This window comes from Aliirhizobium cellulosilyticum (assembly GCF_014198105.1).
Taxonomy (GTDB): Bacteria; Pseudomonadota; Alphaproteobacteria; order Rhizobiales; family Rhizobiaceae; genus Neorhizobium; species Neorhizobium cellulosilyticum.
In genome coordinates this window covers 1,712,438-1,763,170 of record NZ_JACIGW010000001.1, presented here as the reverse complement: position 1 = coordinate 1,763,170, position 50,733 = coordinate 1,712,438, and the positions used below count along the sequence as shown (strand labels likewise).

At 58.1% G+C, this 50,733-nt stretch carries 78 protein-coding genes and 1 pseudogene (1 of these 79 running past the window's edge); 52 read left to right on the top strand and 27 right to left on the bottom strand.

The window, feature by feature from the left end; all coding sequences use genetic code 11:
* Positions 1-701 precede the first annotated feature (701 nt).
* From GGE33_RS08485 to GGE33_RS08390, 21 genes are all read right to left on the bottom strand, one after another.
* Positions 702-959, bottom strand: a complete 258-nt coding sequence (locus GGE33_RS08485) for a DUF982 domain-containing protein (RefSeq protein WP_183822088.1) — start codon at positions 957-959, stop codon at positions 702-704.
* 109 nt (positions 960-1,068) lie between these two features.
* Positions 1,069-1,287 (bottom strand): hypothetical protein, encoded by a 219-nt coding sequence (locus tag GGE33_RS27380; RefSeq protein WP_210303580.1) that lies wholly within the window; start codon positions 1,285-1,287, stop codon positions 1,069-1,071.
* Positions 1,271-2,434, bottom strand: coding sequence for a tyrosine-type recombinase/integrase (locus GGE33_RS08480; protein WP_183833716.1), 1,164 nt, complete (start codon positions 2,432-2,434; stop codon positions 1,271-1,273). The genes GGE33_RS27380 and GGE33_RS08480 overlap by 17 nt, the downstream gene beginning before the upstream one ends.
* A 5-nt stretch (positions 2,435-2,439) precedes the next feature.
* Positions 2,440-2,697, bottom strand: coding sequence for a hypothetical protein (locus GGE33_RS08475; RefSeq protein ID WP_183822085.1), 258 nt, complete (start codon positions 2,695-2,697; stop codon positions 2,440-2,442).
* Positions 2,697-3,191, bottom strand: a complete 495-nt coding sequence (locus tag GGE33_RS08470; RefSeq protein WP_183822083.1) for a helix-turn-helix domain-containing protein — start codon at positions 3,189-3,191, stop codon at positions 2,697-2,699. Before GGE33_RS08470 ends, GGE33_RS08475 begins: the two co-directional genes overlap by 1 nt.
* Positions 3,192-3,283: 92 nt before the next feature.
* Entirely contained in the window at positions 3,284-3,799 is a 516-nt protein-coding gene (locus tag GGE33_RS08465; RefSeq protein ID WP_183822081.1) for an RNA-binding protein, read from the bottom strand.
* Positions 3,796-4,320 carry a DUF2829 domain-containing protein gene (locus GGE33_RS08460; RefSeq protein WP_183822079.1) on the bottom strand — a complete coding sequence of 175 codons (525 nt, stop codon included), beginning with the start codon at positions 4,318-4,320 and terminating at the stop codon, positions 3,796-3,798. The genes GGE33_RS08465 and GGE33_RS08460 overlap by 4 nt, the downstream gene beginning before the upstream one ends.
* Positions 4,310-4,900, bottom strand: coding sequence for a hypothetical protein (locus GGE33_RS08455; RefSeq protein WP_183822077.1), 591 nt, complete (start codon positions 4,898-4,900; stop codon positions 4,310-4,312). The genes GGE33_RS08460 and GGE33_RS08455 overlap by 11 nt, the downstream gene beginning before the upstream one ends.
* The gene (locus GGE33_RS08450; RefSeq protein WP_183822075.1) at positions 4,897-5,115 is read right to left on the bottom strand and encodes a hypothetical protein; all 219 of its coding nucleotides are present in this window, start codon (positions 5,113-5,115) and stop codon (positions 4,897-4,899) included. The genes GGE33_RS08455 and GGE33_RS08450 overlap by 4 nt, the downstream gene beginning before the upstream one ends.
* Positions 5,112-5,501 (bottom strand): HNH endonuclease, encoded by a 390-nt coding sequence (locus GGE33_RS08445; protein WP_183822074.1) that lies wholly within the window; start codon positions 5,499-5,501, stop codon positions 5,112-5,114. The genes GGE33_RS08450 and GGE33_RS08445 overlap by 4 nt, the downstream gene beginning before the upstream one ends.
* Positions 5,498-5,755, bottom strand: a complete 258-nt coding sequence (locus tag GGE33_RS08440; RefSeq protein WP_183822072.1) for a hypothetical protein — start codon at positions 5,753-5,755, stop codon at positions 5,498-5,500. The genes GGE33_RS08445 and GGE33_RS08440 overlap by 4 nt, the downstream gene beginning before the upstream one ends.
* The gene (locus GGE33_RS27940) at positions 5,752-6,408 is read right to left on the bottom strand and encodes an HNH endonuclease signature motif containing protein (RefSeq protein ID WP_183822069.1); all 657 of its coding nucleotides are present in this window, start codon (positions 6,406-6,408) and stop codon (positions 5,752-5,754) included. Before GGE33_RS27940 ends, GGE33_RS08440 begins: the two co-directional genes overlap by 4 nt.
* On the bottom strand, positions 6,405-6,716 hold the full coding sequence (locus GGE33_RS08430; RefSeq protein WP_183822067.1) for a hypothetical protein: 312 nt from the start codon (positions 6,714-6,716) through the stop codon (positions 6,405-6,407). Before GGE33_RS08430 ends, GGE33_RS27940 begins: the two co-directional genes overlap by 4 nt.
* Complete coding sequence (locus GGE33_RS08425; RefSeq protein WP_183822065.1) at positions 6,713-7,132, bottom strand: recombination protein NinB; 420 nt, start codon at positions 7,130-7,132, stop codon at positions 6,713-6,715. Before GGE33_RS08425 ends, GGE33_RS08430 begins: the two co-directional genes overlap by 4 nt.
* A 1-nt stretch (position 7,133) precedes the next feature.
* Complete coding sequence (locus tag GGE33_RS08420) at positions 7,134-8,111, bottom strand: recombinase family protein (RefSeq protein ID WP_246435756.1); 978 nt, start codon at positions 8,109-8,111, stop codon at positions 7,134-7,136.
* Positions 8,108-9,109 (bottom strand): hypothetical protein, encoded by a 1,002-nt coding sequence (locus GGE33_RS08415; protein ID WP_183822064.1) that lies wholly within the window; start codon positions 9,107-9,109, stop codon positions 8,108-8,110. Before GGE33_RS08415 ends, GGE33_RS08420 begins: the two co-directional genes overlap by 4 nt.
* Positions 9,093-9,353: a hypothetical protein gene (locus GGE33_RS08410; RefSeq protein ID WP_183833718.1), complete on the bottom strand. Its 261-nt coding sequence runs from the start codon at positions 9,351-9,353 to the stop codon at positions 9,093-9,095. Before GGE33_RS08410 ends, GGE33_RS08415 begins: the two co-directional genes overlap by 17 nt.
* Entirely contained in the window at positions 9,343-9,591 is a 249-nt protein-coding gene (locus GGE33_RS08405; RefSeq protein WP_183822060.1) for a hypothetical protein, read from the bottom strand. Before GGE33_RS08405 ends, GGE33_RS08410 begins: the two co-directional genes overlap by 11 nt.
* On the bottom strand, positions 9,591-10,205 hold the full coding sequence (locus GGE33_RS08400; RefSeq protein ID WP_183822058.1) for a hypothetical protein: 615 nt from the start codon (positions 10,203-10,205) through the stop codon (positions 9,591-9,593). The genes GGE33_RS08405 and GGE33_RS08400 overlap by 1 nt, the downstream gene beginning before the upstream one ends.
* Entirely contained in the window at positions 10,198-10,449 is a 252-nt protein-coding gene (locus tag GGE33_RS08395) for a hypothetical protein (protein WP_183822056.1), read from the bottom strand. Before GGE33_RS08395 ends, GGE33_RS08400 begins: the two co-directional genes overlap by 8 nt.
* Before the next feature lie 6 nt (positions 10,450-10,455).
* A complete protein-coding gene (locus tag GGE33_RS08390) occupies positions 10,456-10,809 on the bottom strand; it encodes a hypothetical protein (protein ID WP_183822054.1) in 354 nt (117 codons plus the stop codon).
* Between the two features lie 163 nt (positions 10,810-10,972).
* Between GGE33_RS08390 and GGE33_RS08385 the strand changes: the two genes are divergently transcribed.
* Positions 10,973-11,206 carry a hypothetical protein gene (locus GGE33_RS08385; RefSeq protein WP_183822052.1) on the top strand — a complete coding sequence of 78 codons (234 nt, stop codon included), beginning with the start codon at positions 10,973-10,975 and terminating at the stop codon, positions 11,204-11,206.
* Positions 11,199-11,501 carry a hypothetical protein gene (locus GGE33_RS08380; protein WP_183822050.1) on the top strand — a complete coding sequence of 101 codons (303 nt, stop codon included), beginning with the start codon at positions 11,199-11,201 and terminating at the stop codon, positions 11,499-11,501. Before GGE33_RS08385 ends, GGE33_RS08380 begins: the two co-directional genes overlap by 8 nt.
* Here the strand turns inward: GGE33_RS08380 and GGE33_RS27935 are convergent.
* Entirely contained in the window at positions 11,498-11,578 is an 81-nt protein-coding gene (locus tag GGE33_RS27935; protein WP_425486657.1) for a zinc ribbon domain-containing protein, read from the bottom strand. The genes GGE33_RS08380 and GGE33_RS27935 overlap by 4 nt on opposite strands.
* Positions 11,579-11,800: 222 nt before the next feature.
* Complete coding sequence (locus tag GGE33_RS08370; RefSeq protein WP_183822046.1) at positions 11,801-12,496, bottom strand: LexA family protein; 696 nt, start codon at positions 12,494-12,496, stop codon at positions 11,801-11,803.
* Between the two features lie 93 nt (positions 12,497-12,589).
* Between GGE33_RS08370 and GGE33_RS08365 the strand changes: the two genes are divergently transcribed.
* The 19 genes and pseudogenes from GGE33_RS08365 to GGE33_RS08275 all read left to right on the top strand — a co-directional run bounded on the left by GGE33_RS08365 (position 12,590) and on the right by GGE33_RS08275 (position 22,094).
* Positions 12,590-12,826 carry a hypothetical protein gene (locus GGE33_RS08365; protein ID WP_183822044.1) on the top strand — a complete coding sequence of 79 codons (237 nt, stop codon included), beginning with the start codon at positions 12,590-12,592 and terminating at the stop codon, positions 12,824-12,826.
* Positions 12,823-13,050: pseudogene (locus GGE33_RS27930) on the top strand (DUF2312 domain-containing protein); the annotation flags it as partial. The gene GGE33_RS08365 and the pseudogene GGE33_RS27930, both read left to right, overlap by 4 nt.
* A gap of 947 nt (positions 13,051-13,997) precedes the next feature.
* The gene (locus tag GGE33_RS08355; protein WP_183822040.1) at positions 13,998-14,195 is read left to right on the top strand and encodes a hypothetical protein; all 198 of its coding nucleotides are present in this window, start codon (positions 13,998-14,000) and stop codon (positions 14,193-14,195) included.
* 130 nt (positions 14,196-14,325) lie between these two features.
* Positions 14,326-14,517, top strand: coding sequence for a hypothetical protein (locus GGE33_RS08350; RefSeq protein WP_183822038.1), 192 nt, complete (start codon positions 14,326-14,328; stop codon positions 14,515-14,517).
* A 395-nt stretch (positions 14,518-14,912) separates the two neighbouring features.
* Positions 14,913-15,260, top strand: a complete 348-nt coding sequence (locus tag GGE33_RS08345) for a hypothetical protein (RefSeq protein ID WP_210303579.1) — start codon at positions 14,913-14,915, stop codon at positions 15,258-15,260.
* Between the two features lie 21 nt (positions 15,261-15,281).
* Positions 15,282-15,860 carry a hypothetical protein gene (locus tag GGE33_RS08340; RefSeq protein ID WP_183822034.1) on the top strand — a complete coding sequence of 193 codons (579 nt, stop codon included), beginning with the start codon at positions 15,282-15,284 and terminating at the stop codon, positions 15,858-15,860.
* A complete protein-coding gene (locus GGE33_RS08335) occupies positions 15,857-16,030 on the top strand; it encodes a hypothetical protein (protein ID WP_183822032.1) in 174 nt (57 codons plus the stop codon). The genes GGE33_RS08340 and GGE33_RS08335 overlap by 4 nt, the downstream gene beginning before the upstream one ends.
* On the top strand, positions 16,027-16,698 hold the full coding sequence (locus GGE33_RS08330; RefSeq protein WP_183822030.1) for a hypothetical protein: 672 nt from the start codon (positions 16,027-16,029) through the stop codon (positions 16,696-16,698). Before GGE33_RS08335 ends, GGE33_RS08330 begins: the two co-directional genes overlap by 4 nt.
* On the top strand, positions 16,695-16,973 hold the full coding sequence (locus GGE33_RS08325; RefSeq protein WP_183822028.1) for a hypothetical protein: 279 nt from the start codon (positions 16,695-16,697) through the stop codon (positions 16,971-16,973). Before GGE33_RS08330 ends, GGE33_RS08325 begins: the two co-directional genes overlap by 4 nt.
* On the top strand, positions 16,970-17,344 hold the full coding sequence (locus tag GGE33_RS08320; RefSeq protein WP_183822026.1) for a DUF1064 domain-containing protein: 375 nt from the start codon (positions 16,970-16,972) through the stop codon (positions 17,342-17,344). Before GGE33_RS08325 ends, GGE33_RS08320 begins: the two co-directional genes overlap by 4 nt.
* Positions 17,341-17,532: a hypothetical protein gene (locus GGE33_RS08315; protein ID WP_183822024.1), complete on the top strand. Its 192-nt coding sequence runs from the start codon at positions 17,341-17,343 to the stop codon at positions 17,530-17,532. Before GGE33_RS08320 ends, GGE33_RS08315 begins: the two co-directional genes overlap by 4 nt.
* Positions 17,529-18,962, top strand: a complete 1,434-nt coding sequence (locus tag GGE33_RS08310; protein WP_183822022.1) for a replicative DNA helicase — start codon at positions 17,529-17,531, stop codon at positions 18,960-18,962. The genes GGE33_RS08315 and GGE33_RS08310 overlap by 4 nt, the downstream gene beginning before the upstream one ends.
* Positions 18,959-19,870, top strand: coding sequence for a YdaU family protein (locus GGE33_RS08305; protein ID WP_183822020.1), 912 nt, complete (start codon positions 18,959-18,961; stop codon positions 19,868-19,870). The genes GGE33_RS08310 and GGE33_RS08305 overlap by 4 nt, the downstream gene beginning before the upstream one ends.
* Complete coding sequence (locus GGE33_RS08300; RefSeq protein WP_183822018.1) at positions 19,867-20,220, top strand: hypothetical protein; 354 nt, start codon at positions 19,867-19,869, stop codon at positions 20,218-20,220. The genes GGE33_RS08305 and GGE33_RS08300 overlap by 4 nt, the downstream gene beginning before the upstream one ends.
* Complete coding sequence (locus tag GGE33_RS08295; protein ID WP_183822016.1) at positions 20,217-20,537, top strand: hypothetical protein; 321 nt, start codon at positions 20,217-20,219, stop codon at positions 20,535-20,537. The genes GGE33_RS08300 and GGE33_RS08295 overlap by 4 nt, the downstream gene beginning before the upstream one ends.
* Positions 20,534-20,833 carry a hypothetical protein gene (locus tag GGE33_RS08290; RefSeq protein WP_183822014.1) on the top strand — a complete coding sequence of 100 codons (300 nt, stop codon included), beginning with the start codon at positions 20,534-20,536 and terminating at the stop codon, positions 20,831-20,833. The genes GGE33_RS08295 and GGE33_RS08290 overlap by 4 nt, the downstream gene beginning before the upstream one ends.
* A gap of 119 nt (positions 20,834-20,952) precedes the next feature.
* Positions 20,953-21,276 (top strand): hypothetical protein, encoded by a 324-nt coding sequence (locus GGE33_RS08285; protein ID WP_246435754.1) that lies wholly within the window; start codon positions 20,953-20,955, stop codon positions 21,274-21,276.
* Positions 21,273-21,494: a peptide chain release factor-like protein gene (locus GGE33_RS08280; RefSeq protein ID WP_183822010.1), complete on the top strand. Its 222-nt coding sequence runs from the start codon at positions 21,273-21,275 to the stop codon at positions 21,492-21,494. Before GGE33_RS08285 ends, GGE33_RS08280 begins: the two co-directional genes overlap by 4 nt.
* A gap of 33 nt (positions 21,495-21,527) precedes the next feature.
* The gene (locus GGE33_RS08275; RefSeq protein ID WP_183822008.1) at positions 21,528-22,094 is read left to right on the top strand and encodes a hypothetical protein; all 567 of its coding nucleotides are present in this window, start codon (positions 21,528-21,530) and stop codon (positions 22,092-22,094) included.
* Between the two features lie 433 nt (positions 22,095-22,527).
* Here GGE33_RS08275 and GGE33_RS08270 read toward each other — a convergent pair whose 3' ends face one another.
* The gene (locus tag GGE33_RS08270) at positions 22,528-22,818 is read right to left on the bottom strand and encodes a hypothetical protein (protein WP_183822006.1); all 291 of its coding nucleotides are present in this window, start codon (positions 22,816-22,818) and stop codon (positions 22,528-22,530) included.
* A gap of 58 nt (positions 22,819-22,876) precedes the next feature.
* On the bottom strand, positions 22,877-23,302 hold the full coding sequence (locus GGE33_RS08265) for a DUF4145 domain-containing protein (RefSeq protein WP_183822004.1): 426 nt from the start codon (positions 23,300-23,302) through the stop codon (positions 22,877-22,879).
* A 351-nt stretch (positions 23,303-23,653) separates the two neighbouring features.
* Here GGE33_RS08265 and GGE33_RS08260 point away from each other — a divergent pair, with 351 nt between their 5' ends.
* From GGE33_RS08260 to GGE33_RS08160, 21 genes are all read left to right on the top strand, one after another.
* On the top strand, positions 23,654-24,016 hold the full coding sequence (locus GGE33_RS08260) for a hypothetical protein (protein WP_183822002.1): 363 nt from the start codon (positions 23,654-23,656) through the stop codon (positions 24,014-24,016).
* A complete protein-coding gene (locus tag GGE33_RS08255) occupies positions 23,904-25,379 on the top strand; it encodes a terminase large subunit domain-containing protein (protein ID WP_183822000.1) in 1,476 nt (491 codons plus the stop codon). The genes GGE33_RS08260 and GGE33_RS08255 overlap by 113 nt, the downstream gene beginning before the upstream one ends.
* Positions 25,380-27,455 carry a portal protein gene (locus GGE33_RS08250; protein ID WP_183821998.1) on the top strand — a complete coding sequence of 692 codons (2,076 nt, stop codon included), beginning with the start codon at positions 25,380-25,382 and terminating at the stop codon, positions 27,453-27,455. It abuts the gene before it with no gap.
* A 374-nt stretch (positions 27,456-27,829) separates the two neighbouring features.
* The gene (locus GGE33_RS08245; protein WP_183821996.1) at positions 27,830-28,450 is read left to right on the top strand and encodes a hypothetical protein; all 621 of its coding nucleotides are present in this window, start codon (positions 27,830-27,832) and stop codon (positions 28,448-28,450) included.
* A gap of 97 nt (positions 28,451-28,547) precedes the next feature.
* The gene (locus GGE33_RS08240; RefSeq protein WP_183821994.1) at positions 28,548-28,778 is read left to right on the top strand and encodes a hypothetical protein; all 231 of its coding nucleotides are present in this window, start codon (positions 28,548-28,550) and stop codon (positions 28,776-28,778) included.
* Complete coding sequence (locus tag GGE33_RS08235; RefSeq protein WP_183821992.1) at positions 28,775-28,957, top strand: hypothetical protein; 183 nt, start codon at positions 28,775-28,777, stop codon at positions 28,955-28,957. Before GGE33_RS08240 ends, GGE33_RS08235 begins: the two co-directional genes overlap by 4 nt.
* The gene (locus GGE33_RS08230; RefSeq protein ID WP_183821990.1) at positions 28,954-29,274 is read left to right on the top strand and encodes a hypothetical protein; all 321 of its coding nucleotides are present in this window, start codon (positions 28,954-28,956) and stop codon (positions 29,272-29,274) included. The genes GGE33_RS08235 and GGE33_RS08230 overlap by 4 nt, the downstream gene beginning before the upstream one ends.
* Positions 29,271-29,507, top strand: a complete 237-nt coding sequence (locus GGE33_RS08225; RefSeq protein WP_183821988.1) for a P-loop NTPase family protein — start codon at positions 29,271-29,273, stop codon at positions 29,505-29,507. Before GGE33_RS08230 ends, GGE33_RS08225 begins: the two co-directional genes overlap by 4 nt.
* A 111-nt stretch (positions 29,508-29,618) precedes the next feature.
* Positions 29,619-30,626, top strand: a complete 1,008-nt coding sequence (locus tag GGE33_RS08220; RefSeq protein ID WP_183821985.1) for a hypothetical protein — start codon at positions 29,619-29,621, stop codon at positions 30,624-30,626.
* A 23-nt stretch (positions 30,627-30,649) separates the two neighbouring features.
* Entirely contained in the window at positions 30,650-31,642 is a 993-nt protein-coding gene (locus GGE33_RS08215) for a DUF5309 domain-containing protein (RefSeq protein WP_183821983.1), read from the top strand.
* Between the two features lie 12 nt (positions 31,643-31,654).
* Positions 31,655-32,095 carry a hypothetical protein gene (locus tag GGE33_RS08210; RefSeq protein WP_183821981.1) on the top strand — a complete coding sequence of 147 codons (441 nt, stop codon included), beginning with the start codon at positions 31,655-31,657 and terminating at the stop codon, positions 32,093-32,095.
* A 73-nt stretch (positions 32,096-32,168) separates the two neighbouring features.
* A complete protein-coding gene (locus tag GGE33_RS08205) occupies positions 32,169-32,645 on the top strand; it encodes a hypothetical protein (RefSeq protein WP_183821979.1) in 477 nt (158 codons plus the stop codon).
* The gene (locus tag GGE33_RS08200; RefSeq protein ID WP_183821977.1) at positions 32,642-32,965 is read left to right on the top strand and encodes a hypothetical protein; all 324 of its coding nucleotides are present in this window, start codon (positions 32,642-32,644) and stop codon (positions 32,963-32,965) included. Before GGE33_RS08205 ends, GGE33_RS08200 begins: the two co-directional genes overlap by 4 nt.
* Entirely contained in the window at positions 32,965-33,567 is a 603-nt protein-coding gene (locus GGE33_RS08195; RefSeq protein WP_183821975.1) for a phage adaptor protein, read from the top strand. Before GGE33_RS08200 ends, GGE33_RS08195 begins: the two co-directional genes overlap by 1 nt.
* Positions 33,564-34,160 (top strand): phage adaptor protein, encoded by a 597-nt coding sequence (locus tag GGE33_RS08190; protein WP_183821973.1) that lies wholly within the window; start codon positions 33,564-33,566, stop codon positions 34,158-34,160. The genes GGE33_RS08195 and GGE33_RS08190 overlap by 4 nt, the downstream gene beginning before the upstream one ends.
* Before the next feature lie 2 nt (positions 34,161-34,162).
* Positions 34,163-35,779 carry a hypothetical protein gene (locus tag GGE33_RS08185; RefSeq protein ID WP_183822453.1) on the top strand — a complete coding sequence of 539 codons (1,617 nt, stop codon included), beginning with the start codon at positions 34,163-34,165 and terminating at the stop codon, positions 35,777-35,779.
* On the top strand, positions 35,779-36,240 hold the full coding sequence (locus GGE33_RS08180) for a hypothetical protein (protein WP_183821971.1): 462 nt from the start codon (positions 35,779-35,781) through the stop codon (positions 36,238-36,240). The genes GGE33_RS08185 and GGE33_RS08180 overlap by 1 nt, the downstream gene beginning before the upstream one ends.
* A gap of 3 nt (positions 36,241-36,243) precedes the next feature.
* Positions 36,244-37,584, top strand: coding sequence for a tail fiber domain-containing protein (locus GGE33_RS08175; RefSeq protein WP_183821968.1), 1,341 nt, complete (start codon positions 36,244-36,246; stop codon positions 37,582-37,584).
* On the top strand, positions 37,584-37,892 hold the full coding sequence (locus tag GGE33_RS08170; protein WP_183821966.1) for a hypothetical protein: 309 nt from the start codon (positions 37,584-37,586) through the stop codon (positions 37,890-37,892). Before GGE33_RS08175 ends, GGE33_RS08170 begins: the two co-directional genes overlap by 1 nt.
* Positions 37,892-40,348 carry a phage tail tip lysozyme gene (locus GGE33_RS08165; RefSeq protein ID WP_183821964.1) on the top strand — a complete coding sequence of 819 codons (2,457 nt, stop codon included), beginning with the start codon at positions 37,892-37,894 and terminating at the stop codon, positions 40,346-40,348. Before GGE33_RS08170 ends, GGE33_RS08165 begins: the two co-directional genes overlap by 1 nt.
* Entirely contained in the window at positions 40,348-42,306 is a 1,959-nt protein-coding gene (locus GGE33_RS08160) for a hypothetical protein (RefSeq protein WP_183821962.1), read from the top strand. Before GGE33_RS08165 ends, GGE33_RS08160 begins: the two co-directional genes overlap by 1 nt.
* A 558-nt stretch (positions 42,307-42,864) precedes the next feature.
* On the opposite strand, the gene GGE33_RS27925 is transcribed toward GGE33_RS08160, so the two are convergent.
* Both GGE33_RS27925 and GGE33_RS08150 read right to left on the bottom strand, forming a co-directional pair.
* Entirely contained in the window at positions 42,865-43,188 is a 324-nt protein-coding gene (locus GGE33_RS27925) for a Rap1a/Tai family immunity protein (RefSeq protein ID WP_183821960.1), read from the bottom strand.
* 262 nt (positions 43,189-43,450) lie between these two features.
* The gene (locus GGE33_RS08150) at positions 43,451-43,777 is read right to left on the bottom strand and encodes a hypothetical protein (protein ID WP_183821958.1); all 327 of its coding nucleotides are present in this window, start codon (positions 43,775-43,777) and stop codon (positions 43,451-43,453) included.
* 400 nt (positions 43,778-44,177) lie between these two features.
* Here GGE33_RS08150 and GGE33_RS08145 point away from each other — a divergent pair, with 400 nt between their 5' ends.
* From GGE33_RS08145 to GGE33_RS08100, 10 genes are all read left to right on the top strand, one after another.
* Positions 44,178-44,897: a phage regulatory protein/antirepressor Ant gene (locus GGE33_RS08145; RefSeq protein WP_183821956.1), complete on the top strand. Its 720-nt coding sequence runs from the start codon at positions 44,178-44,180 to the stop codon at positions 44,895-44,897.
* A complete protein-coding gene (locus tag GGE33_RS08140) occupies positions 44,897-45,151 on the top strand; it encodes a hypothetical protein (RefSeq protein ID WP_183821954.1) in 255 nt (84 codons plus the stop codon). Before GGE33_RS08145 ends, GGE33_RS08140 begins: the two co-directional genes overlap by 1 nt.
* 279 nt (positions 45,152-45,430) lie before the next feature.
* Positions 45,431-46,354 carry a hypothetical protein gene (locus tag GGE33_RS08135; RefSeq protein WP_343062358.1) on the top strand — a complete coding sequence of 308 codons (924 nt, stop codon included), beginning with the start codon at positions 45,431-45,433 and terminating at the stop codon, positions 46,352-46,354.
* Entirely contained in the window at positions 46,351-46,788 is a 438-nt protein-coding gene (locus GGE33_RS08130) for a hypothetical protein (protein ID WP_183821950.1), read from the top strand. The genes GGE33_RS08135 and GGE33_RS08130 overlap by 4 nt, the downstream gene beginning before the upstream one ends.
* A gap of 2 nt (positions 46,789-46,790) precedes the next feature.
* Positions 46,791-47,375, top strand: coding sequence for a hypothetical protein (locus GGE33_RS08125; protein ID WP_183821948.1), 585 nt, complete (start codon positions 46,791-46,793; stop codon positions 47,373-47,375).
* A 33-nt stretch (positions 47,376-47,408) separates the two neighbouring features.
* Complete coding sequence (locus tag GGE33_RS08120) at positions 47,409-47,726, top strand: hypothetical protein (RefSeq protein ID WP_183821946.1); 318 nt, start codon at positions 47,409-47,411, stop codon at positions 47,724-47,726.
* On the top strand, positions 47,726-47,926 hold the full coding sequence (locus GGE33_RS08115) for a hypothetical protein (protein ID WP_183821944.1): 201 nt from the start codon (positions 47,726-47,728) through the stop codon (positions 47,924-47,926). Before GGE33_RS08120 ends, GGE33_RS08115 begins: the two co-directional genes overlap by 1 nt.
* A 2-nt stretch (positions 47,927-47,928) precedes the next feature.
* Entirely contained in the window at positions 47,929-49,473 is a 1,545-nt protein-coding gene (locus GGE33_RS08110) for an SGNH/GDSL hydrolase family protein (RefSeq protein ID WP_183821943.1), read from the top strand.
* Between the two features lie 11 nt (positions 49,474-49,484).
* Positions 49,485-49,721, top strand: coding sequence for a hypothetical protein (locus tag GGE33_RS08105; protein ID WP_183821941.1), 237 nt, complete (start codon positions 49,485-49,487; stop codon positions 49,719-49,721).
* A gap of 130 nt (positions 49,722-49,851) precedes the next feature.
* A protein-coding gene (locus GGE33_RS08100) for an acyltransferase family protein (RefSeq protein WP_183821939.1) crosses the window boundary here: on the top strand, positions 49,852-50,733 show its 5' portion. Its footprint extends 216 nt past the window's final position; 882 of the gene's 1,098 nt are visible here — the first part of the coding sequence; the start codon lies at positions 49,852-49,854; its stop codon lies beyond the right edge, outside the window.

Sequence of the window (50,733 nt, the reverse complement as noted above, 5' to 3'; positions counted from 1 at the left end):
CCTACTCTCGCGCGAGATGGAGAGCGAAGTGCGGCATATGTCCGTGGTTTTGCTACTTGTGATGGGTCTCCAGCCAGTGGTCATAGATACCGCAAACGACCACCACGGCTAATACGCCCAACACGATGGGATTGATGGATGTGAAAAATTCGACGTAATGCATGCCAGCCTCCTCCTGCTGCATATCCGATACCCGACGCCTTCCCCGCCTGGTACACAACCATTTTATCACCAACGCCGTCCCGACGCAAAAATATGTTACCCGGCAAAAGGACGCAGTATGCGGATCTTGCCGAATTTACCGGTGAGGGCGCTTCAAGAGAGTTGGTCGCCAAGTGAGCGGCGCACCAAGGTGCTCCGGCTCCCTGCCGTTTTTTGCTGCTGTATGGCTTGCCCGCGAGGAATGATTCAGCGGCGTTTGTTCTCAGTCGCGGGAGGTCGGGCAGGGGGAATTGGCTAGAAGAGCGCAAGCACCATGTGGAGCACATACAGGATGCTGGAGAGCGATATGATAGTCGCGAGCGCCGCGAAGGCGTCTGAAAAAGTCAGTTTCATGTCGATCATCGCCGTCATGGCGATCCTTCCGAAATAAAAGGTTACGGCAACATCGCCGCTAACGACATGATTAGGTGGCGCGCTTTAAAAAATGGACTAACGGGGAGTGTAAATATTCAGTTAAGAAGAGCTCGCTTGTTGAGCGTTCATCCAAGCATCTTTGCCTCAATGCTGGCGAGGATAAAGGTTTCCCTGACCTCGTCGAGCGGAACCCGTCTTTGCAGACATGCTGCGCATTCATTCAGCGCTTTTGCGTAATAGTCACCGTAGCGAACCGGCCAGCGCCAATTGAGGTATTCGAGCGCTTCACGTGGTCCCCTGATGGTTTCTATAAAGCCGTAGCCCACCCTTACCCTGACGGGCTCTGACCAGAGAATCGTATCTTGGATGTGCCTGTCGTCCATGTCCTGCACCTTTATTTGCGGCGCAGAAAACGGGCTGCGTTCGGTTCGGTTCCCAAATTCTTGCAAAATTGTGTTCCGAATTCGCCAGACAGGAGAGGCGATCACGATTTCAAGTTTCGGCGCGGATACCGATTGCTAACATGTTGTAGATAAATGAAATTAACCGATGAGGAGGCTTTTGCCATATGGGGCAATGTCCACTTAAATATCGGGGAAAATTGGAGGCCTCGCCCGGAGTGCCTAAATTGATTGATTTCCATTGATTGCCAAAACGCGGTGCCACACTTGGCTGAAATAAATGCCAAGCAATTTCAATCAGCGCCGCCACACCCTGCCACACCTTCCTCGGTGTCATTCGCCGGCAGGAGCCTGTCTCCCACACCATCCCAATTGATCTTCGATATCGTCTGCCTTGCCAGTCGTGCACGCTCGGCATGCCGGGTGTAGATCTTCGACGTCTTCCCATCCTTCCAGCCGAACATCGCCTCGAGCATATTGTCTGTCGCCTCATTGTGGGCGGCGTCGGTGGCTGCCCCCTTGCGGACGGAATGCGATGTCAGGTGGGGCATTCCCGCCTGTCTGAACCAATCCGAGATCCGGTTACCCAATCCCTTCACGCTGAACGGCTTCCCGAACTCTGTCACCAAATAGGTGAGGGCGGTGACCTTGTGCATCGACAGAACCGCCTCGAGGATCGGATGGAGCACGATCTCGATGTCGACCGGCGTCCGGTTCCTGTTTTTGAACAGGCGGAACTTGAAAGTGTCCTTGCGGCGGTGCTGAGGGCCGAGGACGGCCAAATCGGACACGCGAAGGCCTGTGTACATCGCAAGCGAGATATAAAGCGCCGCCTTCGATTCTGCCCCGTGGTGTTCGATGAACTTTGCCAGATCCTCTGGCATCGCTGTAGCGTGTCCGTCGGATTGAACTCGGAACGCCTTGACGAGGCGAGCGTGGTTGACGGTGTAGGGTTTCCCCGTAGGATCTTTCGTATCGAAGACTTGGCGCAATACCTTCAGCCGCTCGTCTGCGGCGAATGGAACATCCTTCTTCCTGTCCCTGAGGGCTTCTATGTGACCGACGTTAATGGCTTTGATCGGTATGTCGGCAACAACGCGCTTCTCGTCTGGAGATAGCGACAGAGGCTCGATCCACATCGACTCCATGATCGATCGGCGCCGGGCCTGTGTGGTTGCGTCGAGCTTGGTGAAGGACGTTGATTTCATATAGGCCAAGCAGAGCCACTGGAAGCTGTTTGGCTTTACGGACAAGTGGATCAGGCGATGAGCGGGTTCCTCGCGCTGGACAGCCTTCTCTGTTGCCTTTCTGGCCTTCCAATATGCGGTCGCGAATTCCTCGCTATTGATATCGTTTGGCAGCCTGCAGATGCGCTTGCCGTCAATGCGCAAGTAGTAGCGCATCGTGTCGTGACGGCTTTTATTCTTCTCGACATAAGGAAGATCGATATTGGCCATGTCGTTCACGCCGACATGCTCCAATCTTCGCCGTCGGCCTCCCCAGCTGCTTGCATACCTTCTTCCGGCCAAGATGCCATGGCGGTGACTATCTCGGCAACCAGCCAGACCTTGCGGCTGTGCCACTTTCGCGGCTTCGGCAAAAATCCCTCATCCACCATCACATCGACGGTGTTGGCACTGACGCCAATGGCTTGGGCAACCTCAAGGCGGTTAAGACCGAGGCGCGGAACGTTGCGGTTCAGGTCGACCGTGTTTGTCATCAGTCCCCGCTTTCCCCGTTCTTCACAGTGCGAACACGGGTTTCCATCAGTTCGATCCTCGCTATATGCTGATAGCTCACTCCGAATGCTGTCGCTAAATCTGCTCGGGATACTGATTTTTGCCTGAGCCAGCGGATAGCTACGATATCTCGATCCGACAATTTTGCCGTACCGACATTCTCGCCAGAGAGGTGAGTCCCGTGGCCGATTTTATCTAGGCTGTTCTCCCGAGGTGTCGCCCACCTGATGTGCCTTTTATTTACGCATGACTTGTGGCCATTTCCGCAAGAATGGGCTGCCTGCATGTTCGAATTGCGCGGCTCGCCATGGGCCATGGTGCAAACATATCTAGCAGCGTTCACTCGCTTGCCATCCACCATCAGCATGCCGCGTCCTAAACTAAATGGCCAGATAAGACATTCATCCTGATCGCAAGCTAAAACCACATCGCGGATGTATTTAATCATCTCTCCACGAGACGCGTTGCCAGCCATTGGATCTCCGTGCCTCTGAAGCCTTCTGTAATGGGCTCTGCACAGGCCTTTTGCCTCAAGGGCACGCTCGCAACCAGATACGGAACATGTTTTCATCTGGCACCGTCCACAGGGGTGATACCCCGCGCGCTCGTCTGAGGGGATGGGGAAATGGGACCCGCAACGGTGATTGGCGTCCCAATCGGAAAGTCCCGATCAACGATGGTCGCCTTCCTCCCTCTGAAGGTGACCGACTCCACAGCGAAACCCATGTAGTTTGTCCCTGACGCTGCCTTTTGGAGCGGTGTGTCTAGATCATCGTATCCGTCAGGAAGAGATGCGGTCGACACTGGTGGCGTGTCCATCGGCCCGTTCGATCCGTCTGGGTAAGGACAGAAGCCAATGTATTTCGGCTTGTTATCATCCTCCCATTCGACCATTTCGAAGCCGACATCCCAGAGGCGGGCAATCTTCCAGCAGATGCCGCCAGCGCCGGGATTTTCTGCGATGTGCTTTTCCGTTGCGATGCGTATGGCATCTTGCGGAGTGTCGGCATGAACGACTATGGCGCGTCCTTCGCCTTCATCGTCCCAAGACCAATCGCTGTCCGTAAGGGCGTAGAAGCTCATTCTACGATCTCCCAGTCATCGGAGAACACATCCTCCTGGGAGAAAACCCACCCCGGCTGGTATTCCCCCTTGGCAGTTCGCAGGATCAGGACCGGCTTAAAGCCGTTTGGTTCGTGCTGGTAAACATACATACCCTTACCGTTCCAGCCTGAACGGGCGATGCGGTGGCCGTCGCGGACAGCCTTGATTGCTTCGTGAGATTTCACCATTTGGGGTTCTTCCGATTTGTGAGGTGTGGTTGATCCGCCAAGAGACGAGGGAGGTGGAGCACCCTCCGGCACGAGCCGGTACAACGTCGTGGTTTCAGTGAAGCCGTAGAATTCGCCGATCGCGCAATCAGGCGGGATGGTAGCTAGAGCGACGAATTGGGTAGCGGGAATTTTGTCGATTTCATCAATCGCTGCCGCCAACCCCTGCTGGAAGCCGTCTTTATAGGTGTCTTCCCGTTTTTCGCCCCCGGCATGACGAGACATCAAAAGTCGTAAGGTTTCCCGCAGGCTGTTAAGGGCTTCACTTGACATCTAAAGGCTCCTGTTCGTCTTCGGAACCGGTCCAATAAGTTCTGTCGCTCATGGATTCCGCTTCACGGAACATGATGCGGTCAAGGCGCTCGATCTCTGCGATCAGAAGGGCTACCGCCTTCACAAGGTCGCGACGGCGATTGGTCGGCTTTAGCCAAGAGGTGTCCCAAGTCGTTGGCCAATTGCGAATAATTGCTGTTGGTGTTCCTGCAAGGCCGAACTGATCCATAACCGCGCGATCGGGACGATCAACGCTCGCGCATGCCGCATAGACGCTCGCTGCCTTCGCTAGGCTGTAGTCATCGTGCTGATCATCATGCTCTGGCGTCCAGCCTTCGGACGAGACTTGCCGGTGGCGCTCTTCCAAGACATCTAGCAACGCTAGGCACATGTCGTCCTCAAGCTTAGCGATCCGACCCGAAAGCTGTTCAACCACTTCGAACCGAACATATGCGCCAAGCTCATCTTCGCGCATTCCTCCGCCGTCAGGGTGCTCATCATATCTCTTATAGGGATGGCAGGTGCTGCCCATCATTTGCGTCTGGTGCGCGGGGTTAGAAGTCTTTTCCTGCTGTGTCATGGCTGGATCCCTTTCCAGTCGGCAGCTCTGCCGTTTTCCTTCATGGCTTTGAGGGTTTCATCGATCATGCGGGCGATGAGGTCTTTTTCGTAAGGCGAAAGGCCATCCCAGAAATCCATGCAACCGCCTTTCTGGGCCGCGTATTCCTCACCCCAATAGGCCATGGCGAGGCGTGCTTCGGCGTGCGGGCGTAGGTTGTCTCTTCCGTGGGTCATACCTGTTCCTCGCGATATAGCTGGCGCGGCGGCAGTTGCGCGCGCTCGTTTTTCGGCTTGGTGGATTGTGGGAAACCGCGACTGGCAATCTTCTGCTTCGGCGCGGTGATGCCGATGTGGCGCTGCTTCACCCGCTTGGCTTTCGATGCCCGGTGATGATCGTCAGCATCCTTCACGGCTTTGCAGCTGATCTGGTGAGCTGGTCCGCAGTTGGCATCCACGTCTTCGCCGCCAAGCTCCAAGGCGCGGATATGCTCGACGAACCAAGGCTCTCCGACCTTGATCGGCAGGCCGCAGGTGACGCACACGCCCTTGTGGTTTTCAAAGATCCGCAGGCGGCGGCCGGGCGTCATCGATTTTCGCTTGGTGGTTCCGACGTCCGTCATCCCCGGTACCCCGCTCTCTTCGCCAGCGCCATAAGCTGGGCGGCGATCTCGGCAAGGGTCATTCGGCCCGGCCCGGGCACCGGATCGGCTATGGGCTTCGCGAGGCGGTCGTCGTTGGCGCTCACGATTTCCACACCGCGGAAATTGAGAAACGCGATGCGGTCGGCGCGGCGCTCGATAAGGTCTAGGTGCCGCTCGATGTATGCGTCTGGCTTGCGAGGCTTCTGGCGCTCGTGCTGGCGGACTATAGTCATGCTACAGACCCCCATACTTGGCGAGTTCGAATTCTTTTGATCGTGGTGCGCGAAACTCCATAGGCGCGAGCTATGTCGATAGTTCTCCGCTTGTCAGCGCGAATTATAGGGATATCGCTTTCAAGCAGCTTGGCGTTGACGTATCGAGCACCGTCACCAAAATGCCGTGCTCGCCCCTTGCTGATGCTATCCTGCTGATTTTCTTTTGCCGTGCCCCAGAAAAGATGTTGGGGGTTGACGCAAGCAGGAACGTCACATTTGTGGCATGCCATAAGGCCATCGCCGCTTCGGCCGGTGGCAAGCATCAGCGCAAGCCTATGCGCGCCGGTCTTTCTTTTCCTGATAGAAATCGTGCCGTATTTTCCAGCTCGTTGGACTGGTCCAAGCCATATCCAGCAACCAGAGTTGGGCTCAGGGATGCTATTATCAAAAATACGATCAAGGCTAGAAGCCTGCCTGTTGATGGCCTTCTTGCAGCCGCAGCTACGGGATTCTCCTGCCGACAACGCAGACGCGGAAACGAACCTCTCCCGGCCACAATCGCATCTGCAAAGCCAAGCAGGTTTTTTGCTCGCCCCTCTGCGCGTCGATGTCTCGGAAATCACGTACCAGCTACCAAAACGCCTACCTGACAGATTGAGTGCTGTGCTCATGCCGCACCGCCTTCCGCCTTGGCGATGGCGGCACGAGACATCACGATTGTCTGTTCGATCGGCTTGAAGACCCCTTCACCCTTTGAGAACCCCTCAAGAGCAAGCGTCGCCTCTTTGAGCGCTTCCAGAAGATCAGGAGCGGCGGCGATAAGGCGAGCGTTGGCGTAATCCTCATACCTGTCCGAATGGCCCGAAGAATTGCCAACGCCTGTCGAGCAAAGAAGGCCCCGATTAGGCTTTTGGACATGGTACTTGGAATAATCTGATACGATCCAAGGCCCCGGCGTATGCTTTGCTGCTTCGGTCATGCTGCACCTCGATTATCTTGCAGAGGCTCCGACCATTCGACGCCATGCTCGGCGCCGAAGGCGAAGATCATTTCAATGAGGGTCGTCATCTCGTCCTTGGACAAATCCGATGACGACGTGCTGAGATTGACGAAGCCGGTCCCGTCCGTGTTCGGGACGATGCGAAGCTGTTCCCGCGTCTCCCGGCGCAGCGCGTCGAGCATGACGAGCTTCCAGTCGTCGGGCGCGAGCCTCTGACCGTGCCAGGAAAGCTGAACCGATAGATCGGTCAGCATGGCCCACATCCGGTCATTCTGCGGCAGGGTGCGCTTCGGGCCTTTAAACTCGACGCGGGTCTCCCATGGCGCTTTCTCTATCCACTCGATAGCGCGGCGCTTGAAACGGTCGTTGGCGAGGACGAGGAGAGCACGGCCCATTTCAGCCACCGTTCATCGGATGGAGCTGGGCGAGCCGGCGTTCCTTGATAGAGAACGCGGCGTCGATCATGTCTGCGTGGCCTTCGCTTTCCAGAGTGGCCGGCGCGTCGAAGTCGGTCCAGATCTCTTCGACACTGGCTTCATCTGTCGCGCTGCCGAGCGCCGTCTCGATTTCCTCGAGGTAGCCGCCGAGGTCAAATTCGTTCTCGGCCGGTTGCGCATCCTGCGCCGGCTCGGCATCGATCGTCTTTGCGGACGGCGGGGCAGGCGGCTTGGGTGGCTTGGGCGGCGTCGGACGGCTCTCGGATACAGGCGTCACGTCGCGCATCTCGTCGGCGTCCGCGATGTCGCGAGCTTCGAACTCATCGCGGATACCGCCGAGGACATCGCCGAACAGCTCGCGGAGGCAGTAGCCGGCCGCGCGCCAAGCGATCATGCGCTGGGGGTACTTGTACCAAGGCGCGTCGTTCGGCTGTCCTTCCTTCCAGATCGGCTTGTTATCTTCCCAGACCTTCTTGCGGATAGTCGGCCGATTGTCCCACAGGCCAGCGCGCTCGGCTTCCGCCTGCGTGAACTCGACGCGGCTTTCCTCGCCCGTATCGTTCCGCTTGGCATGGCAGTAGCCAACCATCTGGCCATCGCGCATCTCGTGGCCGGTTTTGAGCAGGGCGACCTTGCCAGACTGGCGAACGACATTGATAAGGCCGTCGCCATAGAGGGCAGGCTTACCGTTGATCACGGTAAAGCTGCGGAGGCTGACCATCGGCTTGAGGCCAAGCTCGGCGCCAGACATGATGCAGACAGCCACGGCAGCCGCGGCGTCGTCACCGGTCTTCTTCCCGATCAAAGCGGAAGGCGCGAGGCCAGAAGCCACCACGGCGCGCGAGACGCGCATGGTTTCCTCGAATGTCTGTGGCACGATCGCCATGACCTGACCGCCGGCGGAGAGCGTTGCTGGAACGTGTGCGTTCATGGTCATGCGGCCCTCTGTTCGGATTTGATGACCATGCCCGGCTGTTCGACGCCGGAACGCGCTGCGCGATTGGCAACGCTCTCGACGACTTCGCGGATTTCCTGACGATCTTTGAGGGCCAGAAGCAGCTTTTCGTAGTCGGTGATCTCGGCAAAGACGAAGGTGCGAAGCGAAACCTTGGCACCAGTTCGGCCGGCGCTGGCATTGCGGGCCTGCGTTTCCCGCTCGGCGGCTGCCGCCTGCTGCGCCAGACGTTCGGCCTCGGCTGCAGCTTCCGCCGCGCTGTTGTCGTTCTGGACCGACGCCTTTTCGGCGGCGATGCGGGCGGCGTCGGCTTCACGCTGGATGCGCTCGGCTTCCTCGCGCGCCTTGCGCTGCCGTTCCAGTTCTATCCGCTGCTGCTCCTGCAGGTAGGCGTCGAGATGGCGCTTGAGCTTCTTGCTCAGGGCGTCCGGCTCTTCCTTGAGGTCGCGCCACTTGTTGTCGACGTTCCGACCGGCGTCTAGATGCGGCTGCTTTTCGACCTTGTGCAGATCGGTAGCGCGCTTGGAGATGCCAGCGATGCGTTTCGACAGGACGCCGATCTTGTTCGCCTGATCCTGGGTTTCGACCTTGGACTTGAGCAGTGTGTCGGCAAGCTCCTGCTCACCGGCGAACTCCAGCTTCAAGGCCTCGAAAGGGTCGGTCGGCAAGTTGTCGCCCATACCGCGAACCGTTTCCGGCTCATCCCCCCAGCCCTTGCCGACCATCGCCGCCTCATAGGCGTCTTCCGTGATCGGGTTGCGGCATACCCACGTCCAGATCGCAGCGGCGTCGGTTTCCTTGCCGTTGCGGAGTGCGATCCAGCGCTCGCCATCATTCCAGATGGCAACTGGAAGGAAAGGCCCGTCCTTGCCGTCCCGGACACGGTAGAAACCCTGCTGTGGGTCGCTGTCGTGGATCGGGCCGAAGTTTCCGGCGAGGGCGGCTTGCCACCAAGCCCATGCGTTATCGTTGGACGACATGAACGTTCTCCTGATTGATCAGCGCTTCGCGCTTGAAGTGATCGTCGAGGGTGAGGGCGCCGAAGACGGCGACCGAGATGGAAAACCCGAAGGTGAAGACCGCGAGGAACGGGAAGGCGGTCTGCTTCGCCATGACCGTGCGCTCGGCTTGGGTGATCTCAGCGGCGCGAGCGGTGTAGGACTTGCACTTGCCGTCCTCACAGGCGCCGTCGAACTGATTGGCTGCGCAGCAATCACGCATCATCTTCCTCCAGGTCAAACTCGCTGATCGTCCATTCGAGAAGGCAGTCCTCGCAGAGGGCTTCGCCATCGTCGTTGAAGGCGACGGCCGTCTCCGAGCAGCTACGGGCCTCGCAGACCTGATTGCCGCTTCCGTTGCAGGCTTCGCATTCGCGGTCGCGCCAGACATCAGGGTCGTTACCGCCGTAGCGCGACTTGAAGATCGCGCCTTCGCCGTTGCAGGTTGAGCAGGTGAGGCGCATCAAACTTCCTCCTGCACTGGTTGACGCCGAAGCTGCAGATGCTCGGATACGCATTCGAGAGCGGCTTTCGGATCGTCGCCAAACTCAGCGATCAGATCCTCGATCTTGTCGGCAAGCTTTTCGATTGCGCCCTCTGCCTTCTCGGCGCGAGCGCGCTGCTCACGGATGTCAGCGTAAGGGTCGCTCTTCATGCGATTGGTTTCGTCAACCGCGTCCCAGACCCATGATTCCATGGTGTGGAAAAGGCTGACCAACTCGTCGGCGTCATTGGTGCTACCGAAATAACGTCGATCACCTTCGTCCTCGATGTGGTCGGTGACATGGACGAGCTTGTCGCGAGTTCTGCTGACCAGCTTTAAGAGGGCGCGATATTTCCCCTTGAAGAGATTGCGATCAGAGCGCAGCTTTGCGATCTCCGCATCCTTGGCGGCGAGGGCTTCCCCTTTGTCCTTGATGGCCTCGAATGCGGCGTCTGTCAGAGGGCCAACCAACCAAGGGGAAAGCTGGAATATCGAGCAATCGAATTCCTCGCTGATCTCCCGCAGCGTTTTCCCGTCGCGGTAGAAGCGAGCCCAGATCCTGTCGTCATGGAAGAAGTCGTTGTTCTCAGACATTTGCGCTCTCCCTCGACTTCCTGCTCATGTCGGGACGACGGGCAGTGGTGAGGGCGGGGATTTCGGAGCCGAACTCGATCGACGGCGAGATGTCGGCTTCTTCACCGCGAGCCTTCACGAGGCGCTGAAAAGCTTCCTCCGCCTTGCGGGATGCGATGGCGCGAACGGTAAGGTCCGGGTGGATCATGTCGCCAAGGGCTTCGTACAAGTCCTTTGTGGCGTTGAACTGGGATGCGATGCTCATGGCGAATTACTCCGCAGCTTCGAGGAATTGAACGGGGGCGATCAGCTGGGCAGGTTCGAAGGGGAAACCGGCGAAGACGCCTTTCCACTCGCGTTCCTTGCGCTCTTCGGCGGTGAAGCCGACAAGCTGGTCTCTGAGAGGGGTAGGTTCGAGGTCAGCCCAGAGCGGACCTTTGGCACCGAGGGCGATGCCCTTCACGCGCAGAGCGTGGCAGACGCGGAGCGTTTCGACATAGGCCGCTGCAGCATTCGGAGAGCGCAGTCCCTTCGCGGTCCGCTGGCGGATCCGGAAGACCTTCGCGTCAACGATCTTGAGGTTTTCCCTCAGTGCTGTGGCTGTGATGTCTGCTGCGGTTTGCATCGCCGTGACCTCATTTGGTGATGAGGTGAATGTACGTAAATCATACATACCCGTCAAGTGGCAGTGAATGAAAAACGTACATTTCTATTTTTGATCGTACAGCGAAGAAACGACTCGACTCAGGCTCGCCATTCTGGCTTCATAAGAACAGAAGGAGAACAAGATGGGCATGGCAATGGTAAGGGAGCGGTCGCCTCTTCGGCTGCACATCAGGTGCGAGAACTGCCTAAGGGAAAGTTCGAAAGAGCTTGAAATCCCGCCCGGCGAATATGTCCCCAGCGATCCACTCGAGTTGGCAGGCGAGGGGTATCTGGACGGCGTCAAATTTCATTGCGGTCATTGCGATAGCTCGATCGGCCGCCTGTTCGCGATCAGCGGAGGATCACGCTATGAGTAAGGAAGTTCTGGAATTCATCATTGTCCCGCCATTCAGCAAGCGGGAGAAAGTCGATGCGGCCAAGGAGCGACTGATTGCCTATCTCGGCTACCAGTTCCCCGGTTACACCTTCAAGGTCGGGCCGTTCGTTCCGGTCGGAGATGAGGATTGCTTTACCGTTCTGCCGGTCATGAACTTCGTTGGAGACGACGGCAAAAGCCGAATGTGTGAGCAGCCAAAGCGATGGTTCCTGCAGGAGATCGTCGATGCCTGCGGTAACTTCGACCTGAAAGGGAATAGAAGCTTTGCCGCTTAGGCCAAGCGCGTTCCGCAATGATCACAGACGCGGGCTGCGATAGAAACTGGTTCGCCACAATCAGGGCAATCGGTCATCGACGGGTTGCTTTTTCTCCCGGCGCCAACAAGAGGATGATGGCTGCCGGATGGCGCGGAGATAGCGCGCGGCAACGCCAGCACGAGAATAAGTCCAAAGATACCAGTCACGGCGGCAATCGCCAGCCATGCGAACGGATTTCTATCTCTCGACCCCGCTATGATCGCTGTGACTATGGCGCACGTGGCCCAAGCGATAATCCCGAACGCTAGAGCCATTCATCAAAACCCCGGCATTGTGTTCAGCACCATCCGCACCACCCCTATGACCTCGACTTTCACGCCGTCATCTGCATCAAACTGACGGTTGACGACGATGGGCTTGTGTTTCGGGTTGCTTGACCTCGGGTGAAACTCCGTCCTGTCCTCGTAGATCTCAATCTGTTTCACCGACCATTCACGCATCATACCGTTGTCGCGTGATCGCTCAACGACGACGACCATCCCGTCTCGGAGCACGACACGGTGCGCGATGTCCTCGTAGGCAGTGCAGACGACAGTATCGCCGGGAAGGATCGGGCGAGGGCGCAACTCATTCATGCTGTCGCCTTCGACCTCGAAGGTTAGCTGCCTGGCGTTCGGGAAGTTCTCATCGCGAGGGACAATAATTTCTTCCGGTTCAGACTGGTCGAATTCATCGACCTCTCGGAACAGCCCAGCGGCAACAGTCCCCACCTTACGAGCCGGCACCCACTTCGCTTCTGAGGGCTTCACTTCTCCGCCCGGCGGCTCGACCTCAAGGTAAGCGGCGATCTTCGGGATCTCGTTCACCTTCAGCTTCCGCTTGCCCTTCAAAAGCTGCGTTATCTGCGGATGCGCGATGCCGAGGTGGTTTGCGAGGCCAACCTGCGTTTTGCCCGGCTGTTTCAGGGCTTCCCGGATCCAGTCCAGATAGATGTCAGAAGGTGCGTCATTCATTGTACAATTTTCGCACGGCGCGCTGAAAGATGCATTTAGCAAAATCGTACATTTCCTGTTGCTTTGTCTGTATGAATATCGTACATTATCGACATGAGATGCGAACCCGCCAACACGATCATCAAGAAGTTCAAAGGCTTGAAGCCGCTGGCTGAGGTCACGAACGTCAAGGCCCACACGGTCATGCGCTGGCGCATGCCGAAAGAGAAAGGTGGGACCGGCGGCGTCGTGCCCCACTGGCATATCCCAGCCATCCTTGAAGCTGCTCGCGAGCGAGGTCTCGACATCCGACCGACTGATTTTGCACCGGTCATGGAGACTGCAGCATGACCTTTGAAGTCGCACGCGATCAGCTCAAAGCCATTGTCGAACGGGTCGAGCGCCTGGAGCTTGAGATCAAGGATCTCAACGCCGACAAGTCCGACATCTACAAGGAAGCTCGCGCCAACGGTTTCGACGTGAAGGCGATCAAGCAGGTCGTCTCGCAGCGCAAGCTCGACACTTCCGAGCGCGAAGAGGCAGACCTCGTATTCGAGACCTACTGGAACGCGGTTCACGGCATCAACCTCGTGCATGCACACGCACGAGAAAACATTGAAGAATTTGACGCGGAAACCGGTGAGGTCCGCGACGTAAATCCACGCCTCATCCAACAGGTCGTCACCGGCATGCAGACCGAAACCGGTCGCGCCGCGCTGATCGCTGCCGTCGATATCATGATCGAACGGGAAGAGGCGGAAGAATTCCAAGCGAAAGCATCCGGCGACAACGGTGCGACTGGTCAGGCTGATGAAGAAGCCGCCGACAGCATGACGGGAGATGCGAGTAGGACGAGCCGGGGCGTCGATACCCCGGCAACCAATTCCCCATCGGATGACGACGCAATCGCTGCAGTGAAGGGCAAGGCCCGACTGGCGAACGTCGCTGACGTTGAACCGTCGTCGTCCGCCCCCATCGCTCCAACTGAGGAGCGGACCCAAGCCCAAAGCATCGACGGGAACGCCGACGCCAACACAGGAGGCGATTATGTAACCGCATCCGAGAACGCCGCAACACATCAGGCTGGGGTCGTCAGTAATGCCCCGGCCACCCCCGGCTCCATCCTTATTGAAATGGATCCTCCATTCCCGATGAGGCGGTCCGAGTTCGCTCATTGTTTCCCTGAACTCTCGAATACCGCTTACGACGCGCTGGCGAATGACATCGCGGACCATCCGATCGGCATTGTTGAACCTATCATTCGACAGGGCGACGTGATCCTCGACGGATTCTGCCGATACAACATCGCTCGATCGCTCGGCCTTGAATATCCAGTTGAGGAATACGCCGGAGACGACGCTTTGCTCGACGTAATCCGTTGGCAGCGCTCGTCCAGAGACTGGACCCCACAACAGGAAGCCAAGATCGCAAAGGCGCTGGCAGCGGAAGTACCCGCTCGCGCTGAGGAAATCTTCGCGGCTTTTCATATCGCTCTCAATGACATCGGGGAGGTCGTCGCAGCATGAGCGCCCTGATTCCTATAGGTGAGCACGAGAGCAACCTCGACAAGACAGCCAAACTTGAATGGCCTCTCGGAAAAGTGTGCCGTGGCGCCGTCTATTCTGTTCGCAAGGGCTTCGTCGCCATTCTCGATGACATGGCTTTCCCCGGTCATTTCTCGACCCTTTCTGAGGCAAAAGCCGCTGTAGGTGCCGCATGACCAAGCGCCCCGGCCCATCAGAACCCACCGACATTCAATCCGTCCAAACAGACATAGACGCTCAAGACGCCATTGAGGCCACGCAGGGCGCGGCCCGTTGGGAACGGAAACAGACACCAAGGAGGCAAGCATGACCTTCATCGCATTCCTCATCGGCATTGGCGTCGGCTTTGCCTGCTCCATCGCGATCATCACCGCCTTCTTCATCTACCAGATCTGGAAGGCCAAAAAGGAGAACTGGCGCGCTACTCCGAAGCTGCAGCCGATCCTCCCGAGCAATGTCATCGCATTTCCGAATACGGCGGTCTCAGCCTCCCAGTGAGCCGTCGTCACTGGTCCCGGGCTTACCCCCGTTCCCCAACGTGCCCGGGACCAGAACATTCAACCTCACTCTGTCGTCCTGCAGCCTCAACACGACGGCGCGGACGATAGAGCCAAGAGGCTCAAACGAGGGGTGTCCCGAGGAGGTCTCGGAACACCCGGCAGAGCCCAAAGCGGCGGCGGTGGCTCTGCGAGGGAATGGAATGATTGAATTTTCGGTTGGCCCAGAAGGCGGACCAAACGGTGAGGCAGGGGTACCTGCCAGGGTATCAGCCTCACCGTTCTCAATATCGATCCTGCTCATCTGTAGCTCCCTGAACACGAGCGAACCTAGAGCAGGAGACAGACAACGTGGTGTCGAAACCCAACAGAGATTTGTCGAAACGGGACAAGGAAATGAGTGACGTTTTTTATGCCCAAAGTCTTTTGAAGGAGGCGTTCCCACGTACTCGCTACGGGAAGGTGGACGCCGTTTTCTATGAAGCCAGGAAGTTCATCAACAAGCGGGTGAACAAAGAAATCACGCTCCGTCGTATTCGCACGATCTGGGAGGGCACGGCCCGTCGCATCGACAGCGAGGAGATGGAAGCACTTAAAGCCGCACTACACGAGGAAGAGCGCCGTGAACAAAGAGAACTCCGTGCCCGTCTGGCTTCGCTGGACGAAAAGATTGCCGCGTTCGATGCGCTCACGGCTCGCCAAGCGGTGGCGGCGGATCGCCGGCACTCGGATCACGTGGGCTGACTGGATCACGAGGGACTGAGGATGCAGCAGCTTTCCATGTTCGACCTGATGATGCCGCCAGCACTGCCGGTGATGGCTGCGAAGTCTTATGAGCCGCCGCCGCGTCGGGGCTTTGTGACCCGTGCTTATGGCGTAGAGACAGTCATGGAGATCGACTTGGATGAGCGCGATCCTATCGAGATGGTAGTCCGTGGCATCCCGACCCTCATCCGGTTTTCGTATGGGTTCCAGACCTATGCCGTGCAGCCTGCAGGATCGGAATACTGGTCGGAGACTGGATTTCGCAGCTTTGCCAGCGCGTGGACAGTAACCGGGCCTGGCTTCACAGATGAAGACGTAAGGTACCTGATCGAAGCCAATATCGACAGCAAGCACGGATGCAACGGTAATCTCACCAAGTGGTGGCCGGATTACTGCAGACAGTGGCGACAGGATAAGGCTTTCGCGGACAAGTTCGAACGCTCGACGACATGGGACCAGTGGGGGCCGGAGAAGCAGGCCGAACACTGGGCGAGGCATGACACCCGTCAGTCCGCTGCGCTCGAGCGTATGGCCGCAGAAGGCATCGATCCAGCCGAAGTGTGGAGGACGCGCCGATGACCGAGCTCGACCTCCTCAAAGAAGAGATCAAAGACATCGAGGGCGACCTCTTCCGCATTCGCGGCAGCCTTCAGAAGCAGGACAACGGCGTCAAGCTTTCCCGCATCGCCATCAAAACCCGCACGCTCGATCGCCTCAAGGCATTGGCCAAGAGGGAGAACGCCGCATGAACGCGCCAGTCTCCGCACGCGGCCTGTTCCGCGCCACCGGCAAGAAGTCGAAGCCAGTCGCCATCCGCGATCTGGAAGGCAACATCGTTAAGGTCGACGCACTGGAGCGCGAGGAAAACGAGTTCTATCCGACTCCGGTTGATCCTATCCGCTCGATCATCCACGCCGAGATGGACCGACTGCGTGACTTCCCGGCCATATGGGGGCCTGCGTGCGGTACAGGAGTGATCGGGCGCGAGTTGCGCACCCATGGATTCCGGACTTTCGATAGCGACCTGATCGACAGAGGTTGCGGCGCTGAGATCAAGAGCTTCTACGACTTCAAGGAAGCACCGGCCCGGGCCATGCTCGAAAACCCACCCTTCGCTGAATGTGGCTGGGGCAACGGTAAGGCTCGGTGGCTCTACCACGCGCTGGAAACACTCGACATCGAATACATGGGCTTGCTGATGAACTGGGGATTCCCCGGTGCGGGCGGCCTCGCTCCCTTCTGGGCCAAGTATCCACCGGCGCGCGTCTATCTGATGCGCTGGAAGATCGATTTCACAGGGCAGGGCGCGCCGCCAATGCTCAACGGCTGGTTTATCTGGGACAAGGCTTGGAAGGGCGAGACCGTCCTCCGCATGCTCGATCGCAAAGATGCTCGGCAAGGGGAGATGGACCTATGAACCCGCTCGACCTCTTCCGCTCCGGCATGGACTACATCTCCATCGCCTCCCACCTCAACACCACAGAGGCAGAGGTAGAGCGCCAGATACACAGGCTGCGCCAGGAGGAGATCGACGAGGCTGCCCGGCAGAAGGCCGAGCGCATCGAAGCCCAGCGCCGCCGGGACGAGGAAGCCCGCGCAAAGGCTGATCCAGTTCGTCTCGATCTCGTAGCCGCCCGCAAGGCTTACAACGCTCGCAACAGAGCCTACCGCGCGACGGGGAGGCTCGCATGACCGAGACGCTGACCCGCGAGCAATATCTTGCCGAAGTCGCTCCGAAGAAACGCGCCAACAAGTATGGGGCAAAGAAGACGGTCGTCGACGGCATCACCTTCGACAGCAAGCGCGAGGCCGAGGTCTATGCCGACCTCAAGCTTTTGGAGAAGGCCGGGAAGATATCCGGCTTCACCCGCCAGCGGAAATTCGAACTCATCGTGAATGGCGAGATCATCGGCACCTATCGCGCCGACTTCGCTTTCATCGACCATGAGCAGGACGGAAGGCTCCGCGTCGTTGACGTCAAGGGCGTCGTTACCCGCGATTTTCGCCGCGTCCAGCGGATCATCAAAGCAGCATACAACATCCAGATCGAGGTGTGGAAATGAGCAACGTGGTGTCTCTCCATGACCACCAGACACGAGCGTGGGAAACCTACATCGAGGCGATGCAGCGCGCCCAGTCGAGTGGCGCGATCGAGGACGGCATAGCCGCCGGCAGGGCTTGGCGTCGATGGCTCGACCTATTCATGACGCCCGAACAGCGACAGTCTATCGGAAGCAGGGTGGCAGGATGAACGCGCCCGTCTTCAAAACCGATGCCTATATCATCGAGGTAGAGCAGAACGTGCTCGGCGCTCTGATGTTTGACGGCGATGCGCGAGACACTATGGCCATCCTTGCCGATCGCCATTTCGTCTACCCGTTCCATCAGCACCTTTACCGGGCGATCAAGTCGGCCCGCGAGCAATATGGCACCGGCAATCCGGTCGTCGTCGCCAAGCTCATTCCCGATATCGAGAAGACCTGGCTAAAGAAGAATTCCGGTGAAGACGTCATGCAGTATCTTGCGCGCCTTCTCGGTACCGCCACTGCTGGCGCGTCGGCGTCAGTCGAGAACGCGAAGAAAATCATTGACCAGTGGGCACGCCTTAATCTGGCAAACGAAGCCGGGCGCGTCTATGCGGCGGCGAATGACCCGCAGGCTGACGTTCGGCTCATCGCTCATGAGGCGGCAAGCGCGATCGACGACATCATGTCTGATGTTCGGGCCGGGGCATCCAGAAAGACGCGTGTCAGCATCGGCAGCGCCGCCGGCCGCGCGTTTGAGGCCGCGTCAGAGGCTCGCCATACCGGGACCGGTCTTACCGGCATCACATGGGGACTGTCGGACCTCAACCGTCTGACCGGCGGAATCCAGCGCAAAGACCTGACGTTGGTCGGCGCGCGCCCTTCGATGGGCAAGACAACCTTTGCTCTTTCTGTCGCCATGAAGGCGGCGGCTGCAGGATCCAGCATTGGGTTCGTCTCGCTGGAAATGGATGCCGACAAGCTGGCCTGCCGCGCAATCTCTGACGCGCTCTATGATTGGCGTAAGCGCGTTCCCTATACCAGCATCATCCGCGGCACGATGACAGACGAAGAGTTCGACATGGTGGCTGAGGAGCAGGCCCGCATGAACGCGCTGCCTATCCTCATCGACGACCAGGCCGGCCAGACGGTGACCGATATCCGCACCCGGGCCGAGCGTCTTGTCGAAGAGACGCAGGCGCATGGCAACCGGCTCGCGGTCCTCTTCATCGACCACCTTGGCCTTATCCGCGCCTCGTCGCGCTATAGCGGCAACCGCGTGAATGAGATTGCCGAGATCACGTCCAGCCTCAAGGGCATGGCCCGCGATCTGGACATCGGCGTCGTTCTCCTTTCGCAGCTCAACCGCGCCGTGGAGAGCCGGGAGAACAAGCGGCCGCAGCTTTCCGACCTCCGCGATTCCGGCGCGATCGAGCAGGACGCCGACACGATCGCCTTCATCTACCGCGATGCCTACTACCTGGAGCGCGGGGAGGGTGGCACGCCTGAGGAGCAATTCGAGCGCGCTGACAGGCTGGAAGCCTGCCGGAACGTGATGGAGTTCAGCGTCGCCAAGCAGCGCAACGGCGGGCTGGAGACGGTCAACCTCTTCGCAGACATGGCGTTCTCGGCCGTGAGAAATGGAGCGAGATCATGAGCAGGCACATCCCATATTTCGACTTCTATCCGGCCGACTTCATGAACGGCGTTCGCGGTCTGTCGGCGCAAGAGGTCGGTGTCTACACGATGATCCTATGCCGCATCTATGAAGAGAGCGGGCCTATCGATTTCCACGTCGCGCGCCTCGCCACCTACTGTGGAATGCGGCCGGCCACGTTTGAAAAGGTCGCCTCGAAATTGATCGATCTTGGCAAGTTTTCGGTGGTCGACGGCAAGCTCTCAAATGCACGAGCTGAACATGAAATTCAAAACCGTGCGGACAAGTTGAAAATTAATTCCAAGGCAGGGAAAGCAAGCGCATCAAAAAGGCAACAAAATCAGTCGGTCGATGCAACGGACGTTCAACGGGCGTTCAACCAAGCAGAAGCAGAAGCAGACACAGATAAGAATACGCTTAGCAGCGTATTAGGCGCGCCTGCTCAGATGGACTTCGATATCCTCCAAAGCAAGCTCATCGCAGCAGCTGGGGAGAACGGAATTCAGCCGCACGGCGCATTAGTCGTGGGTCCGATCTTCGAACTCATCGCGTCAGGCATCAGCCTCGAAGCCGACATCATCCCGACAATCCGATCCGTCGCGTCTCGCATCAAGCGACCGGCTGGCTCGTGGTCCTATTTCATCCCGGCGATCAAGGAAGCCTACGAGCGCCGTGTCGCCGCCGGAAAGTCGATCCCGCGCCCGACCGAAGAGTTCAAGGCCGGCACGATGATGAAGTCGCCTGACGGCAAGACCTTCGTTCCAACGACGGAAGCCCGCTGGGGTCAGCGTGTGTCGGCTTGGCGATCCGGTACCGAGTGGAGCGTCGTTGAATGGGGGCCTGCGCCTGGCCAAGCCGGCTGCAACGTCCCGAGCAAATTCCTCCAGCAAGACAGGAGCGCAGCATGAGACCCGCAGAGATCCGCCGGGTAGGCCTCAAGGATGAGGTGATCCGGCTCCACTTCGAAAACCCGAAGGCGACGACCGAGGAGATTGCCGAGGCTCTTGGCGTTGGCGCTCCATACGTACGGTGCACTTTTCGGCGGAACGGTCTCACTGCGGTTTTCAAACGCAGGAAGAGGGAAATAACGGCAACAATCCCGCCGGTCATTTGCCCGAAGAAGGTTTCCGAAAAGCTCCAGCCATATGCCGACAAGCGCGGCATGACGGTTGAGACCCTGATTGCCACGATACTCAACGTAGTCGCAGCAGATCGGATGGTGGACGCAATTCTCGACGACATGGAGGACGCGGCATGATTCCTCAAGACACGATACCGGAAGGCGCGGAACTTGATGCACAGCTCACAGCATATGTCAGCGAGTTCTTCGCGAGGAAATTTGGCGGTGAGGGAGAGGGCGACGTCTTCATTGACCTGATGAAGACTGCCATCCTTGCCGAGCGCCAGCGCTGCGCCGCCGTCATCCGTGCAAAGGCCGATCAAAGCAAGGCTTTGTGGGACGAGTTCATCGCGAGTGGTCGAGATGGTCCTGCATCCAGCAGCCACCCGGCCTACTACGATTGGGCAGATGAAATCATGAACGGCATATCCGCCCCGAAAGGCGGTGAAGCATGAACCGCTACGCCGGATACGCACATCAACTCCGCCGCGGCTGGTGGGCGATGGTTCGCTTTGCAAAGGACAGCCACCCAAAGCCGATCATGGGTGAGGGCGGGGCACCGGTCGTGTTCGAGACCGAGCTGGAAGCCATGAAGGCCGTCAACAAACACCTGCTTCAATACCTCAACTTCCCGATCGTCGGGGGTGAGGTGGAAGGCGGGCAAGCTTCGGTCGCCCGGGCCAAGGCTGAGCGACTGTTCCTCGGTGGCGGTCGTGTGGTCGAGGTCGAACGGTTGGAGGCGGTGCGATGAGCGATGAACCAATCGAGGATCAGGCTTACCTCTCTGGCCTGACGGTTGTCGATATAGGAGATATCCGCGTGTCTCGCGGTATGACGCGCCGGCCGTATTCATCCTGCAATCATAGACGCATGGCCTACGACCCGAAAGAGAGGCGCGTTTGGTGCAAGGATTGCGAAAAGGATGTCGACCCCTTCGATGCCTTCAAGAACCTTTGCGAGAACTATCACGCAGCCCATGAGGGGCTGAACCGGCAGCGCAAAGAAATCACCGAGGCGGCACATTTCCAGTGCCGCTCGATTGCAGCCAAGGAAATTGACAAGGCTTGGCGCCATCGGAAGATGGTACCGGCTTGCCCTCATTGCAGCAACGGGCTGTTCCCCGAGGACTTCGTGAAGGGGGTCGGTATGGTCGGTCGCGACTTCGCGCTTGCCAGGCGGGCGGTGAAGAAATGATCGATATCCCAGCGGATCAGCTCAAGATCGAGACTTGGCCCATTCCCGGCATCCACAGCCGCGGCGGGCAGCATGTCGGGACGTATCCAGGCGTCAGGGTCACGCACATACCGAGCGGCATTGCCGCCTATGTCGAAACCGACAGATCCCAGCGCACGAACCGAGAGATCGCGATGGAGATGATCCTCGCGGCGATCACCCATCCGAAATTCAGATAACCGAGCAGGCGGCTCGAATACGAGGGAAAGAGAATGAAAGCGGCGAAGAGATCAGCAAGCAAAGCCAGCAGGAAGCGCGGGAGACCACGCAAGGAAGACGCGGTCAGGACCGAAAGTGGACAAATATCTCGCGCCAAAGTGCCGGGCGAGGCCATCGACAGATTAGCACGGGAGACGAGAATGCGGCATTACGGACTGAAGAAGGATGATGCAAAGCAGCCTGAGGCCGGAACGGTGATCGGGAGAATGAAGCTTCTGGGTTTGATTTCGGGCGAGCTGTACGATGCGTTCACCCGGTATCAGATGACTGTGGAGCGCTACCGGCTCGCGCTTCAAGTGCCTGACAGTCTGAAGACAAGGCGCGGGGGCGTGATGAACGTCGCCCCTGATGAAGCTGACGAGAACGCTGTCGTCGCGTGGGACCGCCTATCTGCGGCAATCAAAGAGGCCCAGGCCAAGTATTCCGGAAACCTCATGGCCCCTCTGAATTACATCGTTTCTCGGGACGAAAATCACCCGCATATGATGGCGGATCTTAGAGTTGTGGGAAACGTACTCTGCCGGTTCTATGGCATTGACGTTTTACGCAAATCAGCCTAATTAAATGCGCACTGGATATAAGCCCGAAGTGTGAAAACGCCTCGGGCTTATTGATTCGCTCAAGGGCCTCGATATGGCTGACCTTCGAAGGACAAAGCGGAAAGTAGTTGGTGGGTTGACGATGCTTTCGCCAATCGAAAGGTGACGCCGGACGATGATGTGATTACCCACATGGCTCTTGTCTATGCTGGCAAGGCCATGGTGAAGGACGATGAGCGCCGAGGCGTTAAGCTTCGCGAGTTCAAGGTCGACCCAGCCTAACCCCCGCCTAGCCAAAGGCATCTCAAATGCGCACCTACACTCTCAAGGTTCTGCACGGCACTTCAACCACCACCATGACTTTCGAGTGCTGGGCGAGTTCGTATGATGATGCGTGCAGGATTGCCCGAGAGAATGGCCTCACTCCAGTCCGCGCCGCCTAGCCAGAGGCAGATTATGAACCTGTTCTTTCAAACAGAAACGACAGTGCTTGCTTGATAGCTCCTTCTGCAGTGTCTCTATGGGTCCACGGAAGATCGAAGTCGAGCCACATGTCTGCATAAAGTCCATCTGACGGGATAGGAAACTCGTAACCAACCTTAACCGACCTCAGGATGTAGGCTCGAGTAGAGAATGAGCCTTTTTGATCATCAAGGGCTTCGACACGGATATGATGATCTTCTCCGTTAATGTTCGCGACGACGATTTCTGTTCGGGCAACAACATAATGCTCGCTGAATTTCAAGTTTCAATCTCCCAAGATTAACCCATGCCAGTCATAGAAAAACTCCCGGCATGAGAAGTTAAGTTTCGGCAGCCTTTGCTGCTTTGATACCGCGATCGATTTTCGCGGTGAGAACAAACAGGAAATTACCGAGAGCTTCAGCGAACTCAACCGACTGCTTCGCTTCATCGTGAGAAACGTGAGGGTTTTCGGCATCTGCATGTCTCGGCCGATTCGAGCCAAGTCGGACTTCGTGGGCCCAGTCGGCCATACCTTGGGTGAGCAGGTTGTCCTTTAGCGCTGCATCAATTCGCACATACAGGGAGCCGTCCGTGTACCCTTTTTCTTTGAGCATAGCGTCAACGGCACTGCCGGCCATCACCGCGGCAGCATCTGGCGCGTGCATGGTTTCGTAAGCTTGCTGCAGAAAGGTCCTTGCTATCGGCGGGATATCTTCGTGTGCTTGTTTGCTGTCAGGGTAAATGAAGGCAGCTTCGTTTCCCATATATGACCCGTGACCCTCCGCGGTGACCGCTCCACCGCAAGTCCTGCAGAGATAAGTGGCCCAAGCTTTACGGCTTTGCCCATCTGTACGAGATGTGCCCGCGTTGTCTTGTGAGGCCCACACTTGATAGAGCAGCGGCGATGCAATGCCGCAATGTGGGCATCGACGAACATCTGTAAGTTGGCTTCCCATTTTCATGGATTCGAGTTTCTCCGCTCTTGAGCACTTCCCGTTGATGGGATCTTGTTCACGCGACGGTGGAGGAGTCGAGTCTGCTCAACGATGAAGGTTAACTCCGATGTTCCGGCCATCGTTCTGATCGTCGGGCTGCTTCATTCAGGTGGAATTTGAGTGGCTGACAAAGACGACAAAAATGGCCGTTTTTTACCGGGGAATAACAGTTCCACCGGAAGGCCGAAGGGCGCACGGACCAAGCTCGGGGAATCCTTCCTCGAAGACTTGCTCCACGCATGGGAGAGCCAAGGGCCGGCTGTAATCCAGAAGGTTATCGAGAAGCGCCCGCAGGACTTCCTGAAGGTCGTCGCGTCTCTGATGCCGAAGGATCTCAACATCAACGTGAATCAGATTGGCGAGATGACGGATGAACAGCTCATCGAGCGCATCAGGAAGCTCGACGCCACCATCCAGCCTTTCCTCTCTGCTCATGGAGAGGATGGAGATAACGGCGGAGATCGAGCGCAGACAGCGCACTAACAAGCTCCGGTTCTACAAGCCATATCGGAAGCAGCGGGAGTTCCACGCCGCAGGGGCGGAAAAGTCCGAACGGCTGTTCATGGCAGGCAACCAGCTGGGCAAAACCATCGCTGGCGGCGCTGAATGGGCAATCCACCTTACCGGGCGGTATCCGGATTGGTGGGAAGGCGCGACGTTCAACAGGGCCCCGCTTCTTTGGGCTGGCTCGGTCACAGGCGAAAGCACGCGCGACAACCCGCAGCGTATCCTGATCGGACCGCCGGCAATTGAAGAGCAATGGGGTACCGGCTTCGTCCCGCAAGACTGCATCGTTGACCGCACTCGCGCCATGGGCGTCCCGAACCTCCTCGATAGCGTCGTGGTGCGCTGGGGCGGTGGCGGCGACATCCAGGCATCGGAAAGCATCATCGCCTTTAAGGCCTACGAGAAAGGCCGCGAGAAATGGCAGGGCCCGACGGTCGACGGCGTCTGGTACGATGAAGAGCCGCCGGAAGATATCTATAGCGAAGGCCTGACGCGAACCAACAACGGCCAGCGTGGGCAGTTCGCGCAGACAACGTTCACGCCGCTGCTCGGCATCTCGACGGTAGTTGCTCGGTTCATCATGCCGGCTCCTGGCGATGTCGGGGCTTTGTCGCGTCACGTCACGTCAATGACGATCGACGACGCGGAGCATTACACACCCGAGGACCGGGCGAAGATCATCGCCAGCTACCCGGCCCATGAACGAGAAGCACGAGCAAAAGGCATTCCGACGCTTGGATCGGGCCGGATTTTCCCGGTTACCGAGGAAAGCATCACTATCGCCCCGTTCGAGATCCCAAAGCATTGGGTCCAGATCGGCGGGCTGGACTTCGGTTGGGATCACCCATTCGGGGCTGCTGGGTGCGCGTGGGACCGCGACGCCGATGTCTTCTATGTGACGAAGACCTATCGCGAGCGCGAGGCCACGCCGATCATCCATTCCGCGGCGCTTAAGCCATGGGGTAGCTGGTTGCCCTGGTCGTGGCCGCACGATGGATTGCAGCACGACAAGGGCAGCGGTGAGCAGCTGGCCAAGCAATACAAGGCGCAGGGCCTCGGGATGCTGCCGGAGCGGGCAACGTTCGAAGACGGAACAAATGGCGTTGAGGCCGGACTACTCGACATGCTGCAGAGGATGCAGACCGGGCGCTGGAAGGTGTTTTCCACCTGCGGCGAATGGTTCGAGGAATTCCGCCTCTATCACCGGAAGGACGGCAAGGTCGTGAAGGAGCGAGACGACGTGATTTCAGCATCTCGATACGCCCTCATGATGAAACGGCACGCCAAGGTGAACAAGCCGGCATCTGACTGGAACTTCAAGACGCAGGCTGTCGCGTAAATGGCTGATACCAAAGCAAAACCCGACAAGCTGACGTCGATCGTCGCCTCGCTCGTCCGAGACGCCGAGTCTTACCGGAACGAGCTTGGCGACGACCGCGACAAGGCGAACGAGTATTTCGACGGTGAGATGAACGACGTTCCGGTGATGGTCGGTCGCTCGTCCGTTGTCTCCCGCGATGTCCGTGCCAATATCAAGAAGGCCAAGCCGTCACTGGTCCGCACCTTGCTTGGTAACGACAAGGTCGTCGAATACGAGCCTGTTGCCGAGGGTGAAGAGGCCCAAGCCGAACAGGCAACCGAATACGTGAACTACGTCATCCTGCCTGAGAGCAAAGGCTACGAGGCTATTGAGGATGCTCTCACGGATGCAATGAAGCTCCGCAACGGCATCCTCCGCTGGTACTACGACAAGAAAATCTCGGTTCAGGTCTCGAACCATACCGGTCTGGACGAGGATGCGATCACGCAGCTCGTCGCCGACGATTCCGTCGAGGTGCTGGAGGCCAGCCAGACATTCGAAACGATCCAGGATCTGAATGGCTCGTCGATCCTGACGCCGGTCTATGATCTCAAGATCAAGCGCCGGTCGGAAAAGGGGAGGTGGGTGGTCGCGGCAGTTCCTCCCGAGCAGTTCCTCGTGCACCCGGACACGATCGATCTTGACGAAAGCCCGCTGGTCGGCATCAACACCCGCGAGCGCCGGTCTGACCTGGTCGCCATGGGCTTCGACCGTAAGAAGATCTACGGCATCCCGGCCGTCGGCGAGAACGACGACAAGGAGATGGAAGAGGACACACGCCGCCAGGACATCTTCAAGTTCGGCGACGACATGCCAAAGGCTCTGGAGGAGCTTGAGTACTACGAGCTCTACGTTCGCATTGATCAGGACGACGACGGGATTGCCGAGCTTCGCCGCCTGATCTACGCCGGTGCGATCAAGGAGGAATATCTACTCTCGAACGAGGAATGGGACGAGGTTCCTTTCGCTGACATCGTGATCGAGCGCCGGCCGCATCAGCGCGAAGGCGTATCGGTCACCGACGACACGAAGGACGATCAGAAGGTCAAGACGGTCCTTCTTCGCGAGACGCTGGATAACCTCTACTGGCAGAACAAGCCGCAGCCGATCGCCCAGGAAGAGGCCATCGTCAATCCGGACGCGGTGCTTAACCCGTCATTTGGAAAGCCGATCCGCGTAGCATCGGGCACCGATGTTCGGGCCGCTCTGGGCTTCACGCAGGTTCCGTTCGTGGCTGCCTCGTCGTTCCAGATGCTGGATTACTTCGACAAACGTATGCGGGACACGACCGGCATCTCTGACGCCTCCGGTGGTCTTCCCGCAGATGCTTTGCAGAACGTCACGGCTACTGCCTCGGCACTGATGGAACAGTCCGGTATCGGCCAGACCGAACTTATGGTCCGCACCTCGGCGCGAGGTCTCAAGCGCATGTTTAAGGGCCTCCTGAAGCTCATCATCAAACATCAGGACAAGCCCCGCACGGTCATGCTCCGCAAGAAGTGGGTGACCTTTGATCCGCGCCAGTGGAACGCCGAGATGGACGCCACGCCGAATGTTGGCCTCGGCGCCGGCACGCGAGAGCGGGACATGGCGGCGGTGCAGATGGTTCTCGGAGTGCAGGAAAAGCTGCTGGCGGCCTACGGTGACGTCGGCAACCCATTCGTGAAGCCGCAGAACGTTTCGAACGCGATCGGCAAACTGGTGGAAGCGGCCGGGTTACCGTCCGGTGACATGTTCTTCACCAAGCCGACGGAACAGGACATTGCCAAGCTGGAGCAAATGCAACAGCAGCAGGCGAACCAACCAAACCCTGAGGTGGAAAAAGCAAAAGCCGAAGCTGCGGCAAAGGCCGAAAAGCAGCAGCAGGATTTCCAGCTTGCGCAGCAGAAGCTGGCGAACGACCGAGAACTGCAGCTTGAGCGCATCAATCAGGAAATGGCGCTCAAGCGCTACCAGATTGAGCAGGAGCTTCAGTTGAAGTCTCGCCAGTCAGCGGTTCAGGCGCTTACGGGTGAACCCATGAGCCACGTCTCGATCGGAGGCATGCCAGGGTGACAGAGTCTCTTCGCGACAAGATCGTGGCATACATTCTCAATGACAGCATTCCTGCGGATGCAGTGAAAGGTGTTTGGTCCGGTTTTACCTATCCGGGGGATGTGCTGGCAGGGCACGCAAGGCCAGATGATATGGGCCGGGTTGTCGACACTGCCGGCCTTATGCTTGGAGGTGTTGCATCGGGCGGGAGCCTCGCAAAATCCACCGAAAACGTTGCCAGCAGGAACCCAAGACTGTATGATCCTCCGGTGAAATCGCCTCGTCCGTTCGAGGCGGATTACCCCGCTGGAGCCCTATCTGATGACGCAGGCAAGCTTGTATCAGACATTGATGGAAGGCAACTTTCTGCCCGATATGTGGTGGGAAGAGGGGAAGTGTCCGGACCTGATGTGGGCCTACCGCGTGAAGCACTGGACGAGATCGCAAAGGCGCGAACTGGCGAGGCAATACGTTACGTTGCGCCGGGATCTCCGGAACTTGGACGAGACGTGGGCCGGGCAAAGTTCGGAAGCAGTGGCGAGCCTGATCATGTCGCTCTCTCCCGATCGCTCGAAGAGCCTCAGCGCAGCCGCGTAGCACAGCACGAAATCGGTCATGTCATCGACCAGACCGCCGGCGAGATACCGCATGGCGGTCTGAATGCGCAACTCCGCAGCGTCTACAACGACATCAACAACCCGCAGAGCTTCGGCAAGCCTTTCGGCCCGGAGCAAAATGGCTATCGTGGTGCGGAAGTGCCGCGAGAGCTGATGACCGAAGCAATCCGCGCTTACATGGCGGACCCGAACTACATCAAGACCGTTGCGCCTGAGACAGCGGCGCGCATCCGCCAGTACGTCAACGACAACCCAAAGCTCCGAGATATCATCCAGTTCAATAGCGTTGGACCTGCAGCCGCCGGCGCTGGTGTAGCTGCAGGCCTTTACGATTGGTCGCCTCCTGCAACTGAGGATGACCGTTTCGGCGCCCTCTACCGGGCCGGGCGAGCCACGTAAAATTCACCAATCATCCCCGACAGGATGACCCATGTTGCGCAACGGGCGGGCGGGGTGTCGGTCCCGCTCGCCCATCCTTCCGACAAAGGATGAAAACATGAAAAATACACCTTCATGGATAGGCTGGTCCTATCTCGCATACGTAGCTGTGGTTATGTTTTTCACAATCGGCTGCCCAATGTATGCAGTCTTCGTTCTTGAGCGGAATCCGTGGTGGTTGCTGCTCATCCTCGTGTCGTCTTTCGCCTATTCTCCGTGGCGATGGTTCGCTCTGATGGATGGTGTTGAACGTCCTTGGCAACTAAAGGCGAAGGATACCGACCAATGATCTCCTTCGAACGAATTAACGTCTTGCTCGAAAAGCTCGGCATCCATCACAGAGCGCAGCCGGGCGGCCTTATAGACGAGACCATGGCCTGCATGCTGGAGGCTCTTCCGGCCTACATCGAGAGGTTGGTGGCCGACGAAGTGAAGCGCCAGTTGGAAGATCTGGAGCGAAGCAAATGACCTATTCGGCATTCAGCCAAAGTTTTGCTGCAGCTCAGCAGGCGGCGTACGAGGATGCAATCCGGCGCCAGCAGGAAGCTTGGTACGATGAACGTGTACGGAGAAAGGAAAATCCGTTTCAGTCATCGCAATCACCGAGGTTAGCAAACGACCACTGGGCTAAGGTGCTGAATTTGCCCGTCACTGCAGCTGCCGCAGAAATCAATGCCGCTTATCGAAAGCTGGCGAAGACCGCACACGCCGACGCTGGCGGCAGCGATGAGAAAATGTCGCGGCTCAACACGGCTCGGGACCAAGCGTTACAGGAGCGGAAATGAGACCCGAAGAACGCATCGCCTGCGCCCGAGCCATGCTGGATAATCCGCTTTTCGGCGTCCTGATGGATGAGATGGAGAAATCCGCCGTCGATCGCTGCGTAAACGCTAAACCGGTTGATCACGAAACCCGCGCTGCAATGGCTGCCGAGGTTCGCGCCATCCGCAAACTGCGGAATACCATCACCGTCCTCGTCGAAGAGGCTAACGCGCCGAATACGAGCGCACCGGCCTAACAGCCAACACAGTTTCAGAACTTCGTAACCGGGAGCCTGCGGGCCAACCCGGTTCCTAGGCGTTCCCGCATCAGCCGGAACGTGGACCACCAGCCCAAGAGGCAAACCCAAATGACGGACCATGCAACCACCAACCCCGGCCAGCCGGGGAGTGATAGTGCAATGTCACCATCGACCGATATCGACAACCCGGAAAACCTGAACTTTTGGGAGCCTACCGTCGAAGAAGAAAACGACGAACAGGCCAACTCGGAAACCCAGGAAGCGAACGGGATCGCCGGCGAGACGGATGAGGCCGCACAAGATGCGGACCAAGAGGCCGATGCATCCGCAAACACCGAAGAGCAGGAAGACGAACAAGCAGAGGCCGAACAGCCAAAGCCCAAGTCGACCAATGACGAGGACATCCTTGTTACGCTCAAGGGAGGCGAGCAGGTTCCGATCAAGGAGCTCAAGCTCGGCTACATGCGGGAGCGCGATTACCGTGTCAAAACCTCCGACCTCGGGAACAAGACCCGATCGCTGGAGGAGCTTTCCAACCGGGTGTCCAACACGGCCACCACGATTGCACAATTCCTGATCAGTCAGATGCCGCCGGAACCGAAGCCGGAGTTGGCCATGCAGGATCCTGGCAGATACGTCCAAGAGCGAGCCGTCTATGAGGCCGCAGCTCTTCGCGTGAACCAGCTTCTTTCGCAGGCCAACGAGCCGAAGAAGGTCGTCGAGCAGCTGACGAACGAGCAGAAGAGCGAAAAGCTTGCCGCCGAGGATGCCAAGTTGAGGGGATATTTCCCTGAAACAGCTACTCCGGAGGGCCGCGAAAAGTTCTTCCAAGGTGCGTTCGAAACTGGCAACGAACTCGGCTTCTCCAATGAGGAGATGCAGAACTTCGAAGATCACCGATACCTCCGCGTCATTCACTACGCCAAGCTAGGCCTTGCGGCCGAGCAGGCGAAGAAGAAGGCGATGAACAAGGTGGTCAACGCGCCGGCGCCAGTGACGCCGAAGCCGAGGGCTCAGGGACCGAACGTACAGCAGTCCCGGCGAAATCAGGATGCGATGCAGCGGTTGGGCAAAACCGGGTCGATGAAGGACGCCCTTAACATCGACTTCGATTAACCCCTGTTATCGAGGATCAGCACATGGCTGTCATTTCCAATACCGTCCGCACGTCTGGTGCGGTCGGCAACCGTGAAGAGCTTTCGGATGTGGTCTCCCGCATCACCCCGGAAGACACCCCGATCTATTCCATGATCGAAAAGGGCAAGTGCTCGTCTGTTCATCCCGAATGGGAAACGGATGAACTCGCTCCTCCCGGCGACAACGCCCGCGAAGAAGGTGAAGAATACACCTTCGGAGCAGTCACTCCGCCGGAACGCCTCGGCGATTACACTCAGATCCTTCGCAAGGACTGGGTGATCTCAAACACCCAGGAAGTTGTCGACGAAGCCGGCAAGGTCCAGAAGCGCCGGTACCAGAAGCTGAAGAAGGGCGTCGAAATCCGCAAGGACGTCGAATACGCTATCGTCAGCAACCAGGGATCGGTCGGCGGCAATGTTCGTCGTCTCGGTGGTCTGCCTTCGTGGATCAAGACAAACGTCTCCCGCGGTGCCGGTGGCGCCAACGGCGGCTTCACCAACGGCTTCACCGTTGCAGCCACGAACGGCACCCAGCGCGCATTCACGAAGACCATTCTGGATAACGTGATGCAGCAGGGATACCAGAGCGGCGCATCGTTCAAGCACGTCATGGGCTCGTCCTACATCAAGTCGGTGTTCGTCACCTTCATGTCGGACGCGAACGTTGCTCCTTTCCGCTATGCTGTTTCCGGCAATGGCGGTGAGCGTCGTACGATCGTCGCCTCGGCGGATATGTACGAAGGCCCGTTCGGCACGGTCATGGTTCACCCGAACCGCGTCATGTCCACGTCGCCCAACATCGCCCGCAACACCTTCTTCATCGACCCGGAATTCCTCGAATTCCTCTGGCTCCGCAAGATCCAGGAAGACAAGGGCGTTGCGAAGACGGGTGACGCTGACAAGGGCGTAATCATCGGCGAAGGCACGCTGAAGGTTGGCAACGAGAGGGGCCTCGGCGTCGCGGCCGATCTCTTCGGCATGTCGGCATCGCAGTAAGGAGGAAGCACCATGTCTGCATATGCATACTACCCCTTCGTTGCCGATACCGCCACGCTGGCGCTCAACGGCAGCACCCACGGTGGCGGCGTAACCGTCGTCGCCTCCCGTGCGGCAGGTATCACCATGACCCTGCCCAAGTGCCTCGGTCACGGCACGGAGTTCGACATCTACGTCGGTACCTCGATCACGTCGAACGCACTGATCATTCAGTGCGCCGACAGCGTCGATGTCATGGCTGGCGTAGCCTACGTCGCTCAGGATGCTGGCGACACGGTTGCAGCCTACGAGACCGCAGCTGATTCCGACACGATCACGCTGAATGGTTCCACCCGGGGCGGCATTCGTGGCGATCGGATCAAGATCAAGGCCGTACAGGCTGGCGTCTGGTCGGTTCAGGTCTTCTCATCTGGTACCGGAACCGAAGTGACGCCGTTCGCCGCCACGGTCTGACCCCTTGTAGGGCGGGACAACTGAGGGCGCTCCAATCGGGGCGCCTTTTTCTATTCCTCAAGGAGAAAGCACCATGACCAAGGCACAACTCACCAAGAAGGCCGAAGAACTCGGCATTGAAGTGGATGGCCGCTGGAACGAAGACCGTATCCAGCAGGAGATCGACAAGAAGGAAGCGGCGAACAAGGCTGCCAGCCAGGCACCGGTTGCCCCGACGCCTTCACAGCCCGATATCCCGCGCGCTCCGAACCAGCCCACCGGCACGGACTCGACCAACGGCTTGCCGCTGGCGCGTTTCGCACCGGCCGATGACGCAGCACCGCCGGAAATCGTCGGCATTACGCCGGGAGAAACCCCACAGCCGATCCCGGCCACGGTCGAGCCGAAGAACAACGAGAAAACCGTCAAGGTCGTCCTCGATGCGGCTTACTGGCCGGAAGAAGGCGATCGCCGTGAAGCGGGCACCAGCCTCGAAGTTCCTTCGACCAAGGCCAAGGAACTGATCTCGGCCGGCAAGGCTCACCTTCCTTTCCCGGAGGATGATCGTTGATCATTCGGGACGGCGACTGGTCGCTTTTCGACTACGACCACCAGACGGGGCGATCCGTCTGGTGCAAAGACGACGGTGTTGAGCGGGTATTCCGCATCGATACCCCTGTCGACCACATCATTCGCGAGAACGAATTCACCCGCAATGCCACCTCGGGCAACCGGATGGGAGATTGGGTGAAGATTGCTTCCATCCCGTTGAACCACGCTCACCACGAAAACCTGGTCCGCGCTCATACCGAGGGCGACGACAAATTCGTGAAGCGCTGGTTGAACGACGGAGACAACCGGGCATTCCGAAGCTTCGAGGCCACGATCTGATGTCCGCAATCAGCGACTATGCCAGCCTGCTCATCGATGCCGGCGAATATGCCGGTGCCAATGACATTGCGAACGTGTTTCCGCGGCTAGTCGCTTTGGCTGAGGCTAAGTTCAATCGCGTCCTCCGCGTGGCCGAAATGGAGACGGTGGGGACGGTCACGCTGATCGACGGGAATGCTGATCTCCCGGCCGACTTCCTTGAGGCTCGTCTCGTCACGGCGCCTGATGGCAGCGGTCTTTCCGCATGGTCGCTTTCGGAGTTGAACCGACGCTTCGGCACCTATGGTGGCATCCCGGCCGGGTATTCCGTGGTTGGCGGCTCTCTTCGCGTCCGTCCCACATCGAGTGAAACTGTCTCGCTTGAATATTACGCCAAGATCCCGCCGCTAACGCCGGCAAACCCGACGAACTGGCTGCTTGAGAAGGCACCTGACGCTTATCTCTACGGTCTCGTCGAGGAGATCGCGATCTGGAAGAAGGATGTCGACGGCGTCCAGGCCGGCCGCACGCTCAAGGAACTCGCCCTGCGCGGTCTCTCGCTGCAGGATGAGCGGGCGAGGTGGGGCAACGCTCAGGTCGTTATTGGAGGCTTGACCCCATGAGCCTGAAGACAATCATCGACGAGGTATGTGATGCCGTCTCGATCGACCGCTTTGACGCCATCTATGGCAGTGACGACCCCAACGCTTTGACAATGCTCGATCACGCTCAGCAGGCAGGTGATGAAATTGCGCGTCGTGCCGATTGGCAGGCCCTGCTTCGCACCGAGATGCTTGTCGCATCAGGTGACCCATTGCCCGAGGATTTTCAGCGCCTGGCGCCGGGTGGCGGTATCCGCGCTGCTGACGGTACTTTCATCCGCCCAGTCACAAACAGCGGCCAGTGGGCGATCATCTCTCAGGTTGGATCCGTTCAGCCTTACTATTTCATCAGCAATGGCACGGTTCGCGTGGCGCCTGTCACTTCGGGTGACGGAGCGCTGATCGATTATCTTTCCAAGGATTGGATCAAGAACGGGGCCGAGTTCAAGGCTGAATACAGTGTCGATGATGATACGGCGGTCTTCCCAGAGCGTCTTCTGGTCAAGAACGTGATCTGGCGGTGGCGCCGGCAGAAGGGGTTGGCTTTTGACGATCAGCTCGCCGAGTTCGAGGCTGATCTTGTCCAAGAAATCAATTCGGACCGCGGCGCATGAAGATGGCAGTCCAGCCGGGCAGGATCCGGCAAAACAATCGTGGCGGCGGGGTAGGGGCAAGCCAGCAGCGATCTGCGCCACTGCCGTTTCCGGCACCTACGCTGGGGCTGGTGACCACTGCCGACATCGCCTCGCAACAGAGCGGCGCGGCAATTGTCTTGGAGAACTGGTTTCCGACGCTGACGGGTGCCCGCATTCGCGGCGGCAGCGAAAAGTGGGGCCTGGTTGCCGACGGCGGCGCGATCGTATCGGCGTTCCGGTATGTCTATGGCTCGATCGAGCGCATGTTCATGGCGACAGCGACGGCGATCTACGACATGTCGGCTCCGGCTGTCCCGCCAACAACGACGGCGGCGGTGGTAACGGGACTGACGAGTGGCGATTTCTGCACATTCCAACAGACGAACGCTGGCCAGAGTTTTCTGGTCTGCTTCAATGGGACAGATGATCGGCGCGTCTACAACGGAACGACCTGGGGCACGACCCCAGCCGTTACATTTTCAGACGCCACGACGATGGCGAACCTGAATTTCGGTTGGGTGTTCAAGAACCGGCAATTTCTGCTGAAGAATGGTTCGCTGGATGCCTACTATCTGACCACGCTCAATGCCGTCGGCGGCGCATCGGCGGTCTTCCCGCTCGGCGGTGTGATGCGTAAAGGCGGCTCGCTGCTGATGGGCTTTTCATGGTCCGTAGAAAGCGGCAATGGCCCGAACGAATATTGCGTGTTCTGTTCGACTGAGGGAGAGGTGGCCGTCTACAGCGGATCGGACCCGGCCAACGCAAATGACTTTGGGCTCGTCGGTGTCTACCAGATCGGCCGGCCACTTGGCAAAAACGCATTCTACAAATCCGGCGGGGATGTGCTCATTGCCACAGTCGACGGGCTGATACCGCTATCGCAGGCGTTCCAGCGCGATCGGCAACAGCTCTCTCTCGTTTCGCTCTCGCGGCCCGTAGAAGATGTCTGGAAGGCTGTAGCGGCAGTTACGGGGGCGGGGTGGACGATCACCTTGTGGCCGGAAGAAAACCTCGTGTTCGTTTGTTTTCCGTCCAACCCGATCGCGCCAGACACGACCTTCGTGTTCAACGCTCTGACCAGCAAATGGTCGGTCGTCACAAACTGGATGGCAAACTGCTTTTCGTCCTATCAGAAGAGCCTGTTTTTCGGATCGGGTGCCGGCCTCGCGTGGCATGGCGACTATACCGGAACAGACGACGGGATGCCGTTCAAAGCGTCCTATCTTTCGCACTTCAGTTCTGTGCAGGGATTTGGCCAGGAGAAGGCGGCAAGTACCGCGACGATGAGGTTCAAATCCTCTGTAAAACCGACCGTCAGACTGTTCGCGCGCTCAGATATGGATCAGTCGATCCCGTCGTTTTCGACAGTCTCTGCAAATACCACCGGAGCTTCCGTTTGGGATGTCGGATTGTGGGACGTGGCCAAATGGGACGGCGATGGAATATCCCGAAATTACTTCAAGTACAGGCAGAACGTTCGGGCGCAAGGTGATGTTTTGGCTATAGGATGTGTTATCGTGTCAGGCGGCGCCGTCAAGTTGGACGTTGAGATAGACCTCGGCACATTGCAGGTATCCTCCGGGGCGAGCGACGGCTGATGCTCCCCGACGATCTGAAGGAAAGACGGACCACGCTTTTGCGCTGCACCCTTGGGGACGAGTCCGCGGCGGACTTCCTCAACCAGATGGCAGAAATGACGCGCCTTGCCGACGATATCGTCGATGAGGAAGAGCATCGCCAAAGGAACGTGTGCTGGCTTTTGTCTCGGGCATGGACGGTTCTCCCGTTCAACCTCTTCTTCCAGCGCCACGGCATCGTCCTTGGACCGCTTCTCAACAGCATCATCGTCCGCTGGCAGCAAAGCGACGAGTTCCGGCTTTCCGGCGATCGCCTGAAGCAAACGTTCGGCTTCGTGATCCGAGAAGACATCGGCACGCTCACCATTGCCGTGGCCTCGATTATCGGCGGTTACGAGCATGCAAAACAGGTCGCCGACGAGATGTTTGCGATGTGCCACGCGACGACCGGCGAAACCGTCGAAGATTGGGTAAAGGAATAAGCCATGGGTCTCTATGGATCAGCACCGAAGACGCCTGACCCGAAGGAAACCGCGTCTGCCCAGACCGCGACCAATATCGGTACCGCCATCGCGAATGGCTATCTCGGGAACGTCAATCAGGTTACCCCAGACGGAAACCTGACCTATTCGCAGACCGGTACGAACAAGTGGACCGATCCGTTGAACGGGAAGACCTATGATCTTCCGACGTGGACGGCGACGACGACCCTTTCCCAAGCTCAACAGGCGATCAAGAATCAGGAAGATGCGGCGAGCCTCAACCTCGCTACGCTGGCGAACACTCAATCGAACCGTCTGAACTCGCTTCTCGCGAACCCTTTCACGATGAACGGCGCGCCGGCCGCTGGAGACGTTTCGAAGCTTACAGCTCCTACCTATCAGCAGTTCGGTTCCGGGCCGCAGTTACAGACCTCGATCGCGGGCGCAGGCGATATCACCAAGAGCTATGGCACTGATTATTCTTCCAACGTGAAAGAGGTGCAGGACGCGTTGATGGCGCGGCTGCAGCCATCGCTCGACCAGAACCGCGCGGCTCTCGAACAGAAGCTTGCCAATCAGGGGCTGCAGCCTGGCTCAGAAGCCTATGACCGGGCGCTGGCAACGGCGACGGCGCAGGAGAACGATGCTCGATATGGAGCTATCCTCAACGCCGGGCAGGAGCAAACCCGTCTCGCCAATCTCGCAAACCAGCAGGCCACGTTTCAGAACGCGGCACAGGCCCAGCAATATTCGCAGAACGCCAACAACGCGAGCTTTGCGAATTCTGCCAATCAGCAGATGTTCAGCAACCAAAATCAGGCAACGGCCGGCAACAATGCCTTGAAGGATCAAAGCTTCAATTCTCAGCAAGCGATCATCAATGCTCAGAACGCTGCCCGGGCAAACTACCTCAATGAAAACTACGCGCAGCGAAACCAGAACATCAACGAAGTTCTAGGCTTGGCGTCGGGTGCTCAAGTATCTAATCCGAATTTTGTCGCGACCCAGGGGCAGAGTATTCCGACGGTAGATTACGCCGGGCTCGTCAACCAGAACTACCAGAACGAGCTTGCGGCATATCAACAGAACCAAGCCGGGATCGGCTCGCTTCTCGGGGGATTGGGCAGCCTGTTCTCGCTCTCCGACGAGGACGCAAAGAAGGACGTCGAGAAAGTCGGCGGTCTCTATGCCTACCGGTACAAGGGTGAGAGCAAAAACGCTCCGAAGCGGATCGGCGTCATGGCGCAAGAGGTCGAGAAGATCCGACCAGATACCGTTCGAACCGGCCGGGACGGTTACAAGCGCGTGAACTACGGCGCCCTCTTTCAGGCAGGAGCAGCGTAATGCAGGCTTTCCTCATCCACGGACAGAATGGCCAGTCCATGACGCCTGAACAGCGCAAGCAGGCGATGGTCCAGCAACTCCAGCAACAGATCATGGGCCAACCTGCGCAGAACGTCACGCAGGGCGCTGGTCAGCTGGCGGCAGGGATCGGCATGGGCTTGGCGAATTACGGCAACCAGCCGAAAAACCAATTTCCATCCGCGCCGGTGGCGCCTTCTCAGGGAGCGGTCGCTAATCCCACCACTCCCACGATGGGCCGCATGAACCTCGGCAATCTCTTCAATTTCGGCAATAAGGGCTTCTTCTAATGGTTGGATTCCTTTTCGGCGGAAATACCGGTCTCAATTATGAAGACCTGCAGAACCGTCGTGCCGCGGCTGATGCCTTGGCAAAGCGCATCATGGGGCAGCAGCCGAAGAACACCTATGAAGGCATCGGCGCGCTTCTGACAGGCGCGGCTGCCGGCATTGGCCGGTACCGTGCCGACAAGGAGATGAAGCAGGGTAGAGATCAGGCATCGAGCCAGTTCAACGATATCCTGAGCAAGATCACCGGCCAGCCGGCTTCTACTGATGCGGCCAGCCTGCCGATGCCGGGCGCGGCGAGTGAATTGGCGGCAACAAGCCCTGCTGCTGATGTGTCGAGCAACGGTTCAACTTTCTCGCCATTCATTGACACGGTAAAGGCCGGCGGCCTGACCAACCCGTATGGCCTCGCCGCGGTCGCTGCGACCGGCCGAGCAGAAAGCGGGTTTTCACCAGCGAACGCAGCCCGGACATGGAGCGACCCCAGCGAGAGCGGACAGGCAGGCACCGCCGGCGGCGTCATGTCCTGGCGAGCAGAACGGTTGCAGAACCTCCAGCGCTACGCCGCCTCCAAGGGAGAGCAGGGGAACGGCTCGCCTCAGACGCAGGCCGAATTCTTCATGCGGGAAGATCCTCAGTTGGTCGCGCAGCTCAATGCTGCGAAGTCGCCGGAAGAGGCTCAGGCCTTGATGAACGGTGCGTGGAAATTTGCCGGTTATGACCGTCCGGGGGGGGAAGCGGGGCGACGCCTCGGATATGCCAACGGATACGTCGCGCAGTTTCAGGGGCAGGGCGGCCAGCAAGTGGCCTCGCTTGACCCGTCCGCTGGAATGTCTGGCGCTGCTGCAATCGAGCAAATGGCGCCCGGTTCCGGCTATGTCGATCCGAGCGCTTCAGCCCCGAACGCCGTTCAGCCTGCCCCAACGTTCGATGCCGGTCGTTTCGCCGATCCGATCAATCTAGCAGAAATGCCTGCAAATCGCGCTGATCTACCTGGCGGTCTTCAATCTCAGGCGAGCGCGTATGCTGCTCAACAGCCGCAGATGCTCCGCCCGTTTCGTCCAGGTGAGCGGCGCGATAATCCAGACGGCTCCTATTCGACCGAACTCAGCACCACTTGGCAGCTGCCGGATGGAACGTGGACCAACGTTCCGTCGCTCTGGATGGGGCAGAACGGCCCGCAGCAGTTCGACCCGAATGATGAGCAAGGCATCCTCGGCGCCATGCAGCGATACGAGCAGCAAGCGGGGCCGACCTTCCCGCGCTTTTCTTCGCAGCAGGAAGCCGAAATGGCGGCGCGCAATCGGTCAGCAGCGGGCGGGGCTGGCGCTCCGTTACCCGGTTTGCCGACTAGCAACGTTGCGGCCGCTCCTCAGGTAGCCGCAGCGCCACAGCAGCAGGTGGCGCAGGCCCCGGCTCAAACCTACAGCGCGCCGCAGTATCAGCCGTATCAAATCGATCCCACCGTACTGCAATTTCTGTCGAATCCCTTCGCGGATGAGGGTCAGAAGCAAGCGGTCCGGCTGCAGGTCCAGCAACAGATGCAAGCTCATCAGCAGCAGCAAGAGGAGAATTCTTGGCGCGCTCGCCAGGATTATGAACAGCAGATCCGCCAGAATGATCCGCTCTATCGCGCGCAAGTCGAGAAAGCCAGCCGACCGGGTTACAGAATGCTCTCGACTGAAGAGCGCACAGCCTACGGCATCCCCGCCGACGATACCCGACCGTATCAGGTCGGCCCTGAAGGCCAAGTCTCTGCGATCGGGGGAATGGGACAGGCCCAGACCCCGGGAGTGGAAGCACGACAGAGGCGCGAACTGGCAATCCAGAACGGGATCGACCCGAATTCCGCGGAAGGCCAGCGATATATTCTCACCGGCACGCTTCCCGCATCCGACCGCGGCGTCACTGCTGGCGATAGAGAGGCAATCCGTGACGCCGACGATATGGTCAACACCGGTGAGGCTACTCTCGGTCTGATCGACCGAGCGATTGACCTGTCCGGCAAGGCTTATGAAGGCGCAGGAGCCGGCACACGAGCCCTTGTCGCATCACAGTGGGGCGACGATGGAGCTATCGCGACGCGCGAGTTTGACAATATCATCACCGAACAAGCTCTTGGGCAGTTGAAGAGCATCTTCGGTGGAGCCCCGACAGAAGGCGAGCGGGCCATCCTTCTCGAGGTCCAGGGTTCGTCGAGCCAGCCCAAGGCAGTTCGTGACGCCATCCTCCAGCGCGCGCGCAAAGCCGTCGAGCGTCGGGTCAACTACAATCGCGACAGGGCAAACGAACTGCGCGGTGGGACTTACTACAAGCCTCGGGAGGCAGCACAGCCGAACGTCCAGACGAATACACCCCAGACACCGGCAGAAGCAACCGGCATGCCTCCGACTTCAAACAGCAGAGGCCCGAGGGCACCCATCGCCATTGACGGCTACACCATCAAACAGGTGAACTGATGCCAGATTTCGAAATCACCGGACCTGACGGCAAAAAGTGGGTCGTATCTGGAGACAACGCGGAAGGTGCTTATCAGGCCTTTCAGAAGCATCTCAGCTCAGGCGCTGCGCAAGGTGCAGGATCTCAGCCCGCGGCGACAAACCCCGATACGGGAACTCAGAAGGTCGACGCCTCAACCGTCTACGTCGATGAAATGCTGTTTGGCCTGCCTGGGAAAGCCTCTGCTGCTTTGAATGCAGCTATCCGTTCTCCCTTCACCGACAAAACGTTCGGTGAGGAATACGACACGATCCGCAATCAGTATAATAACGCTCGCGAGCGGTATGCTGAAGAGAACCCGGTGACTAATGCTGCAGCATCGATCGGCGGGGCTATTCATGGCGGTGGGGCTGTAAACGCCATCGCAGGCCGCGCAATCACTCAGGCGGCTCCACGCGCAGCACAGGCGCTCCAATCGACATATGCTGGCCGTATGGCTGGTGACGCGGCCTCTGGTATCGCTCAGGGTGCTGCGTCTGCTTACGGTCATGATGAGAACGTTGGTGTGGGTGCGACGATCGGCGGGGTAGTGGGTGGGTTGGCTCGTCCGGTCATGAGCGCTGGCGGTGCGGTTCTGGATTCGGCGGGTGGTCTTGTTGGTCTGGGAAATGCTGGCCGTGCAAATCGGGCCATTGCGGAGGCTGTATCTCGATCTGGACAAACGCGCGATGACGTGCAGGACGCTCTGTTTCGCGCTGCGCAGGACGGCCAGACAGAGTTCACAGTAGCGGATGCTCTAGGAAACTCAGGGCAGCGAATGCTCACCGGAATTGTCCGATCCCCGGGCGATATGAGGCAAACAATTACAGAGACCTTGCAGCGTCGTCAGGCAGGGCAGGGTAGGCGCTTGCAGAATGCCCTCGTTGAGGGGTTCGGCACGCCACAGACGAAGGCGCAGACGGAAACTGCTCTTACGGCCCTACGTAAAGCGGATGCCGGCACCAATTACACGGCAGCGCGACAAGGAGCAGGCGCGGTTAATCCATCGAATGCAATCACGAGAGCAGATGAGTTCCTAGGAACAGGAGGAAGCCTGCCTCTCACGAATATCTCCGACGATAGCGTTGAGGGAGCGGTGAGGCGGGCTCGTTCGCTTTTGACGGACGGAGAAAATGTTGTCAGCGATTTCGACACGGCATTCCGTGCCAAAGTCGAACTCGACAACATGATTGAGAATGCAAGCCCAACCATTCAGGGCAGGCTCATCCCGATCCGAAACGAACTCGACAAGGCTCTCGAGAAGTCTTCCGATGTCTACGCCAACGCGCGAGACACGTTCCGTCGCCAGAGCCAGGATATCGAAGCGGCTAATATCGGCCGTGACGCCGCGATGAGGGGACGTGTGGAAGACACTGTCCCGCGGTTCCAGTCGATGCAGAGGCCTGAACAGCAGGCGTCGTTTAGGGCTGGATATGTTGACCCGTATATTGAGGACCTGCAGAAGACGGCTGGCCCAGCAACGAACCGAGCCAGGCCGTTGATTACGGATGCAACGGGAGTAGAATTCCCCGCTTTTGCTGCACCGGGCAGGGGCCAGCAGATGCAAGACCGCATTGGCCGTGAACAGCGGATGTTCGAAACCTACAATGCGGCGCTAGGTGGGTCTAAAACCGCGGACAATGCAGCGGATCAGCTTGACGTGCAGTCTTTCGACCCGACGATGTTCGGTATGGTCATGAGCGGCAATTTTCCCGGTGCGGCGTTGCGGGGCCTACAGAACGGTATCAACACCATTCAGGGAAGAAACAGCCAGACGCGCGATCTGGCTGCCCGTATTCTTCTAGGCACGAACGGGAATGGCACTGCCGCCTTCCATCAGGCACTTGATGCTGCGCAAACCAATGAAAGCCTGAGGGAACGGATACTGAGGGCGATGATCTCGGGTACTGCAACCGCACCCCAGTCCTTGGCCAACTAGAAGGGCCAGCCGTTCCGCCACAGAAACAGGGCCACCGCAACACATGCGATGGGCCAGATATAGTTCACCAAGTCGAGTGGCGTGGCCGGTCGCCCGTGCTTTTCCTCCGCCCAGCGTCGTTCGCCATAGTTGGGGTACTTGTGATGCTCGTTCGGGTCGTGGTCGATAGTGTTCAATAGCAGCTCGTTGTGTAGCTCGAAGGTGCGCCACCAACAAATGTGCTGTGCGGCGTAGTCGTGCAGTTTACCGGCCGTGTTGCATTATAGCTAGCTGCGTTTTGCTGCAGGGTTTGTCCGTAGGATGATATGCCATTGGCGATAGCCAGACGGGCGTTGGTAGCGCGAGAAGCGTTTGCGTTGCGCAAGGCGATGTCTCGGTCCAATTCAGAATGGGCGCATGTCATCATCTCTGGTGACTTCAATGGGATCCCTTGCGCAAGGCATCGGTCGACCATCTTCTGAGCAAGAGCTTTTTTCTCGGAGTAAGTAAGTTGTTCGACCGGTGTTGTTTCGCAGCTGGCCAGAGCTATAGCGACAAGGGCTAGTGGAATGATCCGGATCACTGACATGGGAACGCCTGAGATAGAGCCATCGAGACAAGAGCGGGGCCGCCAAAATCTCTGACTGCAGGGTTTTTTCTAAGATATTGGCAGACAATATCGGTCAATTGCCCTCCAGTTGCCCCGCCTCTGAGGCAAACTGTTTTCCGAACGTTCCCATTATCTTGAGACACTAAAATTGTATCGACGGCCCCTAAAACGTACCCGGTAGAAGACGCTCGGAACTGATCGCAGAATTCGAGCAAGTCATTCCCGCTTACGAACGCGGCATTTGCATGCGAAGAAATCGCAGTAATTACTACTGCAGCGGCAACGCGTTTCATTCGATCCTCCAGCTAGGATCAACCTCAGCAAAAATGCGAGATAAAGTCGAATCCGAAATCAGAACATCGTTAAACTCCGCCGCAGATAAGCCTGTGGATAACTACACCCCCGCATTTCATCAAAAAATCACAGGGTGAGGAGATTAGATAGGTCAAGGTGTTGGTTTTGCTCAACCCGATACCCCGCGCCCTAGAAATCTAGGGCGAGCTTTACAGCGCCAAATGTGAACGGCTTAGTGAGGTCACGATCAGAAAAGGAGGTTTAGGGCTTGTTCTTGCGAGCGATGCGGGCGTCGTCATCGTCGCCAGGAATGCGAGGCGTCTTTTTGGAAGAAGCATCGGTCGCGTAGGGGAAGAAGCTTATTTCCCCGTCCCATCCCGCTCGCACGGTCCACGGCTGATCTGCATCTGAGAGAGCTGAGTTTATGTAGTCGAGATAGCTCTGGTCGCCATCGGGTGCGCTGACCCCGATCAGACTGGAGAGAAAGTCGGATAACAGGTTAATATCAATAGATTTTGGCGGATACGCTTTTTGAAGGGTATCAAGGATTTCCGCATTGACCGACTTTTCGCCAGCAGCCTCCTTCACCCTCTCGTATAGCGGGGTTGGGATCCTAACGGTGTATCGCGTGTAGCCATCATCTCTGGTCATTACGCTTTATCACGACGCTCGTGAAAAAAGTCAATAAACACTATTGACCACGAAATTCGTGAATGACATATTTACGTTGCCTCACGAAATTCGTGAAAGGAAGGAAATGACCGAAGAAGACCATGTGCGTATTACCATCGTAGTCCCCTCAAGTTTGCGGAAGCTTTTGAAGGTGAACGCTGCAAAGAATGACAGGAGTTTCAGCGGAGAAATCGTACGCTGCCTGAAAGTCGGATCGGGCTGGGATAGCCAGCCACAAAACGAAAAGAGCGGGACCACGGCGTAGGAACCGTCCCGCTCAATTCAGCACCACAATCGATGAAGAAAGGAATGCGCTATGGAAGATAGCAGCAAACGCATGCCTGTGCAAATCGGCAACTCGCTCACCATGTCGAGCCGCGAAATCGCGGAACTGACGGAGAAGGAGCACAAGAACGTCAAACGTGACATCGAAAAGATGCTCTCGGACCTTGGCGGCAATGCGCTCAAATTTGAGCGCATCTATCGAGACAGCCGAAACCGCGAGCAGACTGAGTACCATCTCGATCGCGATCACACCGAAACTCTGATCCTCGGATATAGCGCGGAGCTTCGGCTTCGGGTGGTACGCCGGCTTCGTGAATTGGAAGGGGAGGCCGCGAAGCCCCGTTTTGACCTGAACGACCCGTCCAGCCTCCGGGCACTGCTACTCGACAACGTGAACAAAGTGATCGAGCTTCAAGGCGAGGTCGAGGAGATGCGGGAGGGCGTCGAGGCGCTGGACCGGATTGCGGAATCACATGGCACGTTTAACCGTACCGTTGCCGCGAAAAACCTCGGCGTGTCACCCAACGTCCTGATCCGATGGATGAGAACAAACGGCTGGACATACCGTCGCCCTGGCACTTCGGACGATCTTGCCTACCAGTCGAAGATTGCTTCGGGCTGCTTGGAGCACAAGATTACCACCGGCCCGCGTCCTGATGGCACGGAATGGTCGTCCACTCAGGTCCGCGTCACCGCCAAGGGACTTACTATCTTGGCGAAGGCGTTTCCTAAGCCGATGGAACCTGCGTGATGAACCGCCGCACAGTCCTGAAAGCCGGCCTTGTCATTGCGGCAACGTCTCACGCGGCTACCAACGCGCCGGAAACGCCGGTGGTGCCCGTCTCTGTGGACGACTTCCTAAAGGCCGCGACGCCAGCGGAAGTCGCCCGGTACCACACCAATGCGCTTCTGGAAGCGCTCTCGGAAATGCGACCTGATCTCAGGTGGGCTGCCTTCACCGATATCGATGCGTCCAACGTCTCGATACAGGGGATGGTCGCTTAGGCGAACCAGATTTGAAAACCAGCAATAGGGCGGTTCCTCGGGGCCGCCTTTTTCTATGGGCGAAAGGATACGAATTTGCCAAGAACTGGAGGGGTATACAGTATCCCGGCGGGTTCAAAAGGAACTCCGGGAACAACGATCCAAAGCTCGAAATATAACGCGTTTCTGGACGACATTGCAGCCGACGCGAACGCTGCTCGGCCTATCACCGCCGGCGGCACGGGCGCGACGAATGCGACGGCGGCTCGAACGGCACTCGGTCTGACGCCAGGGACCGACGTGCAGGCATATGATGTTCTGCTGCAGGCAATCGCGGGTCTGACCACAGCGGCCAACCAGATCATCTACACGACGGCGCCAGATGCGGTTGCGGTGACATCCATTACAACGTACGGCCGATCGCTTATCGACGACGCCGATGCTGCCGCAGCTCGGACGACGCTAGGTCTCGGCTCGCTGGCAACTCTCGGGTCCGTCAACGACGCAAACTGGTCAGGCGCCGATCTCTCTATTGCAAACGGCGGTACCGGAGCTTCGTCGGCCGCGGCGGCGAGATCGAACCTTGGGCTGGCGGCAGTTGCGTCGAGTGGTAGCGCGGCTGACCTTACCGGCATACTTCCGAACTCAGCCCTGTCGGGCGGATATGGCAACATCACGAACTTGGGCATCAGCGGCACGCTCGCAATCACGAGCACCGCGCCTACGATCAATTTCATCGATACGACGGCAGGCTCTTACAACACTCGCCTGATCGTCGATGCAAACAACTGGTATCTGCAGAAGCAGGCGGACGGTTCAACGAGCTGGACCACCTTCGCCCAGTTCGAAATGGATACGACCAATGCGTACCTAAACGGCTCGCAGATTTGGACGCAGGCCAATCATAACCACCTTGCAATCGGTACGACGGCTGCAACGGCTCGGTCGGCCATGGGCCTCGGCGGTCTTGCCACTCTCGATGTAGCCGATCTTTTTTACACGGGAACGTCTGCCGGAAATACGAACTTTCCGGTCGGCTCTTACATCAACGTGGCCGATACAGGTGGTCAGATCGATAGAAACGCCTCCGCGGTAATAAGGCTCAATCCTGATAGCAATGTCTATTATCGGGTCGGCGGGTCGGGCGCGGCATTGTCGGGAACGTGGCGGTGCCGCGGATACATCGGCAACGGCGTGGCTATTTTTCAGAGGACAGCGACATGACCACAGTTCAGGTAATATCTGCGTCGCATGGTGCTAGCGGTGAAGTCTTCTTTCGAATTCAAATAGACGGCGATAGTGGCACTGAACTCGTCAGCAACGTTTACCGGTCGAATGACCCCTATGCCGGCCCGATAGGTGAATATCTGGCGGGCTGGATTGAAGAGCATTCTTCAGAGATTGGCCCTTTTGTGCCGCCCCAACCAGAACCCGCGCTTTATCAGATCTCGAAAACGACGCCATGGCTCCGAATGACGGATGAAGAAGCTGCCGTAATGGACGCTGTCATGAGCGAGACCGGCGCGCGCTTGAAGCAAATCTATATGGCGGCCACCTATCTCGCATCGAATGATCCGCTCTGGGCCACGCTTCATGAGATGCTTGCCAACGCCTTCGGTTCGGCTCGCGCGGATCAGCTTCTTGCACCGGAGACCTGACGATGGCGAAGAAGATACCTGACGCTGGCCCACTGACCGGTTCCGAGGGCGCAATCGTCATTCAGGACGGTAAGGCGGTGAAGACTGATGTTCAGTCCATCGCCAACAAGGCGCAAACAATCAAGGGCGATCCCGGCAAGGACGGTAAAGACGGTGCTCCGGGCGCTCCCGGAGCCGCCGGGAAGGATGGAGCAGCTGGCAAAGACGGCTTGCCGGGGAAAGATGGATTGCAGGGTGTTCAGGGCGTGGCAGGTAAAGACGGCTCGCCAGGTGTCGCCGGGAAGGATGGTACACCGGGTGCAGCGGGACCGCCCAAACGGATAGAACGGTTTTCCGGCTCTACCACGAGCACAGGCATCGCGACCATTTCTTTCTCTCCTGCCTTCGAAGCAACTCCGGATATCGACGTGATCGAAGATTGGTCAAACGAACAGATGATCACCGGCAAGGTTGTCTCTGGATCGGGCACAAAGGCCGGTTGCCAAGTGCAGGTTATGGTTTCGCGGGGCACGCTGTTGCTGACAACCGGCCCTTTCCAGAAGGCAGGCGCAGGCGTCTCAATCACTGTCCGAGCGATCGGCAACTAATACTACCAACCCCAACATCGTGAGGTAATCCCCATGGCTTTCTCAGGCCTCCATGTCGTATGCGGTTTTGCTGGCGTTCCGAGTGCCAACCGATCCGTCCAGCCGGTGCTTTCTAACGTCCGCTGGTCTCAGGCTCCTGCGAGCGGAACGCCCACCACGCAGGCAGCCCCGGGCGGTGCCGAACTCGGCAATCCAATCTTCCGGGTCGAATCCTCGGCAGACGTCTGGGTCTCCGTCGGTCCAAATCCCGATGCTACGGTTAGCCCTCGTGTTCTCGTCCGCGCCACAACAGCCCAGCCCTATGACATCGGGGTTCAGCCGGGTGATAAGCTGGCTTGGGTGGCCGCGTAATGGCTGGGCTTGGTTCTTCTCTGGTCGGCCTCCGCCTGCCGCAATCTTTGGCCTCACTTGGAGGCGCCCCGGTACAGGGCGGTGAGGTCGATGACGGCACGTTCATCGTGACCTTCGATAACCCTGATGCTTCCGAATACATCCTCACCTTCGACGATCTCGACGGCAACGAATACATCCTCACGATGGAGGCCGCATAGCCATGGCTACAATTCAGAAAAACGTAAAGACTGTCCTCCTCGGCCTGGCTGCCTCCCTGCTGGCGGTCAACGCTGCAGGCCAGCTGGTGCGCGTCGATGCAGATGTCATGGCTCCGCGCCCGGCATACGTCGGCAACGCTGCGACCCGATGCTTCCCCTGCAATAACCGCAACGCTTCGATCACTCGCAATATGAGCCGGACTTTCCATATCGCTCGCGAACGGATGTATAACCCGGTCGTTGAGTATGCGAACTGGGCATTCAGCAATGCCGGCGAAGTGGATGGCTATGCTGGTGCGACTATCAAAGTCGCAATCGAATATCCGGCCGGCAGCACGCCAGTCCTTGCGAACGAGTGTATCGCGGCCGGAAACGCCGCCGTGCCTCATCCTATCGGCAACACAAAGCTGACATTCGGAACGACGGCAAATCCTGTTGTTATCCCATGGGGCGCAATTTTCTTCATGCGCGTCTACGTGGTCGGCCCAAATGGTGTGACCTGGACGCAGCTTGCAGGCGGCAACCAGAGCCAATGGGGAAGCGCGCCGGGGGAATTCTGCGAACTTGGCACCACAGACAATGACAAGGTGATGGCTGGTTCCGGCTCCATATCCGGTGCTGTCTATGCTCCTATGGTCATAGCCACGTCCAAGACATCCCCGTCGCCTGTTATCATCGGAGATAGCCGCCCGGCTGGCGGCGCTGGCACCAACCTGCAGGCCAATTACGACAACGGACCGGAAACCCGCATCCTGGGTCCTGTCTTCGGTTATTCCAACTTCGCCATGAGTGCCACGCTCCTGTCGCAGTGGAACGCCGGGTCTCATACCTATTTCTATCAGTTGCTCGCCAAGGGATATTGGACGCATCTGATCACGGCCTACGGCACCAACGACATCGGAAATGCGCAGACCGCAGCGACGATCCTTGCCAACCGTGCCACATGCGCTGCCAACCTCAAGGCGATCAAATCCGATCTCATCATCATCGGGGAAACGATCTATCCTTACGTCAGCTCTTCCGATGTGTTCGTCACGAAGGCAAACCAGAATATCGGCGCCTATAACAGCGGCAACCAGTACCGTATATTCACACTCAACAATGGCATTCGCGCCGGTATTGTTGGCGAGGATTACGTGTGGGACATCGCCGATGCGCTCGATCCGACGCGGGAAGGCCTTTATCCGGTTTCCGCAGACGTTGGCCTCGCGGCTCGCACGCCGGCAAGCTGCACGGCCGGCGCAATCTCTGGCACGACCTTCACGGCTGGCGGCACTGTAACGGGCACCTTCAAGCCGAACGACTACCTTTACGATGCAGCGCTGAACATCAAGGACAGCACCATGATCGTGGAACAGCTCACGGCCACCACGTTCCGGGTCAATAAGAATTATAATGGCAGCTTCCCGAACCCGGCAGCTGTTGCAGCAACGACTGTCACCACGGCTGGCACGGTCACGCGCGACGGCCTGCACGTTCAGAACGTCGGGGAGGAAATCATCATCCGCGACAAGGGGCCGGACCTCATCACCAAGATTGCGGCGTAGGAGACGGGAAAATGAAGATCGAGAAAGTAAACAAGGATCTGCGGGAGCATTTCGATACGCACGTCGTTGCGGGGTTGCAAAATCAGGGAATGGATGACGCGTGCTTCTACGTCTTCGCTCAGGTCGATGGCGAGCCGGCCATGCGAGGCCCGGCTATCGTTGCTGCGCCCGGCTCAACTGATGCAAGGGTCAACGTCTCAATGGACGATCTCAGGGCTGCGGGTGAGAACCTACTGGGCACCGCCTAGTAGAACTTGAGCATCGTAAGTCTAGCTCGTGCCATCAGGTGTCGGTGAGCGGAGATCTTACCGCGCGTACCACTTGCGGATTTCGATGGACCATGCACTTTAGCGCATAACCTCAAGTTGAGATCCGCAAGTGACCCACGCTACTCCTGTAAATGACCAAAAGTTTTCTATGTCGTTACACGGTGCTCGCGGTATTGCCGCATGCATAGTCGTTCTCGGCCACACAGCCAACATTGCAACACAATACGGAAGTGGTTTTTCCCTTCCGTCAGGGCTATTCAATGCATCTGCGGCGGTAGTGCTTTTCTTTGTGATGAGCGGGATTGTCTTGTCACCCTCAGCCTTGGAGGCCTCTGGTGGTGTCTCGGAACTGACAAAATTCTACATTCGCAGGGCATTTCGACTGATGCCGCTTATGATCGTGGTCAATATAGCATCGGGTGTCTTCGTCGCTTCTATTCACCCCCAACTGCCATACCAAGAGCCGCTGACGGGGCCATTTAGAATTGACGTATTTCTCGTCGGGTTTGTTGGGGCGACACTCAAAATAAACGGGCCAAGTTGGTCTATTTTCATCGAAATCGTCGCTTCTGCGCTCATGCCATTTCTGGCTGTTGCCGCTGCATCTCGTTTTCGCTGGCTGTGGCTGGTCGCGATATCCGCGCTGGCTTACGTGCCGGTCTCAACACCCTATCAACTCCAGATTTTTCTGGTCCCATTCTTTGTCGGGGCTTGCATACCGTTCGTCGTCGGTACTCGAGAAGTGCTTAGAACAACACCGGTGATGGCCAGCGTTGTGTCGATCGGGTTTCTGCTAGCGTTCAACTTCGTGCGTCCAGTAGCCCACTGGGTTGCGCCGGAGTTGAATGTAAATACAAGCCCTCTCGTGGTGATGGCCGAGACTGTATTAATCGCTCCAGTCATGGCCGTAATGTTTCTTACGTCGTGGCCGAGGCTACTTGCTGCAAAGGTCTTCCAGGTCTTAGGAGACATCTCTTTTCCGCTTTATCTC

Excerpts from the sequence above, each read along its gene's own strand:
- GGE33_RS08485 (WP_183822088.1), bottom strand. The coding sequence starts at position 959 with ATGGACGACAGGCACATCCAAGATACGATTCTCTGGTCAGAGCCCGTC.
- GGE33_RS08480 (WP_183833716.1), bottom strand. The coding sequence starts at position 2,434 with ATGGCCAATATCGATCTTCCTTATGTCGAGAAGAATAAAAGCCGTCAC.
- GGE33_RS08475 (WP_183822085.1), bottom strand. The coding sequence starts at position 2,697 with ATGACAAACACGGTCGACCTGAACCGCAACGTTCCGCGCCTCGGTCTT.
- GGE33_RS08470 (WP_183822083.1), bottom strand. The coding sequence starts at position 3,191 with ATGGCTGGCAACGCGTCTCGTGGAGAGATGATTAAATACATCCGCGAT.
- GGE33_RS08465 (WP_183822081.1), bottom strand. The coding sequence starts at position 3,799 with ATGAGCTTCTACGCCCTTACGGACAGCGATTGGTCTTGGGACGATGAA.
- GGE33_RS08460 (WP_183822079.1), bottom strand. The coding sequence starts at position 4,320 with ATGTCAAGTGAAGCCCTTAACAGCCTGCGGGAAACCTTACGACTTTTG.
- GGE33_RS08455 (WP_183822077.1), bottom strand. The coding sequence starts at position 4,900 with ATGACACAGCAGGAAAAGACTTCTAACCCCGCGCACCAGACGCAAATG.
- GGE33_RS08450 (WP_183822075.1), bottom strand. The coding sequence starts at position 5,115 with ATGACCCACGGAAGAGACAACCTACGCCCGCACGCCGAAGCACGCCTC.
- GGE33_RS08445 (WP_183822074.1), bottom strand. The coding sequence starts at position 5,501 with ATGACGGACGTCGGAACCACCAAGCGAAAATCGATGACGCCCGGCCGC.
- GGE33_RS08440 (WP_183822072.1), bottom strand. The coding sequence starts at position 5,755 with ATGACTATAGTCCGCCAGCACGAGCGCCAGAAGCCTCGCAAGCCAGAC.
- GGE33_RS27940 (WP_183822069.1), bottom strand. The coding sequence starts at position 6,408 with ATGAGCACAGCACTCAATCTGTCAGGTAGGCGTTTTGGTAGCTGGTAC.
- GGE33_RS08430 (WP_183822067.1), bottom strand. The coding sequence starts at position 6,716 with ATGACCGAAGCAGCAAAGCATACGCCGGGGCCTTGGATCGTATCAGAT.
- GGE33_RS08425 (WP_183822065.1), bottom strand. The coding sequence starts at position 7,132 with ATGGGCCGTGCTCTCCTCGTCCTCGCCAACGACCGTTTCAAGCGCCGC.
- GGE33_RS08420 (WP_246435756.1), bottom strand. The coding sequence starts at position 8,111 with ATGACCATGAACGCACACGTTCCAGCAACGCTCTCCGCCGGCGGTCAG.
- GGE33_RS08415 (WP_183822064.1), bottom strand. The coding sequence starts at position 9,109 with ATGTCGTCCAACGATAACGCATGGGCTTGGTGGCAAGCCGCCCTCGCC.
- GGE33_RS08410 (WP_183833718.1), bottom strand. The coding sequence starts at position 9,353 with ATGATGCGTGATTGCTGCGCAGCCAATCAGTTCGACGGCGCCTGTGAG.
- GGE33_RS08405 (WP_183822060.1), bottom strand. The coding sequence starts at position 9,591 with ATGCGCCTCACCTGCTCAACCTGCAACGGCGAAGGCGCGATCTTCAAG.
- GGE33_RS08400 (WP_183822058.1), bottom strand. The coding sequence starts at position 10,205 with ATGTCTGAGAACAACGACTTCTTCCATGACGACAGGATCTGGGCTCGC.
- GGE33_RS08395 (WP_183822056.1), bottom strand. The coding sequence starts at position 10,449 with ATGAGCATCGCATCCCAGTTCAACGCCACAAAGGACTTGTACGAAGCC.
- GGE33_RS08390 (WP_183822054.1), bottom strand. The coding sequence starts at position 10,809 with ATGCAAACCGCAGCAGACATCACAGCCACAGCACTGAGGGAAAACCTC.
- GGE33_RS08385 (WP_183822052.1), top strand. The coding sequence starts at position 10,973 with ATGGGCATGGCAATGGTAAGGGAGCGGTCGCCTCTTCGGCTGCACATC.
- GGE33_RS08380 (WP_183822050.1), top strand. The coding sequence starts at position 11,199 with ATGAGTAAGGAAGTTCTGGAATTCATCATTGTCCCGCCATTCAGCAAG.
- GGE33_RS27935 (WP_425486657.1), bottom strand. The coding sequence starts at position 11,578 with ATGACCGATTGCCCTGATTGTGGCGAACCAGTTTCTATCGCAGCCCGC.
- GGE33_RS08370 (WP_183822046.1), bottom strand. The coding sequence starts at position 12,496 with ATGAATGACGCACCTTCTGACATCTATCTGGACTGGATCCGGGAAGCC.
- GGE33_RS08365 (WP_183822044.1), top strand. The coding sequence starts at position 12,590 with ATGAGATGCGAACCCGCCAACACGATCATCAAGAAGTTCAAAGGCTTG.
- GGE33_RS08355 (WP_183822040.1), top strand. The coding sequence starts at position 13,998 with ATGAGCGCCCTGATTCCTATAGGTGAGCACGAGAGCAACCTCGACAAG.
- GGE33_RS08350 (WP_183822038.1), top strand. The coding sequence starts at position 14,326 with ATGACCTTCATCGCATTCCTCATCGGCATTGGCGTCGGCTTTGCCTGC.
- GGE33_RS08345 (WP_210303579.1), top strand. The coding sequence starts at position 14,913 with ATGAGTGACGTTTTTTATGCCCAAAGTCTTTTGAAGGAGGCGTTCCCA.
- GGE33_RS08340 (WP_183822034.1), top strand. The coding sequence starts at position 15,282 with ATGCAGCAGCTTTCCATGTTCGACCTGATGATGCCGCCAGCACTGCCG.
- GGE33_RS08335 (WP_183822032.1), top strand. The coding sequence starts at position 15,857 with ATGACCGAGCTCGACCTCCTCAAAGAAGAGATCAAAGACATCGAGGGC.
- GGE33_RS08330 (WP_183822030.1), top strand. The coding sequence starts at position 16,027 with ATGAACGCGCCAGTCTCCGCACGCGGCCTGTTCCGCGCCACCGGCAAG.
- GGE33_RS08325 (WP_183822028.1), top strand. The coding sequence starts at position 16,695 with ATGAACCCGCTCGACCTCTTCCGCTCCGGCATGGACTACATCTCCATC.
- GGE33_RS08320 (WP_183822026.1), top strand. The coding sequence starts at position 16,970 with ATGACCGAGACGCTGACCCGCGAGCAATATCTTGCCGAAGTCGCTCCG.
- GGE33_RS08315 (WP_183822024.1), top strand. The coding sequence starts at position 17,341 with ATGAGCAACGTGGTGTCTCTCCATGACCACCAGACACGAGCGTGGGAA.
- GGE33_RS08310 (WP_183822022.1), top strand. The coding sequence starts at position 17,529 with ATGAACGCGCCCGTCTTCAAAACCGATGCCTATATCATCGAGGTAGAG.
- GGE33_RS08305 (WP_183822020.1), top strand. The coding sequence starts at position 18,959 with ATGAGCAGGCACATCCCATATTTCGACTTCTATCCGGCCGACTTCATG.
- GGE33_RS08300 (WP_183822018.1), top strand. The coding sequence starts at position 19,867 with ATGAGACCCGCAGAGATCCGCCGGGTAGGCCTCAAGGATGAGGTGATC.
- GGE33_RS08295 (WP_183822016.1), top strand. The coding sequence starts at position 20,217 with ATGATTCCTCAAGACACGATACCGGAAGGCGCGGAACTTGATGCACAG.
- GGE33_RS08290 (WP_183822014.1), top strand. The coding sequence starts at position 20,534 with ATGAACCGCTACGCCGGATACGCACATCAACTCCGCCGCGGCTGGTGG.
- GGE33_RS08285 (WP_246435754.1), top strand. The coding sequence starts at position 20,953 with ATGGCCTACGACCCGAAAGAGAGGCGCGTTTGGTGCAAGGATTGCGAA.
- GGE33_RS08280 (WP_183822010.1), top strand. The coding sequence starts at position 21,273 with ATGATCGATATCCCAGCGGATCAGCTCAAGATCGAGACTTGGCCCATT.
- GGE33_RS08275 (WP_183822008.1), top strand. The coding sequence starts at position 21,528 with ATGAAAGCGGCGAAGAGATCAGCAAGCAAAGCCAGCAGGAAGCGCGGG.
- GGE33_RS08265 (WP_183822004.1), bottom strand. The coding sequence starts at position 23,302 with ATGGGAAACGAAGCTGCCTTCATTTACCCTGACAGCAAACAAGCACAC.
- GGE33_RS08255 (WP_183822000.1), top strand. The coding sequence starts at position 23,904 with ATGAACAGCTCATCGAGCGCATCAGGAAGCTCGACGCCACCATCCAGC.
- GGE33_RS08250 (WP_183821998.1), top strand. The coding sequence starts at position 25,380 with ATGGCTGATACCAAAGCAAAACCCGACAAGCTGACGTCGATCGTCGCC.
- GGE33_RS08240 (WP_183821994.1), top strand. The coding sequence starts at position 28,548 with ATGAAAAATACACCTTCATGGATAGGCTGGTCCTATCTCGCATACGTA.
- GGE33_RS08235 (WP_183821992.1), top strand. The coding sequence starts at position 28,775 with ATGATCTCCTTCGAACGAATTAACGTCTTGCTCGAAAAGCTCGGCATC.
- GGE33_RS08230 (WP_183821990.1), top strand. The coding sequence starts at position 28,954 with ATGACCTATTCGGCATTCAGCCAAAGTTTTGCTGCAGCTCAGCAGGCG.
- GGE33_RS08225 (WP_183821988.1), top strand. The coding sequence starts at position 29,271 with ATGAGACCCGAAGAACGCATCGCCTGCGCCCGAGCCATGCTGGATAAT.
- GGE33_RS08220 (WP_183821985.1), top strand. The coding sequence starts at position 29,619 with ATGACGGACCATGCAACCACCAACCCCGGCCAGCCGGGGAGTGATAGT.
- GGE33_RS08215 (WP_183821983.1), top strand. The coding sequence starts at position 30,650 with ATGGCTGTCATTTCCAATACCGTCCGCACGTCTGGTGCGGTCGGCAAC.
- GGE33_RS08210 (WP_183821981.1), top strand. The coding sequence starts at position 31,655 with ATGTCTGCATATGCATACTACCCCTTCGTTGCCGATACCGCCACGCTG.
- GGE33_RS08205 (WP_183821979.1), top strand. The coding sequence starts at position 32,169 with ATGACCAAGGCACAACTCACCAAGAAGGCCGAAGAACTCGGCATTGAA.
- GGE33_RS08195 (WP_183821975.1), top strand. The coding sequence starts at position 32,965 with ATGTCCGCAATCAGCGACTATGCCAGCCTGCTCATCGATGCCGGCGAA.
- GGE33_RS08190 (WP_183821973.1), top strand. The coding sequence starts at position 33,564 with ATGAGCCTGAAGACAATCATCGACGAGGTATGTGATGCCGTCTCGATC.
- GGE33_RS08185 (WP_183822453.1), top strand. The coding sequence starts at position 34,163 with ATGGCAGTCCAGCCGGGCAGGATCCGGCAAAACAATCGTGGCGGCGGG.
- GGE33_RS08180 (WP_183821971.1), top strand. The coding sequence starts at position 35,779 with ATGCTCCCCGACGATCTGAAGGAAAGACGGACCACGCTTTTGCGCTGC.
- GGE33_RS08175 (WP_183821968.1), top strand. The coding sequence starts at position 36,244 with ATGGGTCTCTATGGATCAGCACCGAAGACGCCTGACCCGAAGGAAACC.
- GGE33_RS08170 (WP_183821966.1), top strand. The coding sequence starts at position 37,584 with ATGCAGGCTTTCCTCATCCACGGACAGAATGGCCAGTCCATGACGCCT.
- GGE33_RS08165 (WP_183821964.1), top strand. The coding sequence starts at position 37,892 with ATGGTTGGATTCCTTTTCGGCGGAAATACCGGTCTCAATTATGAAGAC.
- GGE33_RS08160 (WP_183821962.1), top strand. The coding sequence starts at position 40,348 with ATGCCAGATTTCGAAATCACCGGACCTGACGGCAAAAAGTGGGTCGTA.
- GGE33_RS27925 (WP_183821960.1), bottom strand. The coding sequence starts at position 43,188 with ATGAAACGCGTTGCCGCTGCAGTAGTAATTACTGCGATTTCTTCGCAT.
- GGE33_RS08145 (WP_183821956.1), top strand. The coding sequence starts at position 44,178 with ATGGAAGATAGCAGCAAACGCATGCCTGTGCAAATCGGCAACTCGCTC.
- GGE33_RS08140 (WP_183821954.1), top strand. The coding sequence starts at position 44,897 with ATGAACCGCCGCACAGTCCTGAAAGCCGGCCTTGTCATTGCGGCAACG.
- GGE33_RS08130 (WP_183821950.1), top strand. The coding sequence starts at position 46,351 with ATGACCACAGTTCAGGTAATATCTGCGTCGCATGGTGCTAGCGGTGAA.
- GGE33_RS08125 (WP_183821948.1), top strand. The coding sequence starts at position 46,791 with ATGGCGAAGAAGATACCTGACGCTGGCCCACTGACCGGTTCCGAGGGC.
- GGE33_RS08120 (WP_183821946.1), top strand. The coding sequence starts at position 47,409 with ATGGCTTTCTCAGGCCTCCATGTCGTATGCGGTTTTGCTGGCGTTCCG.
- GGE33_RS08115 (WP_183821944.1), top strand. The coding sequence starts at position 47,726 with ATGGCTGGGCTTGGTTCTTCTCTGGTCGGCCTCCGCCTGCCGCAATCT.
- GGE33_RS08110 (WP_183821943.1), top strand. The coding sequence starts at position 47,929 with ATGGCTACAATTCAGAAAAACGTAAAGACTGTCCTCCTCGGCCTGGCT.
- GGE33_RS08105 (WP_183821941.1), top strand. The coding sequence starts at position 49,485 with ATGAAGATCGAGAAAGTAAACAAGGATCTGCGGGAGCATTTCGATACG.